Source organism: Thioalkalivibrio sp. HK1 (assembly GCA_000583135.1).
GTDB lineage: Bacteria > Pseudomonadota > Gammaproteobacteria > HK1 > HK1 > HK1.
In genome coordinates this window covers 1-57,671 of sequence record JFBG01000010.1, presented here as the reverse complement: position 1 = coordinate 57,671, position 57,671 = coordinate 1, and the positions used below count along the sequence as shown (strand labels likewise).

Below are 57,671 nucleotides of genomic sequence, written 5' to 3'. Positions count from 1 at the left end.
CGAGGGGGCGGCCTTTTCGGATCGGCTGAAGGCGGCGCAAGTCAAGGTCGAATACCACGAGATTCCGGGCATGATCCACGGATTTTTTACGATGGCTCCGGCGGTGGACGGTGCCGTGCACGCCCAAAGGCTTGCCTGCGAAGCCCTTCGCCGAGCATGGTCGATGGGCGGGGAGGATCCCGAGGAGAGCTGAAAGCCTCCTCGGGATCCTCCTTACCAACCCTTCGAGGCCGGCCCTTCAAGACTGACCCTTCGAGCGAGCCCAAGAGCGATTCGACCCGCTCGAGACCCGCTCGAAGCGGGCTTCGTCGACTAGGGCTTCATCGAATCCCCGTGCAGCAGACGATAGATCGCGCTGCAATCGAGTTCGCCCCCGCCTTGGAGGCATAGCGTGCGATAGAGCGAGGCGGTGAGGGCCCCCAAGGGGGTGCCGGTACCGGTGGTCTGTGCCGCCGCTTGTGCAAGCCCGAGATCCTTGGCCATCAGCGATGCCCGAAATCCGGGGGCGAAGCCGCGGTTGGAGGCGGCGGATTCGACCACGCCCTCGACCGGATACATCGTATCCATCATCCAATTCTGCCCCGAGGAGGTCGACATCACCTGATGCAAGGTCTTGGGATCGATCCCCAAAGCCTGCCCCAAACTCACCGCTTCGGCGGTTCCCGTCAGGGCGATCCCCGCCATCATGTTGTTGCAGATCTTCATCGCCTGCCCCAACCCCGATCCCCCGATATGCACGATATTGCGCCCCATCGCCTCCAATATCGGGCGGGCGCGCTCGAAATTCTCCTTCGTTCCCCCGACCATGAAGGTCAAGGTTCCCGCCGCCGCTCCGGAGATCCCGCCTGAAACCGGAGCGTCCACCATGGAACGCTTCTCCCGCTCCGCTCTTTCCGCCACCGCTTTCGCGCTCTCGATATCGACGGTGGAGCAGTCGATCAAAATGGCGGTGGAAGAGGCGGCCGAGAGAATGCCGGGGTTGCCTTCGCCGGTGCCCAGATAAGCCTCTCGGACGTGTTGGCCTTGGGGGAGCATGGTGATGACGGCATTCGTATCGGTGGCGGCATCGGCGATGGCGGAGGCGATGGTCGCTCCCGCTTCTTTTGCGGCCTCGAGGGCCTCGGCCGAGATATCGAAGGCCTTGATCCCGTGCCCGGCCTTGATCAGGTTGCGAATCATCGGTAGTCCCATATTGCCGACACCGATGAATCCGATCGTGCTGCTCATGGAGGATCTCCTCGTGCTTTACCTTCCAAAAAAAAATGACTGTCGCTTCGCGAGCCCTCGACGCCGCCTGAAAATCCGTCGCCTGAAAATCCGCTGGCTGAAAACCCCGAGACTATCGATCTTCGGATCCTGTCAAAGAGCGCTTTTTTGTTGGGCCGCTTCCCCGATATTATCCACTCCGCGCTTGGCCAATAGATCGTCGAGCCAATCCGGGTCCATCTCCGGCACCGATGAAAGCAGGAGATCGGTATAGGCGTGATGCGGCGGACGGAACATATCCTCCTTGGGTCCGGCTTCGACCACCTTTCCCTCCTTCATCACCACCACATGATCGGCGATGGCCCGCACCGTTGCCAGATCGTGGGTGATGAACATATAGGCGAGATCGAGATCGTTTTGCAGGCGGTCGAGGAGTTTGAGGATGCCCTCGGCCACGATTTGATCCAAGGCGCTGGTCACCTCGTCGCAGATGATGAATTCCGGCTCGGCGGCCAAGGCCCGGGCGATACCGACCCGTTGCTTTTGCCCGCCGGAGAGCTCGGAAGGGTAGCGGTGGTAATACTGCGAGGGCTCGAGCTCGATTTGATCGAGAAGTTCGTCCACTCGCTTTTTCAACTCCGCCCCGCGCAATCCCCCATAGAAGGATACCGGTCGGCCGATGATCTCGCCGATGCGCTTTTTGGGATTGAGGGCGGTATCGGCCATCTGGTAGATCATCTGGGCTTGTCGCAGCTGATCCTTGGAGCGATCCCTAAAGTGTCGCGCCAAGGGCGTTCCGTTATAGAGGACTTCGCCGGATAGCGGTGGCAACAAGCCGGTGATGCAGCGGGCGGCGGTGGATTTACCCGAACCCGACTCTCCGACCACCGCCACCGTGCGGCCCCGGTGGATGGAAAAAGAGACATCATCGAGCACCAGAACCGGGCCGTAAGCGGCGCTGACATTGCGCACCTCGATCACCGGGGTTTCGTCCGCCGGCGGCACCGGCTTTTGGTGGCGCTGGAAACTGCGCACGGCCCATAAGGAGCGGGTGTATTCCTCGCGCGGGGCTTCGAGCATCGAGCGGGTATCGGCCTCCTCCACCTCGTCGCCTTTGAGCAGAACCTTGATGCGATCCGCCATCTGGGCCACCACCGCAAGGTCGTGGGTGATATAGAGGGCGGCGGTATCGAATTGATCGACGATATCGCGGATCGCCGCCAGCACTTCGATCTGGGTGGTGACATCGAGGGCGGTCGTCGGCTCGTCGAAGATGATGAGATCGGGGCGGCAGCTCATCGCCATCGCGGTCATCGCTCTTTGCAGCTGCCCCCCGGAGACTTGATGCGGATAGCGAAAGCCGATTTCTCCGGGGTTGGGAAGGCGCAGACGGCGATAGAGTTCCATCGCATCCTCTTCGCTTTCCCGGCGGGTCTTGATCTTGTGTTGTACCGGGGCCGCGGTGTGTTGATCGATCAGGCGATGCGCGGGATTGAACGAGGCCGCGGCCGATTGCGCCACGTAGGCGATGCGCGCCCCGCGCAGCATCCGCAAGTCCTCCTCCGGCGAGGAAGTGAGCTCCATGCCGTCGAATTCGATGGTGCCGCCGCTGATGCGACAGCCGTCGCGGGTGAAGCCCATCGCCGCCAATCCGATGGTGGATTTGCCGGCCCCCGATTCGCCGATCAGACCGAGCACCTCGCCGCGCCGCAGATCGAGATCGACGCCGTGGACGATCTCGAGCCACGAGTCATCGACCCGACCCTCGATACGAAGGCCTCGGATTTTGAGCAACAGGCGGGCACTCTTTTCCTCCGCCGATATCGCTTTTTCCGATACCGCTTTTTTTTCGTTCATGACCGTTTCGTTCATGACGCCCTCTTCGATATCGTCGAGCGAGATTGATATCCCGTATTTCGAGACAGGATGTGTCGAGGCGGAATGCGTCGAGGCTGAATCCGTCGAGGCGGATCCGGGGGCAAAAAAGCCTCGTCTTCTCTTTTGGGATCGCTCACTCTTTCAATCCGGATGAGATGTGGAGCAGCCAGTCGACCACGAAGTTGACGGCGACGGTCAGCAGCGCGATCGCCGCCGCCGGGATCAACGGGGTCCCTTGGCTAAAGGAGATCAAAGTCGAGTTATCGCGCACCATCGAGCCCCAATCCGCGGTCGGGGGTTGGATGCCCAGACCCAAGAAGGACAGCGCCGAGATCGCAAGGAAGACGAAGCAAAAGCGCAAACCGAATTCGGCGACCAAGGGAGCGGTCGCATTCGGCAGGATCTCGCGCACGATCAGATACCAAGTCTTCTCTCCGCGCAACTTGGCGGCCTCGATATAGTCCATGACCACGATATTGCCCGCCACCGCTCGCGCCAGACGAAAGACCAAGGGGGAGTAGAGAAGGGCGATGACCAAGATCAGGTTGACGACATTGGTCCCGAGGATGGACAGCAGCAACAAGGCGAAGATCAATTGGGGGATGGCCATCAGGGTATCGGCGATCCGCCCGCAGATCTGATCCACCCATCCCCCCAATGTCGCCGCCATCAGTCCGAGGAGCGAGCCGACGAAAAAGGCGATGCCGGTGGTCAGCAGCGCGATCCCCACCGTATTGCGCGCCCCGTAGATGATGCGGCTGAACAGGTCGCGGCCCAGCTGATCCCCGCCGAGGAGCATCTTCTCGTCCGCCGGGGCGTAGGCGCCGGCGATCACGTCCGCCTCGCCGTAAGGGGCGATGATCGGAGCGAAGATGGCCGCCACCAGATAGACGAGGATGACGAAAAGCCCGAAAGAGGCGGTCAGCGGTGCGGTACGAATCAGTCGCGCCGCATCTCGAGGGAGCAGCAAGGAGAGGAATTTCCGGAAGCTGTAAGCGATCCCCCCCGCCGCCAGGAAAATCCCGATCCCGATCGCGATGCGTTTCAGCCACGGCTCCCCGCCGATGAGCCCGATCAGGAAGCAGATCAGCGTCAGGCTGAAAGTGGCCATGAAAACATCGTGTCGGCGATAGGAGGCGGTGAGGCACGAGACCGCGATCAAAAGACCATAGAAAACGATGACGAACAGGCTCATGGCTTGCTCCTCATTTCGGATGCCGAAGCCGGGGGTTGGAGAGAATCGCCCCCACATCGGCCAATAGATTGAGCAGGATATAGGTGGCGGCGAAGATCAAACAACACGCCTGAACCACCGGGAAATCCCTCTTTTGGACGCTATCCACCAAGAGCTGTCCCACCCCGGGATAGACGAAGACGATCTCGACCAGTACCACGCCGGTGATCAGATAGGCCAGATTCAGCGCCACCACATTGATCACCGGAGCGAGTGCATTCGGGAGCGCATGGACCACGATGATTTTCCAACGAGGCTCACCCTTCAATCGCGCCATTTCGATATAGGGCGAGGCCAGCAGGGCGATGATCGCCGCCCGGGTCATGCGCATCATGTGGGCGATCACCACGAGGGTCAGGGTGATGGCGGGGAGCATGGTGGCGAATGTCCGCTCCCCCAAGGTCATTCCCTCGCTGACATTGGAGATCGAGGGGAAGATCGGATTTTGCACCGCCAAAAAGAGGATCAGGATGTAGCCGAGAAAGAACTCCGGCGACGAGATCGAGGTCAAGGTGACGACATTCGCGCCGCGATCGAAGATCGAATCGCGCCATAGGGCGGCCAGCACCCCCAAGATGATCGAGATCGGGATCGACATCGCCGCCGCCAGCCCCGCCAGGAACATGGTGTTGAAAAATCTCGGTTCGAGTTGCTCGGATACCGAACGTTTATTGGCCAAAGAGGATCCGAAATCCCCTTGCAGGGCGCTGGACAACCAATCGATATAGCGTACAAAAGCCGGGCGATCCAACCCCATCTCTTTGCTCAAGGCCTCGACCGTCTCCGGGGTGGCGGCTTGGCCGAGGACTTGTTCGGCAAGGTTTCCCGGCAGGGCTTCCACCGCCCAGAAGATGATCAGGGAAACGATGAAGAGGGTGACGAGCCCGAACCCCAATCGTTTCGCGACCAGTTTGATGATGCCGATCATCGATATGTCCTCCTAACTATCGGTCGATAGCCCTTTTCGGCGAGGTTCGAAGCGGATTCATCTAGCCAACGTCGCTGCGAATCGTAGGGGCCGACATCTCTCCCGATAGATATTTTCGATATTTCGAAGGTCCGAACGCTCGCGGGAATGTTCATGAACCGGAAGAATCTCGGACTTGGGATAAGGGCGCTTGGCACCGACACCTGAAACGGCGATGCGGTGCCGAGCGCTCCTTGAGTCCCAAGGCCGAATCGACGAGTCGGATCAGACGAAAGACCAGCGTTCCGCCCAGCGCTCGCCATCCAGATCCCAGTTCGAAGCGATGTCCTCGGGCAACTGCAGTTTGTCGGAAGTTGCAAAGACATAGGATGCGAACATCGGGACGATGGTGCCGCCATCGTCTCTCACCAGCTGCTGCATCTCGAAGTACATCTCTTCTCGCTTGGCGGCATCGAACTCCGCTCTCGCCTCGAGCAGCAGGCTGTTGAAGCGATCGTTCTCCCAGACTGCATCGTTCCACGGCACCCCGGCTTGATAAGCGGTTTGGAACATCAAATCCACGGTCGGCCTTCCGCCCCAGTAGCAAGCGCAAAAGGGCTTTTTATTCCACACATTCGACCAGTAGCCGTCATTCGGTTCGCGCACGACATTGATATCGATCCCGGCGTCTTTGGCGCTTTCGGCGAAGAGCACCGCGGCATCCACCGCCCCGGCGAAAGCGGCATCCGCGACATTGAGATCGACTTCGAGCACCCCATCGATCCCCGCTTTTTTCAGATGGTCTTTCGCGGCTTCCGGGTCGTATTGGCGTTGTTCGAGATCGCGAGCGAAGAAAAGTTGCCCCTGTCCGATCGGATGATCGTTGCCGACCGCTCCGTAGCCTTGGAGGATCTTCTCGACCAACTCGTCGCGCTTGATGGCGTGTTTGAGGGCCAAGCGCACGTGCACGTTGTCGAAAGGAGGGACATCGGTGCGCATCGGGAAGGTGTAGTGCTGGGTGCCGGCGATCGAGTGCACCTTGATCCCGGGCCGACTTTTGAGAAGATCGACGGTTTTCAGATCGACTCGATCGATGGCATCGACCTGTCCGGTCATCAAGGCATTGGTGCGGGCGGTGGGATCGACGATGGCCAACATATTGATCTCGTCGAAATGCCCGCGATCCGAATCGAAATGATCTTCGTAGCGAGTGAAATCGGCCCTGATACCGGGCTCGAAATTGCTCAGGCGATAGACGCCGCAGCCGATGCCGGATTGCCAATCGGCCTTGCCGTCCTTGACCGGCATGACCGGCAGGTGATAGTCGCTGAGGACGAAGGGGAAGTCGGCGTTGCCGGCATCGAGGGTGAATTTGACGGCGTATTTGCCATCGGCCTCGATATTCACGATCGGCTTGACGATCGGCGCGGCCGCGGATTTCGAATCCTCGCCTCGGTGGTGGTCGATGGAGGCGATCACGTCCTCGGCGACGACATCGCGCCCGTTATGGTAGGTGAGGCCCCGGCGCAAGCGAAAAGTCCAAACCTTGCCGTCGGCCGAGGGTTCCCAACTTTCGGCGAGTTGCCCGGCCAGCGAACCATCCCCCATGACCTCGGTCAGATAGCCGTTGTAGGCATGGGTCATGGCGATGACGAAGCCGTTATCGTGAATCGCAGGATCCAAAGCGTCGCTGGTTTGGCCGTGGGCTTTGCCCATGCGCATGACGCCGCCTCTTTTGGCGGCCGAGGCGAAGCGCATCGGCAGGGCGATGGCGGCGGCGCCGGCGGCGCTGCCTTGAAGAAATCGACGGCGGTTTGTTCTGTTCATTCACCACTCCTATTCGGTTGTGTTTCGATGTCGGGCGCTTCGATCTCGGATCGCCGCAGATTCGATACGAGTGGATTCGATACCGACGAGCATCGGCGAACGAGAATCGATCGGTTCGTCATCCGCGGGCGACCGGCTCTCATCGATGCCCGAGCCTTCCTTCGAGCGATTCCTTCCGGCTCGAGGATACCCGTCCATGACTTGCCAATCCACGAGCGTCGATAAAGGGCGGCGTCTTGGATCCCAAGGCCTAAGGGCATCGACGGCCACCCGACCCTCATCGCTTCGGATCGGCCATCTTCTGCCGTGACGAAACGCCTGACATTTCACGAAAAAACGAAGAAACGAAGGATCGTCTTGGAAGGAATATCCCCTTTTCTACACAAATTCCGATGATATAGCAAATCCCCGCCCGAACGATCGACCTCGATGAGCGGGTTTTCGGCATGGCCGGTCGCCATCGTTTCGTGGCGATTTCGCTCTTTTGGTAATAGAATCACGCAAGCGACTTCCTTCGGTCAAGGACTCGATGCTCTTTACCCGTCTTACCCGTCCTTTTCCGGCAGTGCCTTCATGGCATTTTTCCAAAGCCCCCAAGAACGATCCTTTCCCGATACGATCGCCACTTCCGATCGCCGACCATCGAAAAGACTCTTCGATACTCGGGGTCTCGGGTCGGGAGGATCGCCCTTCCTAGCCATCGGTCGAGGATGTGTTTGCGAGCGATCGTTCTTGCAGGTCTTCGTCATTTCGGTCAAAGCGGGATAAATCCTTTGTCATGGTCTTGAAAGCCTTTTACGCAATCTTTCGTCTGATCCGACGCATGCTGTTGCCGGTTCTGATTCTTGTCGTCGGAACCGCAGGCATGGTGGCTTTGGTGAAAAGCAAGCCCGAGGTCGAACCCCGGCAGCCGGAAGAAAAAGAATGGACGGTGACGGCGCAGCCGGTGGCATACACGAAGGTCACTCCGGAAATCGCCCTTTTCGCCCGCGTCGAATCCCCTCGCACCGCCGATCTCTCGGCGTCTTTGAGCGCCGATGTGATCGAGGTCAAGGTCTTCGAAGGGGATTTTGTATCTCCCGATGCGCCGTTGATCGATCTCGATCGGAGCGAGGCCGAACTGATCGTCGAACAGCGCACTGCGGATGTGAACGAGCTGATCTTCGAACTCGAGCGAGAAGCCCTGCAATACCGGAACGATCAGCGGGCATCGAGGCGGGAGCGGGAAATTCTGGCCCTCGTTCGCGAGGATATCAAACGAGCGAGGAGCTTGGAAGAGAGGAATCTCGGCTCGAAATCCAATCTCGATCAGGCACTGCGCGAAGAGCAACGCCAGCTCTTGGCGATCGAGCAGCGCACCCTCGCCATCGAGGGCTACGAGAGTCGCAAAAAACGCTTGGAGGCGACCTTGTCCCGCGCCCGCTCCGGTTTGGCGCGGGCTCGCCTCGATCTCGAGCGCACCGCGGTCAAGGCCCCCTTCGAGGGCCGCATCACCCAAGTGCTCGTTTCCCCCGGAGATCGGGTGCGCCCCGGAGATCGCCTGCTGACCTTGTTCGACACCTCCGCGTTGGAACTGCGCTCCCAGATCCCCTTGCGCCACCTGCCGCAATTCAATCGGGCGACGGGGCAGGGGGTGGAGCTCGATGCGCGCGCGACGGTGGACGGAAGGCAGATTCGCGCTCGCTTGCATCGCCTCACGGCCGAGGTGAGACGCGGCTCCGGCGGTGCCGACGCGCTTTTCCGGGTGGTCGAGGGCGGCGATTGGCTGCAACTAGGGCGCACCCTTCGCCTCATCGCCGACCTGCCGGCGGTCGATCGGGGGATCGTCCTGCCCCGCTCGGCCCTTTACGGAACCGATCGAGTATTCGTCGTCGATCAAGGCCGGATGAGGGGGGTGAGAGTCGAGCGCCTCGGGGAGGTCGGGCTCGAGACGCGCGATTCGCAGATATTGGTTTCCTCCCCCGATTTGAAGGCAGGTGACATGGTTGTCGTCACCCAGTTGCCGAATGCCATCGACGGGCTCAAACTGCGGGTGGTCGATGCCTCGGGCGCATCCCTTGCCATCGATTCCGGCGAGGAGTCGAGCGGGGAAAAGCCCCAAGGAGAAGGGGACGATGATCGGGCGGGCGCCGATCCATCGACCGATCCATCGACCGATCCATCGAAGAGCGACGGTTAGAAAACGATCCGCACCATGAAAGAAAACCCTATGGATAAAGCCAATCCGGTGGTCGATACGGGTCGGGAACATGCAGGTTTAGAAGCGGTGCCGAGCGAATCGATCCCGCCCTCGATCGAGGTGCAAGCCGGATCCGCAACCGGGGTGGTCATCGAAGGGCAGACCGTTCCCCATCCGGCATTGGAGGATCGTTCGCAAGCGAAGGATTCTCATTCCCCACCCCCCGAGCGCGTCGGCGTGCTCCAAGCCTTCGCCCGGCATCCGGTGGCTTGCAATCTACTGATGGTGGTCATGCTGCTCATCGGGGCCTACTCGTTGGTGCAGCTGAACAAGCAGTTCTTCCCCGAGTTCTCGATCGATTTCATCATTGTGACGACATCGTGGCCCGGGGCTTCGGCCGAGGATGTCGAAGCTGCGATTACCGACCCCATCGAGAGCGAACTGCTGGGTCTGGGTTCTTTGCGTCGGGTCACCTCGAACTCGAAGCAAGGAAGTTCCGTCATCAGATTGGAGTACGAAGAAGGCTCGGATATGGCTTTTGCGCTCGATGAGGTCAATGAGCGCATCGGGTCGTTGAGCAATCTGCCGGAGAGCGCCGAGAAGCCGACTATCAAAAAGATCATCCCCTACGAACCCATCGCCAAGTTGCTGGTGGTGGGCGATGATCGTTTCGCCTTGCGCCCGATCGTGCGCCGGATCGAGCGCGAGCTGCTGGATCGCGGTATCTCGAAGATCGAGATCGCCGGCTTGCCCAAGGAGGAGATCGCGATTCAGGTGCCCACCGCCGCTTTGCAGGAGCTGGATCTGACGCTCGACGATATCGCCCGGCGAGTGGGCAATACCTCTCGGGATGTGCCATCGGGAACGATCGGAATCACCGAGGCGTCCAAGCAAATCCGCGCCATCGATCAACAACGCCGGGAATTCGATTTCGAGCATTTGCCGCTTCAAGCGCAAGACGATCGGCTGCTTATTCTCGGTGATATCGCCACCGTCGAACGCCGTTCCCGCAAATCCCAAACCCGCATCACCTACGAGGGGCGCCCGGCGATCAGCCTGATCTTGAATCGCGCCCAAGGCACCGACACTCTTGAAATGGCGGGTATTTTGAACGACTGGCTCGATAGCCAAGCCGGTCGCTTCCCCCCGGGGGTGGAAGTTTTTACCTACGAGGAAGACTACGAGCTGGTGGTATCGCGCATGAATCTGCTGCTCAAGAACGGCCTCGGGGGGTTGATTCTCGTGCTGGCGATGCTCTTTCTTTTGCTCAAACTACGGGTCGCCTTCTGGGTGGCGGTGGGAATTCCGATTTCGTTCATGGCGACCTTGGGGGTGTTGCTCGCCCTCGGCGGCAGTATCAACATGATCAGCATGTTCGCCTTGATCATGGCCTTGGGGATCATCGTCGACGATGCCATCGTGGTCGGGGAGGATGCGCTGACTTGGCGACAGGCGGGGGCGAGTCCTTTGGCCGCCGCCGAAGCCGGTGCCAAGCGCATGTTCGTGCCCGTGATTTGCTCATCTTTGACCACCATCGCCGCCTTCTTGCCCCTGATGCTGGTGGGAGGGATCATCGGCACCATTCTCTTTGCGATCCCGTTGGTGGTGATTTGCGTGATCATCGCCTCGGTCATCGAGAGTTTTCTGATTCTGCCCGGGCACCTGCATCATTCCTTTGCCAAAGAGGAACGCAAGTCGTTGCGTCGTACCGGACAGAGTGTCAAAAAGAAGAGCGTGGTCCGGCACGGGCTCGACCAAGGGTTCCTTCGTCTGCGGGACAAAATCTTCCGCCCGCTCGTCACCCGCGCCGTGGCTCGCCCGATCGCCACCTTATGCTGTGCGATATCGGCTTTGCTGCTGGTCATCGGTCTGCTCGCCGGCGGTCGGGTGCCTTTCAGCTTTTTTCCCACCCCCGAAGGGCGCATCGTCTACGGCGATGTGAAATTCGTTGCCGGGACATCGAGCCAAGAGGTGGAGCGATATATGGCGTTGCTCGACGCCTCGCTGCGCGAAGCCGAAGCCGCCTTCGACGAGCAAGTGGTGGAGCGGGCGATCACCACCTTGGGGAGAACCGCTCCGGGCGGTGATGGAGTCTTCGCAACCGGGGATCACCTTGCCAACCTGCAGGTGCAAATGATCGATCCGGAGCTGCGCATCGTCAGAAATGCCGATTTCGTCAGAACTTGGCAAGAGATGATCGAAATGCCCCCGGCCATCGACAGCATATCCGTCTACGAGCGCCTCGGCGGACCGCCCGGAAGGGATATCGATATCAGTCTGGTCGGCCCCGATATCGATGTTCTCAAGGCCTCGGCTCAGGATCTGGCGGGGGTGCTCAGGACCATGAGCGGGGTCATCGATATCGGCGACAACCTGCCTTTCGGCAAGGAGCAGTTGATCATTCGCCTGACCCCGCAGGCCGATGCGGTCGGCTTGACGGTGGCCGATGTCGGAGCCCAGCTGCGCGCGGCTTATAACGGCCATGTCGCGCAAGTATTCCAAGACGCCGGCGAGGATATCGAAGTGCGGGTGATCCTGCCCGACGATGAGCGCAACGACTTGGCAAGCATCGAGCGTTTCGTGTTGCAGTTGCCCGGGGGCGGCACCATGCCCTTGTTGACCGCGGTGGATCTGGAATCAAGACGCGGTTTCGATCTCCTGCGTCACCGCAACGGACAACTCGCGGTTCAGGTTACCGCCAGCGTCGACAAGTCGGTCAACAACGCCAACGCCGTCTATGCCGAGCTCGAAGCCGGGCCTTTGCAGGATATTGTCGACCGCTATGGAGTGGAGTGGTCGGTGGAGGGCTTGCAAGCGGAGCAGCTGAGAACCATCGAGGATATGCTATGGGGTGCCGGTTTGGCCATCGCCCTTATCTATTTGATACTCGCCTTCGTCTTCGCCTCCTACGGTTGGCCGCTGGTGGTGATGTCGACGATCCCCTTCGGTTTGGTCGGGGCGATCGCCGGACATTGGTTGATGGGTATCGATCTGACCATCTTGTCGATCTTCGGCCTCTTCGCCCTTTCCGGCATCGTCGTCAACGATTCGATCATCCTCGTCACCTTCTACAAGGAGTTGAAGGAGCAAGGAATGCCGTGGCGCGAGGCGATCGTGGAGGCGGCGTGCCGTCGCTTGCGGGCGGTGTTGCTGACCTCGCTGACCACCATCGGGGGGCTCACCCCCTTGATGTTCGAGACCTCGACCCAAGCCCAGTTCTTGATCCCGATGGCCGCGACCATCACCTTCGGACTGGCTCTTGCCACCTTCTTGGTCTTGTTCTTGGTTCCCGCGCTGCTTTGTCTGCACGAGGCGATGGCGGAGGGATGGAAGAGGCTATCGCAAGCATCGGAGCGACCGACCGCACCGCAATCGACCATGCCGACCCCGACCGAGGCGACGACCTAGGGTTCGATGAGGGTCTACTTACAAGGAGCCCTTGGGATAGATTGCGTGGCGAGAGCTCGAAGTGGTTTCCCTTATCAAGTCGGGCGAATCGAATTCATCGTCAAAACATCCATAAAATCTATATTGATCAATCACTTGGCCGAAAACCATCCTCTCGGATGCGGCCTCGATCCCCTTTGATATCGGGCGCAAATAGGCGCTTGGAAAACCCCTTGCCGACGAGTGCAAGGGCAATCATTGCCTTGTTACCTCGTTAAAAAATCGTCACCTCCAATCACGTTTTTCTTGTGATATATTTGTCTCCTCCATGCATGAGCGTCATGCTCATGCTTCTTCGGACAAGGAAGAGGTGGGGTTATGAAGGTCACCGTTGTGCAGCACGGCCCGCCGGTCAACCATAGCGAGCGCACCGCTATCGAACGCATCAAATCCCGACTGATATCCGAGCCGGGAGACGATCCATGGTGCTTGTTGACCAATATCCTTTTTTCCTCCAACCCCTATCGTCAGTCGGACGAAATCGATATCGTCGCCATCGGCCCGCCCGGGGTGCGGATTATCGAGGTCAAGCACTGGTCTTATGCTCGGCTAAAGAGCGATCCCGAGGATGTCGGCGAAGAAGCGGATCGGCTGACGATGAAGGCGCGCCGCTTGGCCGGTTTTTTACGCCGCAAGGTCAAGGATATCGGTCTTGTCGACGGTGCGTTTTTACTGACCCAATCGGCATCGAAAACCAAGGGGGTCGACGAAGCGGAGCCCGTCAAGGGCGTTTCTTTTCACTCGCTCAAAGCGTGTGACAAGGCCATCGGCCTTCGAGGGGCGGCGCGCTTGTCGCCGGATCAAATAGCGAAACTGGTCGACTCGCTTTCCAAGCCGAGCGATCAAAGAAGCGATGCCCCGCCGAAGCGGGTGAACTCTTATATGCAACTCAAGGAGGTGCAGCCCTATCCATCGGGCAATGACGATTTTTGCCGGATATACCAAGCCGTGCATTCTCGTCGTCGCACCTCATCGATACTCTATCTCTACGATCTCACATCCCCGGAAAATCTCAATCTTTCATCGGATATAAGAACCAAGGCGGAAAGGCAGTGGCAGGCTTTGCACCGACTGCAGAGTTATTCATGGGCGCCTCGAATCATCGAGTCCTTTCAGGATGTCTCGGGGCGTATCGACGAGTTATGTTTTTTCACGATCCAAGACCCGGCGGCATCGAATATTCTCAAGCGAAAAGAAGATGAATCTTGGGATATCGCCGCCCGCTTGGAGTTTTGTCGAAAAGCGGTCAAGGCCGTACAGGAACTGCATGAGTTCAAAGACGGACCCGAAGACGGGTCCATGGTGCACCGGAACCTGAATCCTTCGACCATCTTGGTCGGCAAGGATAACTCCCCGATCCTGACCGGATTCAACTACGCCCGCATTCCGGCGCAGCAAACGATCGCCACTATCGATATTCCCGCAGGTTCGGCGGGCGAATATCATCCGCCCGAGATCGCCGGCTACGGTTTCGGGGCGGCGGATCATCGTTCCGATATCTACTCTTTGTGCAGTAGTTTGAAAATTCTTTTTTCCGAAGACGATTCGAAAGGCAGTGCTGCTCTCGAAACCCTTTCGAAGGGTGTGCAAGAAAAACCCGATGATCGCATCGCTTTGTCGGCGTTGCACGATGCGCTCGAAGAGCTTGAAGAGTCGTTGCCGAGAACGAGTCATCTTCCATTGCCTGAATATTGGACCGAAGGCGAAATCATCCCTTATCGGGATCGAAGGTACAAGATCGTCTCCCGCTTGGGAAGAGGGGGTGGCGGAATCGCCTTTCGGGTGGAGGAGATCGATGATGATGGTTCCTCTATCGGCACCTCCCTCGTCGCCAAGGTCGTTCCCGAGCGCAAAAAAAGCGAGCGCTCATTGAAGGCCTATAAACTCGTCGAGTCGCGTCTCGCCCATCTTTTCTCCGAGAGCGAAAAATCCCTGTCGAGGCTTATCGATGTCGCTGATGAATGGGAAGAAAAGTCTTTCGTGGCTTTGATGTCTTGGATACCGGGCGAGGCTTTCGCGGTTCATAGCGAATATTTGGGGCTTTATGCCGAGGATATGCAAGACGAGTCGGAAAACGATCTCATCGTGCGGTGGCTGAGTTCGGTTTGCAAGACACTGGATTTACTGCATAAAAACAATTTGGTGCATGGCGATATCAGCCCTCGCAACCTGATCGTTTCCGAGCAGAATCTGATCGTGATCGATTACGATCATGTGGCGATTATCGGCGAGGAGATCAAGGGTATCGGCACCCTCGATTATTCCGCTTATAGTTCCGATGAAAATATCGCCAAGCCCGCCAATGATTTTTACTCTTTGGCCGCCAGTTTCTTCAAAATTCTATATAGCCGGGATCCTTTCAGACACGGAGGCGAATTCGCCAAAGATCGCGGTTTGAATTGGAAGGACTTGGATCGAGAGCGCTACGGTGCGATCTCCGATTTTCTCGATAAAGCCACCCACCCCGATCCACAGCAGCGTTTCGAGTCGGCGAAGCAAGCCTTGACTTTTTTGGAAGGCATCGAAACGAAAGAGATCGATCAAGATGTCGATCAAGATGCCGCCAGGCCGGAACCACCGGTAAAAGAAGCGGCCAAGGCAAAGAAGGCGCCGAAGACGGCCAAATTGCCTGCGGCACCGAAAGCGATCATCCAAGACGAAACGATCGAAGAAGTGCCGGAGGCCGAAAGAAGGGAAAATCAAATCGACTTCCTGCATTCCCTTTTGCAATCCTATCCGGGATCGAAAAGAGGCAATCAGGAAACTCGAGGACTCGATTCGGACTTCGCAGAACAAACTTACGTCAAAACCGCCTTGTTCGATGTGCTGCTCGAAGATATCAAATCGCAGCGCAAAAGCCTGATCATCCTTTGCGGCAACGCCGGGGACGGAAAGACCGCGATCTTGCAGCGCTTGGCCAAGTATTTGGGAATCGAGGAATCCGCATCATCGAAACAGCGGATTTTGGAAAAGAAAATCGATGGAGTAGCGGTTCATATCAATCTCGATGGATCCGCATCGTGGGAGGGGCAAACATCCGATGAACTCCTGGATCGATCCTTGGAGCCTTTCAAAAAGGGGAAACCGAAGGATAAACGGGTTCATCTGGTGGCGATCAACGACGGTCGGTTGCTCGAGTGGATCGAGCGCATCGAAAATCAATCCGACGGCGAAACCCCGTTGACCGAAGAACTCGATCGCTGCATCAAAGCGGTTCAAGATCAAGAGGATCTACCGACCGATTCCCATATCAGATTCGTCAGCCTCAATCAGCGCTCGCTGGTCGGGGATTGCAATCCGGAAAAAGAATCTATCGATACCGATTTTCTCGAAGAACTCATCGATCGATTTTATGGCAAAGAAGAGGCGAACGAGATATGGGCTCCTTGCGCCTCCTGCACCGCTCAAGATCGCTGCGATATTCTCCAAGCCACCCGTCTTTTCGCTCCCGCCGATGTATCGCTTCCTCAAAGACCCGATGAGTCTCGCAGAAAGCGTGCGCGCCTTCGTCTTTTCGAAATGTTGCAGGCGGTTCATCTACGAGGTGAAAAACATATCACGATGCGCGAGTTGCGCGCAAGCCTCGCCTATATCCTCTTCGGCATTCATCACTGCGTCGACTATCACCGCCCCGATGGAATTCCAAGAGACGAAGCGAGTGTTTGGTGGGATCGGGCCTTTTCTCCCCGCTCTCCCGCCAGACAAGGAGAAGTATTGAGTGAATTGGTCCGCTTCGATCCGGCGCTCGAATCGCATCCGCAAATCGATCGCTATCTATTGAGTCGCCCCTATATCAAGGATCAAGACAAAGCCCCTCGCTATCCCGGCGATGATAGACAAGCCCTGTCCTCGGCGCGCCGATGGGCCTATTTTTCATGGAGCGAAGGCGAGACCGAGGATGTGGCGGGCGATGCAAACGCACTCGATTTGGCCCGAGGGCGGCATTTCAAGGATTTTCGCAACCTTGAAATTTGCAGCGAGGAAGAGCGAGATCGATTGCGAGATCGCCTATGCAAGGGAATCTCCCAAATCGAGAATCTTCCGCCCAAGGCCTTGGATCGAAAAGGCAAGGTTCCTTTGCGGATCACCCCGAGAACGCCGACGGAAACCGCTTTTTGGGTCGAGAAAGAGATCGGGAATTTTACATTGAAGGCCGATGTTCCGCCCCAACAGGATGGCGTGCATCGCTTTCACCATCAAGCGACCCTCGTTTATCGGTACAAGGACGGTAAAACGGAAAGACTCTCGATGGGGGCGGACCTTTTCCATCTCCTGCTTGAACTCGGTGAGGGCTATCAACTAGGGGATATATCGAGCGACGATGTTTTCGCCCAACTCTCGATTTTCGTACAACGGTTGGTAAGAGAGGACGATCGTCGTCTGCTGGCGTGGAATCCGATGAACGAGGATGCGATCTACGAGATCGAAGCAAGGCAAAGAAGCGGACCCGATGGCAAGCAGCCGATCGTCATCCAGCCATTGGATCAAGGGTAGCGATCATGCCCCGATCCGAAGCCGCCACAGTGCAAAATATCGTCAGGGATGTTCTCCCTCTGGCGATGTTCCGGCAGTTATGGACCGGTAATTACTACAAGGTATTGCCGATATCCTTTCAGGAGTTCGAACTATCGACGATGCTGCCGGCGATGTTCTATCTCTTTCGCTACGGCGAGCGTCGAGGAAAAGGCGGATTTTTGAAGGCCTTCGCCCCCGAGGGAATCGAAGCAGGTAACCTTAAAAAAGCGGTGACCGTCGATCGCATCGTCGATGCCATGTTGGAAAAGGGTGATAGCGCATTCGAAGGGTTCGACGACGATGACAACGATACCGAAAAAGCGATCCTCGGTGATCTCATCTTGGCCCATTGCCTGCAAAATAGAAGGCACGAACCGGGGAGAGACAAACAAATCCAAAGAGCTCTGCCGGCGCATTATCTATCGAGCTGGATCGACCTTCCGCAGGCGAGCGCTCACTTGCGCAACGTACCGGAGATGATGGTCGGCGTGCTGGCGGATCAGCAAGGACAGTGGTTGGAGCGGGGCAGTAGCCGGACTTCAAAGAGTTCTGAAAAAGCGAACGAAAGCGCATTTTCCATCGGTGCCGGATGTGAAAACAATCCTCTGCTTCGGGCTTTCAATCAAGGCATCGAGATAAAAGGCTTGTGGAATGACCGGGTCTCGGATCGATTCGACGAAAACGAAAACTCGGTCGGCTTGGATCAACTGTTGATGATCCGCCTCGCTCAGCAGATCGGAGGAGCCCCGGCACCCTCGGGGAGTACGGAAGGAAGCAGGAATATCCCCAACCAGCGTCCGATCTCACAACGATCTTGCGAGGATTTTTCCAAAGATATCGCATCCTTCCTATTCCATTATTCCGACCCCCTTCCTCGTTATACCTTGGTAGGGATGTTGGAATCGAGCATGGCGATCGGGCTGACCACCATCATGACCGGGGCGGTGGATGCCGTTCTCCATTGGGAAGAAGAGGGCAGAATTCCGAAATACGAAGAACAAAAACCCGCCGAGCTATTTATCGATTGCTCGATCGGGGTCGATGGCAAAATCCGCGATGCCGCCGAGCGCTCGATGGATCAACTGATGCGTCGAGTGGCTCATTTCCCGGCGGTCTTGATGACCTTGAGGCTGCTCGATTATCAGGTGGCGAGCAATCAAAATATCAAAGGGCTCGATATCCTCACCCGCCCCTATTCGACGCAATGGCTGAACCTTTTGGGGGATATTCTCCATTGTCGACACGATCAAGCCGAGCTCGTTCATCAGTTGATCGAGGAAAAATCGGAAGCCCTGCTCAGTGCCTTGCATGATCGATCCTTGCACAATGAATACGCCGAGGCCAAGAGCATATTATCCGATGACGAGCGAAGGAAAAATCAGGCGAATCCGATTTTACGTTTGGGCAGAGGATTGACGAGTTTGATGGGATGGCATTCATGTCATCGCCATTTGATGGAAATGGTGGATTCATGTCTTTTCATCGATCGCCCCCACGGCATCGCCAAGAAAAGAAAAACCAGTCGGGGCGGAACGAGGCGAGATGTGCGATCGATGATCTTGAGCGATAGCGCATTGGAATATCTGGTTCATTTGCAGGTGCTGTTCGATGAGAAGAAATCGGATCGTCCGGAGATATCGCTCCAGAATTTTATCGAACGGATTCGCAAACGATATGGATTTCATATCGACCGTTCGCCGACAGGAATGAATATCTCGAATACGATCTTGCAAAGCAATCGAGCGGAACTCGAAAGACGCCTGCGGGACTTAGGCCTGCTGATCGGAGTCAACGATGCCCAGTCGATGAAGCGTCTGCGTCCTCGTTTCGAGGCCAAAGGATTTTATCGATGAGCATCGAGTGCCGATGTCGGCTTTCAGATCGCTATCGACGGGAATCTTAAGGGTCGATCTCATGTCTGCATCCGAATCCAAAATAGTGCAAGGCATCGTCTCCGATGTTCTTTCCCCGATGATGTTCGAAGCCCTTTGGACGAATAACTATAACAAAGTATTGCCGATAGCGATACAAAACTTCGATCTCTCGACGATGTTACCGGCGATGTTCTATCTCTTTCGCTACGGTGAACGCCGAGGGGCCGGTCGCTTTCTGAAAGCCTTCGCTCCGAACGCAAAGGGTATCGGGAAAAAGAAAAAAGAGGTGACCATCGATCAGGTTGGTGAAACACTCTTGCAGGGCGATGCTTTCATGGGATTTACCGGCGAGGTCGAAAAAGCGATTCTCGGCGATCTCCTTCTGAGTTCTTGTTTTGAAAATATAAAATATAGAACCGGACGAGACCAGCAGATCCAACGCGTTTTCCCGGTGCATTATCTATCGAGTTGGATCGATCTCCCTCGAGATTCTGCTAATTTGCGTAACGTACCGGAAATGATGGTTTCGATCTTGGCCGACGGGAAAGAGGAATTCGTCGAGCCTTACAAGCCCGATTCCGAAGACGGTGAAATTGATAGTCCTTTCACCGTCGGCCGAGGGTATGAGAAGAATGTCCTGATCCGGGCATTCAATCAAGGGGTAGTCAGAGAAAAAGATCCAAAAACCGACAATAGAAAATCGGATCGCTTCGATGAAGGCGAAACATCCGTCGGTCTTGAGCAGCTATTGATGGTTCGTTTGGCGCAGCAAATCGAAGAGGCTCCGGGACCCTTGCGCTCGAGACCGGGGGTTCCACCGAGCGAATCGGATCGAAGGATACCCAATCAACATCCGATCGTCGAAAGAACGAGTCAGGAATTTTCCGAAGATATCCGTCTCTTCTTGGCGGCTTATTCCGAATCCCTTCCTCGTCATTGTCTGATCGGGATGTTGGAATCGTGCATGGCGATCGGGCTCACATCGATATTGACCGCCGTCGTCGATGCCTGTTTGCATTGGGAGAAAACGGGAAACGTCCCCTCGATCAAGGATCAATCCCCGGCGGAGGTGTTCGTCGATTGTTCGTCCGGCGTGGATGATGAAATCGGGGATCAGGCTGAAATATCGATGGACTATCTGATCCGCCAAGTAGAGCATTTTCCGGTGGTCTTGATGACGCTTCGCATCCTCGATTTTCAAGCATCGAATAATCGCCGGATCAAAGATCTGAATCTATCGACCCGTCCCTATTCGACGGGATGGGTTGAACTTTTGGGAGATATGCTGCACAACCGACACGATCAATCGCCGAGGATTCGTATCTTGATCGAAGAAAAACTCGAAAGTCTATCGGCTGCCCTCGATGAATTCTATCCCGATGGAGAATATGAAAGTATCAAGAGCGCTCTTGATGATGAAAAACGGGAACCCAATCCGATCTTGCGCTTGGCCAGAGGGTTGATGGGCTTGATGGGTCCGTCTTTTTCTTTTAGCGATTTGAAGAGCATGACGAATTCCTGCTTTTATATCAATCGCCCCAACGGGATCGCCATCAGCAGAAAGACGACCCGAGGTGGAACGAAAAGACGTGATGCAAGATCGATGATCCTGAGCGACAGCGCTTTGGATTATCTCGTCCATTTACACGTATTGGACAAGACCGACCCTTCGGGATCCCAAGAAATATCGCTCGATGCGTTCATGGAAAGGATCCGAAAAAGATATGGATTCCATATCGATCGTTCACCTCCGGGTATGAATATTTCGAATTTGGTCTTGCGGAGGAATCGCTCGATCCTTGAAAGGCGCCTGCGCGATCTCGGATTGTTGACCGGGGTCAACGATGCCGAATCGATGAAACGCTTGCGCCCTCGCTTCGAAATCGCTCGATCGATGATCGAAAAAGTCGCAAAGATAAGGTGATCGCCATGTCCGGCTCCGAGCCCCAAGCGGTACAAAAGATCGTCATAGATACCCTGACTCGGACGATGTTCGATGCAATTTGGACCAATAACTACTACAAGGTCTTTCCGGTAGCGATGCAGGACTTCGATCTCTCGAAGATGCTGCCTGCGATCTTCTATCTCTTTCGCTATGGCGAGCGCCGCGGGAATGGAGTTTTCTTCAAGACCTTCGCCTTGGATGCCAGGGCTGCCAGACAAAGCGAAGGAAAAACGACGATCGATCGAATCGGTGAGTTCCTTAGGCATAAAGATGAATTCGAGGGTTTCGGCGATGAGACCGAGAAGGCGATTTTCGGCGATCTTCTATTGAGCACCTGCTTGGGAAATAAGTCGCATGAGCAAGGTCGTGATAAAAAAGTCCAAAGGGTCTATCCGACGCATTATCTATCGAGTTGGATCGATCTCCCCGATCGCGCATCTCATTTGCGCAACATACCGGAGATGATGGTTTCCATCTTGGCCGATGGTCAAGAGGAATTCGTCAAGACCGGCAAGAATGATCCCGAAAAGGACAAACCGGAAGATCCCTTCGCCGTCGGCTTCGGCTCGGAGAAGAACCTCTTGATTCGGGCTTTCAATCAGGGGGTGATAAGAAGCAAAAAGGCTGTGGTCAATGATAGATCATCGGATCGTTTCGATGAAAACGAGCTATCCATCGGTTTGGATCAGTTGTTGATGATTCGCTTGGCTCAATTCATCGGCAAGGCTCCCGATCCATCGAGAGAGAAGGTAAAGGTAAAGAGCACCGTCCACCGTGTATCGGGGGCCAAGATTCCCAACCAACGTCCGATCGTCGAAAAGACGAGTCGGGAATTTTCCGAGGATATTCGTCTTTTTCTCAAAGCCTATTCAAAGTCGATTCCCCGTCATCACCTGATCGAAATGCTCGAATCATGTATGGCGATCGGCTTGACATCGATGCTGACCGCAACCACCAAGACAGTATCGTACTGGGCGGAAGAGGGCCGGATCCATGAAAAAGAGAATCAGGCCCCGGCCGATCTTTTCGTTGACTGTTCGCTCGGGGTGGATAGAAATATCCGAGAAACGGCCGAGCGGTCGATGGATGAGCAGTTGCGGCGGATCGGAGATTTTCCCGTGATATTGATGGCTCTTCGTATTCTCGATTTCCAAGTATCGGCCGATACTAAAATTGTTGACAAGGATTTTTCGACTTGGCCTCATTCGACGAGGTGGCTGAATTTCTTGGGGGATATGCTTTATCTTCGGCATAAACAGGCGCAAAGTATCCACCATCGGGTTGAGTATGAAACGGAAAAGCTCTCGATGGAGTTGATGAAGAACTATCCGCAAGAGAATGAATACGCCGAAGCCAAGAGTCTGCTCTTGGGGGAATCGCCGAAAACGGCAAACCATGTCAACCCGATCTTTCGCTTGGCCAGAGGATTGACGAGCCTGATGGGGACATCCTATACCTACGGGAAATTCATGAGCACGATGGATTCGTGTTTCCATACCAATCGCCCCAACGGAATCGTTATCAAAAGAAAGAGAACTCGGAGCGGAACGAGAGGAGAAGCGAGATCCTTGGTATTGAGCGATGCGGCATTGGGATATCTCGTTCATCTGCATGCGCTGCCGAAGCGAAAGAATAGCGAGCGTTCGGAGATTTCTCTCAAAGCCTTCATCGATCTGATCCGCAAAAGATACGGATTTCATATCGATCGTTCCCCACCGGGGATGGATATATCGAATACCTGTTTGGAAAGAAATAAATCGATCCTTGAAAGGCGTCTGCGCGATCTCGGATTGTTGATCGGGGTCAACGATGCCGAATCGATGAAACGCTTGCGCCCTCGCTTCGAAATCGCTCGATCGATGATCGAAGCAGTCTCAGAGGTAAGGTGATCACCATGTCCGGCTCCGAGCCTCAAACGGTACAAAAGATCGTCGGAGATACTCTGACTCGGACGATGTTCGATGCAATTTGGACCAATAACTACTACAAGGTCTTTCCGGTAACGATGCAGGATTTCGATATCTCGACGATGCTACCTTCGATCTTCTATCTCTTTCGTTATGGCGAGCGTCGAGGCACCGGAGCCTTCTTCAAATTCTTCGCATTGGATGCCGAGCCTGCCAGAAAAAGCGAGAAGAAAGCGACGATCGATCAAGTCGGCAAGGCGTTGACGCAAAAAGATGACTTCAAGGGTTTCGATGACGAGACTGAAAAGGCGATCTTGGGCGACTTCCTGCTGAATTCCTGTTTGGGAAATAAGTCGTATGAACCGGGCCGCGATAAAAAGATACAAAGAGTCTATCCGACACACTATCTATCGAGTTGGATCGATCTCCCTGATCGCCAAGCCAACTTGCGTAATATACCGGAAATGATGGTTTCCATCTTGGCCGATGGTCAAGAGGAGTTCGTCAAGACCGGCAAGGATGATTCCGAAAAGGGCAAGCCGGAGAATCCCTTTGCCGTCGGTTTCGGTTCGGAGAAGAACCTTTTGATTCGAGCCTTCAATCAGGGGGTGATAAGAAGCGAAAACGCTTTGATCGATGATAGAGCATCGGATCGTTTCGATGAAAACGAGATAACCATCGGTTTGGATCAGCTGCTGATGATTCGCTTGGCTCAATTCATCGGCAAGGCTCCCGATCCATCGAGAGAGAAGGTGAAGAGCTATGTCCAACGTGCATCGGGGGCCAAGATTCCCAACCAACGTCCGATCGTCGAAAAGACGAGTCGGGAATTTTCCGAGGATATTCGTCTTTTTCTAAAATCTTATGCAAAGTCGATCCCCCGTCATTACCTGATCGAAATGCTCGAATCATGTATGGCGATCGGGTTGACATCGATGCTGACCGCAACCACCAAGGCAGTATCGTATTGGGCGGAAGAGGGTCGGATCTATGAAAAAGAGAACCAAAGACCGGCCGATCTTTTCGTTGACTGCTCGCTCGGGGTGGATAGAAACATCCGAGAAACGGCCGAGCGATCGATGGATGAGCAGCAGCGGCACATAAGAGATCTTCCCGTGATTTTGATGGTTCTTCGTATTCTCGATTTTCAAGTATCGGCCGATCCTAAAATTGATGACAAGGATTTTCCGACTTGGCCTCATTCGATAAAATGGCTGAATTTCTTGGGAGATATGCTTTATCTTCGGCATAAACAGGCGCAAAGGCTCCATCTTCGGATCGAAGATAAAACGGAAATGCTGTCGATGGAGTTGATGAAGAACTATCCGCAAGAGAATGAATATGCCGAAGCCAAGAGTCTGCTCTTAGGGGAATTGCCGAAGACGGCAAACCATGTCAACCCGATCTTTCGTTTGGCCAGAGGATTGACGAGTCTGATGGGGACATCCTATACCTACGGGAAATTCACGAGCATGATGGATTCGTGCTTCCATACCAATCGCCCCAACGGGATCGTTATCAAAAGAAAGAGGACTCAAGACGGAACGAGAGTGGATGCGAGATCCTTGGTATTGAGCGATGCGGCATTGGGATATCTCGTTCATTTACATGCGCTGCCGAAGAGAAAGGGTAGCGAGCGTTCGGAAATTTCTCTCAAAGCCTTCATCGATCTGATCCGCAAAAGATACGGATTTCATATCGATCGTTCCCCACCGGGGATGGATATATCGAATACCTGTTTGGAAAGAAATAAATCGATCCTCGAAAGGCGTTTGCGCGATCTCGGATTGCTGATCGGGGTCAACGATGCCGAATCGATGAAACGTTTGCGTCCTCGCTTCGAATTCGACAAGGAGATTCGAGATGGGATGGACTGATACACACGGTGCCTTGTTGGCCAAGGCCTTCGAAGAAGTTCTGGCGACCGACGATGCCGATTCGAAATCCCTCGAAAACGGCACCATGGCCTTCGTGCGTTGTTTGGATTCCGAGGTCATCGAGAAGGCCGCTTCCTCAAGCGAATTTTTGGTCGGAGGCTGGAAGGTCTACCGGGTTGCGGATCGTACGGACGATGCTCGTCGCACTATCACCGCGGATCGTGCGGTGGAAATTCGAGAGGATAAAAGCGATCCGGCATTGCTCTTGGTGGATACCGATCTTGCGGGTGCGGGGATGGATGGAATTTACAGCGCCGCGCGAGAGATCGACGAAGAGACGCTTTTCGGCAAAGCGAAGGGGATCGCTATTGCCAAGATAAAAAAAGAACGACTCAACCGAGTGAGTGATTTTGCAAGTAGAGCGTGTACGGAAGCGAGAAGACGAAGCGGCGTTTCCCCGTGGAGCGAATTCGATTTCCTCTGCGGTGTCTTGGATTCCGGTCGTCCGCCCGGAGAGCGCCTTCATTCGATCGGACTATGGCCGATCGATGCTTCGCAGAATGTCAGCGAAGAGCAGGATAAAAACGATCTGATTCTGTCGCGCAAATTGGCGGATCGTTTTTTCTCCGCCACATCTCGTTATTCGATCGACGAGGAATTCGAAGCCTTGGGATTGCGTCCGAGCAACGAGCAGAAAGAAAAACTGCATGAGATTCTCAATCGATCCAAGGCCGTCTCTCCCCTCGAAATGATGGCCGAGATCGGGGACGATCTTCGGATCGGAAAGATCGAAGCCGTCGATCCGGAAAATGTCGAATCGATCAATATGACGAGTTGGATAGCAAAGAACGGTCGCCCCTTCCCATGGTCGGGGCTCAAACAAAAAGAGGATGACGAGGTTCCCTCTTTGATCATCGATCCGAATGCCAAGGAGAGCGGAAAGTATTCGAAGCTCACCGTCAAATGGAAGGTCAAACCCGAGGGCATACGCAAAAACGATATTTTCTATCGGATCGTGGTCATGGCCGGAGACGAAGAAATCACCGAGCCCGTCGATCAGCCGCATTCGGGGAAGGGCGAAGAAAAGATCATCTTCACGAACGATAGTTTCACATCCCTTGACGATGATTTCAGCATCTCATCCGCCAAAGTGCTGATCAGCGTTGTCAACAAAGAGGAAGTGAGCGCAGAAAGCGAGATTTTCGCGATCGTCTCCGGGGAAACGGAAGAGGAAGAAGAAAAAGAAAGCACCGGCAAGAGGGTACGGACTTTTTCCGAAGGGGCGATCGATCTCGACGATCGAGGAAATATCGCAATTCCGGCCAAGTCTTTGGATAAGAGCAAGGGCGGGAGGATCGATCCCAAAGACTTCCTCGCCTTGACCTTCAAAGAAAACAATCGCAATAAAAATTACCGGGTCTTTTATCCCCCGTTGATACAGGAGGTGGAAAGGCAATGGGTTGCCGGCAACGGGGCGCTCGGGCGGTGGACGATCAGGGTGCGAGAATCGGGGGATTGGGCCAAAGAAAAAGACGCTTTGGAATTCAAACCGATGGAGGGATTCGCAAGAATCGACAAGTCGCATCATGAACGTCTGATGACGGCCGGTGCGAAGATGTCGAGGCTTTTCGGGCTATGCGGCGGGCCAGGGCAGATTTACGATGAAAAGAATAGCGAGATTTTCGAGACGGTTTCCGGCTATCTCAAGGCATGGTCGGATGCCTTTTCGAAAAACGATGACCCGAATCTGACGCTATGCCATACGGTGGAAGTACAGCCTCTTTCGGGAGAAAAATCCATCGGTCTGATCGTTCTTCCCTCGCATCCCTTGCGGGTTGCTTGGCATGTCGCCTATGACAATCTTTTATTGCATGCCGCATTCGAAGAATCGAAAGGTGGCCCCCCGGCAAAGGATCTTTTGAAGGAATTCGAGGGACTCGACGGAGCCATGTTCCCCGCCTTCTTGCCCAATCCCAATGCCGAAGGCGGGGCTTTCGTCTTCGCCGATACCTTGGGTTTTCATGCGGTGGGGATGGTGCCCGAGAGCAATAAAGAACCCAAAGCCTCGATCGCTATCTTGGCCCGGGCCTTGGGCGGTGCGGGTGCGGAGAATGCAAGCCCGACCACCGGGGATAAAAGCGCCAAGATATTGGGCAATGAAATTCTCAAATATATCGAATGCCATGATATCCGCCGCGATGATATCCCGCGACAGATCCGCATCCATGCCATGCGCGCCGGAGCGGGGCTGACCGTTGCCCGGGCTTTGGGCGAGGTATTCCAAGAGGAGGAGGCGAGGGATAAAAAAATGCGGGGAGATGAGGAAGCGGAGAGCGGCCCTCTATTCCTCTTGGAGTTCTATCCATCGAAAGAACAACGCTCGGTCGCCGGGCGTTTCATCGCCGAAGCGACGGAAAAACGCAGGCGCGGAGCCGGAACCCTGGAAGCCAGAGATCGATGGATGCTCGATTCCGTCAGGCTCCACGGGGATATCAATATGCCGCGCTTGCGCTGGGCGAAACGCAATCATGAGGTTCCGGATCAGGCGGCCCATCTTGCGATCGCCTTCGATACCTTCGATTCCAATGTCGTATCCGTGGACGGGGAGGGCCGATCTTCGCCCGCCCCCGCTCCTTTTTATGCCTTCGGGCTGCTTTCTTTTTTCGATCGGGAATACGAGAACTCGCCGATGCCGGTTTGGCATAGCGTGGTGCGCCCGGCGGGCAAGGGGGAGAGGCAAGGAGAAAAACACCCTTCGAAAAGGGCGCATTCCGAACGCTTGAATCGCTTGCAACAAGCGATCTATCAAGCAACGGCTCGGCATATCGGGGCGAAGGCCAAAGATCCGTGGCCGGTTCTAAAAACCGGTATCTCGGATGAAAAAGAAAGGAGCCTCAAAAATATCCACAGGCGATGCGATTGGGTGATCACCTTGGATCGCAATGCCGGGGTCGAATATTTCGATTCCCCTCGTGATAACCGGGATGTTTACGATACGTATGTGATCGATTGCGTGCCGGAGCGAGATGATCTCGGCTGCCTGCAGCTGGTCACATCCACCGGCAATTTGGAGGAGATGCACGATATCTTGGCCCGCGCCTTGGGCGATATGGGTCTCGATCATAGCGCTAGGAATACGAAATTTCTGATGCAAAGCCTCAAAGCATTGAGCGGAAGGCTCGTGATTCGATTGACCGGCAATATCCAAGCGCAGATATCGGAGATCGTCGCTCTGGCTTTTTCTCATGCTCTTTGCAATAACAGATCCAAAGACGACGAGTGCTCACTGCCCCTCGATCAGGGATTTTTCATCCCCGTCGACGATGTTTTGGATATCCTGCCGCCTTTGCAAGAAGGGGGCGAGAGAATCAAGGGCATTCGTCCGGATCTGATCTATGTTTCGGTGAGCCCTCGTCGGGGTCTTCGCTTTCAATTCATCGAGGTGAAATATCGCTCCAATCTATATAGCGCAAGAGATCCGGATCTGCTGGAAAGGATCGAAAAACAAATAGGCACCCTTCGCGATCGATGGGAAAAGGGTTATTTCGAGGAAAAACGCCAATCCATACGGTCGATTCGGCGAGCCAAACTCGCCCGCGTGCTGCATTTCTATGCGAAAAAAGCGCAGCGGCATTGTCTTTCGGATGAGAAATACAAGGAAATTACCGCCGAGATCGACAAGATGATCGAAAAGGGCGGGGATTATTCCTTCTCGAATTCCCAAGACAAGGAGCCCAAGGATGATCGGGGCTGGGTATTTTGCCCCGAATATTCATCGAAGAAGCCGACCAAGATATCGCTCGATGACGGGGATACGAGTATCTATCTTTTCGGCCCTGCGGATCTGTTGGATTCGATGCCTCGCCGGCGACCCGATACGAACGATCATTCGCCGGAACCGACTCAAGACCCGACCTCCCCCTCGATCCGCTTCGGAAAGGATCGGCATACCGGAGCGGATGTCGATTGGAGCGTGACCATCAAAGGCAATCCCCATCTTTTGATCGGCGGGTTGCCGGGGATGGGCAAGACCACTTGTTTGCTGAATCTTTGCAAGCAGATGAGCGCCAAGGGAATCGTGCCGATCATCTTTTCCTTCCATCAAGATATCGACGAAAAACTCGTCGAGGAGATCGATTCGACGCGCTTCGTCGATTTCGACGGGCTTGATTTCAATCCCTTGCAGGTCATGGACCGAGCCCATCGCAATGCCCACCTCGATGCGGCGGGGGCGATCCGGGATATTTTCTTGGCGATTTTTCCCGGTCTCGGAAGTATCCAAGCGGGAAGGATTCGAGAGGCGGTCAAACAAAGTTTTATCGAGAAGGGCTGGGGGAAGGGTGATATCTCGGATGAAATGCAAACCCCTAAGTTCGGTCGCTTCGTCGAGATTCTAAGGCAGGAACCGAAGCCGGATCAGGGCTTGCGCAACTTGCTGACCCGTTTGGACGAACTCGAGGATTACGGGTTTTTCAAGACCCGAGAGGTCAAGAGCAGTCTATGGGATAGCGACAAGCCGATCGTGATTCGGGTGCACCGCACGCAAAATGACAATCTTCAAAGGGCATTCGCCTCGTTGGTGTTTTACGGTCTTTATAAAGATATGTTTCAACGCGGCCTGCAAGATCGAATCACCCATGCGTTGATCTTCGACGAGGCGCATCGTGCCGCCGGTTTGAAGTTGATCCCCACCATGGCCAAGGAATGTCGAAAGTACGGCATTTCTTTGGTGCTTGCATCGCAAGAGGCGAAGGATTTCGATCCTTCGGTTTTTTCCGCGATCGCGAATTATCTGGTTCTAAGGCTCAACGAGGCCGATGCCAAATCGCTGGTGCGCAATGTGGCGGGTTCGCAGCAGGAGCGAGATCTGATGGATCGGATCAAGCAGATGGAACGCTTCGAAGCCTTCTATTTTCAAGAGGGGCGGAGAAAGCCCAATTTGGTGGGGCTTTCTTCTTGAAGCCCTTGCCGGGTTGTCGGGTCCCCGAGCGGGTTCGATAGCGTTTTCAGATATCGAGCGGTGGGCGTCGGGATGGGCGCCGAGATATCACCCCTTCGCATCGCCGCCGGCGGGATTCACCCGCAAGGTGAAGGTGATCGGGCCGTCGTTGGCCAAGACCACGCGCATGCGGGTGGCGAAGCGGCCGCTTTCGACCACCTTATGATGCGAGCGAGCGAAATCCAGTGCGTGCTCGAAAAGCCTGCGCCCGATCTCCGGGGGCGCGGCGGGGGAAAGCCCGGGGCGGGCACCGGAGCGAGTGTCGGCGGGAAGGGTGAATTGCGGTACCAAGAGCAGGCCGCCCCCGGTATCGGCGAGGCTCAAATTCATCTTGCCCTTATCGTCGGAAAAAACGCGGTAGCCGATCAATCGTTCGATCAGGCGCTCGGCTTCGCGCTCGCTGTCGCCGCGTTCCACCCCGATCAGCGTCATCAGTCCGCGATCGATGGCCCCGACGACCCCGCCTTCGATCTCCACCCTCGCAAAATCCACGCGCTGCAAAAGGCCGATCATCTGCTTGACTCGATCATTTTTTGTCGACTCGATCAACGACCAAGATGACGGTTCGAGGATAAAAGCCCCACCATATCGCCCGATAACGAACGCATGGATTCTCGTTCGATTCGCTCTCGATTCGCCGGCCCGAAAGACTTCCCCGAAACAAAGACCTTAGGGAGCCTTTGTGATCTCGGTCGAGAAGTTCGCAGGGGAGACGATCTCCAGCACCTTGAAGTCCTCGGAGCAGGCGATTTCCCGATGACGGATCTTAGGTGGTTGGAGAACGCAATCCCCGGGCTCGAGGCGGTGAATGCCTTGGCCTTCGTATTCGAATTCCCCCCAGCCTTCGAGCACCAATACGAGTTGGAAATCGCAATGGTGCCGATGCCATTTTTGCACCTCGTCATCGGCCTTTTTGCCGTTCGCGCGGATGATATGGGCGATATATCGACCGCCGGTTCCCTTCTCGATGCCAAGATCTCGGTATTCGAAAATCTCTCGCAGACCGGGATTCCAAAGGGCCTCGGAGGCCTTTGCATGCACGAAATCGAATCCGCGCTCGCTCTTTTCGGTCATCGATGATTCCCCCTTGTTCTTTTTTTCGAAAACGATCGATCCTTCGAAAAAAATCGATCGCCGAGGCTTTCAATCATCCATCTGTTCGCGCTCGCCCGCCGGAGACCTAGGTCGCAGGCCGTAAAGCCCGGAGCGGGACATCTTGGGAAGCATCGCCCCGCTTTCGAGCACCTCCACCGGGGATGCATCATCGCCGAGCGCGGCGAAGAGTTTCGTTTGCTCTTCCAAGGGCCAAGACAGCATCTCCTGACCCACGCGGTAGGTATAGCCAGGACCCATTCGGCGCGTGATACGAAGACCGGAAGGCTCGCAATCCACCCGTAGACGGCGCACGAATTGGCGCGTGATCGATTCCACCGCCAGCCACCCCGCGCTATCGAGGAAAAGAGCGGTGACCGCATCGTCCGCGGCCATCAGTTCGTCGATGGCACTGTCCAAGGCGCTCCCGGCGGTGAGCGCAAAGACCAGGACGGAGTCGCTCTCGTGGAGAAAATGCGGGAAAGCCCCGCACTCGAAACACTCCCCGCTCGCCAGCGTCAGTCGCGATTCGATGCACGATTCGATCGCTATTCGTCGGTAGCCGGCTTCCCCGGCGGTGATGTCATCGGCGATATCCGCCGCTTTTTTCGCCGCCCGACGAATGGGGCGACGCACCTTTTCCGGCTCGCGATAGCCTTGGAGACGCAAGATCCGATCCACCGGAATACTCACCGGCTCGGCCGCGAAATATCCGGCGGCACCGAGGGCGGGGATCAGGGAGTCGGAAGGGGTCGGGGTTTCGCTCATGCCATATCCAAGGTCATGCAATCGATCGAGACCGGGGGATCAAGGCGCGCCGATGAAGGGATCGATGACAACCCCCGTTTGCGGATAGGACGAGATGGCGTTCGAAAGGACGCATCGATGGATAACAAAGTGGCGCGATCGATCGGATGCCTCCATGAAGATATCCGCTCCGTTGCGATTATCAAGGGGGCGGTCTTGGGTCCTCGGTCCTCGAAAAAATCCCCGAAGCATCGGATGCGATGGACCGATGCGAATATCCCGCTCGATGGCCAAGGCAAAGATCCAAGGAACCAAGACCTCGAGCGCCATTCGATGAAGGGCGCCAAGAGCGTGCCGCTTTCGATGATACGATAAAAATAACGATGTCTTTTCAAAAGCCCCCTATTTTTTCGATCGTCGCCCCGATCACCTCGAAACGCGCGTTTTCCTCGGATTCGGGGTCTTCCAACTCGTCCGTGTAATCGACGAGAGGGGATTCGGCAAGCCGTTGAGCCAAGAGCATCGCCGCCAATGTCTCGTCGCTCCCGTCGTAGTCGTCCTCGGTCACATCGAGCTCGGTGAGGGCGTCCTCCGTTCCGAACCAATCGAGAAGGGATGGATCTTCTCGCACCGCATTCAAGGCGCTGCCCCGAGCGGCCTCGGGTTCTTGGCTATCGATCGAGACGATATCCTCGAAGTCTATCCGGTGGCTCACTTATTCCTCCTTACAGTTTTCGAAAGCAGGAGTCGGGTTCGAAAAAAGGCTCGATCGCTCCTCGATCGCTCTTTCGCAGCGAAGTCGATCGCGCCTCGTGATGGAGTTCCCATCGGCCTTCGAAGAGGGCCGGGATGATTTCATTTGCCTTTGCGCACCGATATCCCTTGTCAAGTCCCTTGCCACGTTCCTTGGGGTGCTCCAAGAAACAGCCCTCCCCGAGAAGGAATTATAAGAGTCTTGGGGATATCGTTCGATGCTCGATATCACCGAGATCCCGAGATCTCGATTTTGGAAGCAAACGCTTTTCCTCCCAGACTCCCTTCGCCCTTCGCCCTTCCCCCCATCGCAAGGGTCATCGCCCACCCAAGGCGAACACGAATCGCGCCGATTGCATGCGATGGGCATACGAATCGGAAAGGGGGTTGCCAACCCCTTTCTTCAAAGCGATGGGTTGATATTCGGCGCTATCCGATATAATTCCCCCTTTCAAGGGGTCGGGATTGGGCGGATTTTCGTCCGTTTTCCGACGATTTTCGCGAAGATCGATCATCGCGCGCTTCAAGGCTCGAAGGCTTCGATGCGCGCCGATCGCTCTGTTTTTTCTGTCTCGATGAGTTTTTCGTTGACCGGATCGGATGGGGTTATCGGGTGGATAGCCCTCTTTCGATCGATGCCGCGGGACCATCATCCCCAAGGGAAGGCATTGGATGATCATAGAAGATGCCGAGAAAATCGAGATGCTGCCGCAGATGCGGCAAGACATCTTTCGCAAAAGCCATGCTCTTTCCGGAAGGGTGCGTCTATATCAGGCCGATTGCTTGGAAGTGATGGATCACTATATCGAGCACGTCGGGGAGGAAGGGTGTTTCGATCTGATCTTCGCCGACCCGCCTTATTTTCTCTCGAACGGCGGCACCACCTGTCATGGTGGAAAGAGGGTGAGCGTCGACAAGGGTGAATGGGATCGCTCCCAAGGGGCCGATATCAATCATGCGTTCAACACCGCTTGGCTTTCGCGCTGCCAAAAATTGCTTCGGCAAGACGGAGCCCTTTGGGTTTCGGGGACCCATCACATCATCCACTCCGTGGGATTTGCGATGCAGCAGTTGGGGATGAAGATCCTCAATACCGTCATCTGGCAAAAGCCGAATCCGCCGCCGAATCTCTCGTGCCGATACTTCACGCATTCTTTCGAGACCCTGTTATGGGCGGCAAAGAGCGAGAAATCCAAGCATGTTTTCAACTATCCGGAGATGCGCGAGGAAAACGGCGGTATGCAGATGAAGGATATCTGGACCATACCGGCGCGCGAAAAGACGAATGAAACGGGCTATGAATCGATCGAGCGGCATCCGACGCAAAAACCGGTTGCATTGCTCGAACGCATCGTCCGCGCCGGCAGCCATCGAAACGATTTGATCTTCGACCCCTTTGCCGGCAGCGCCTCCACCGGCGTGGCCGCCCTTTTGAACGATCGGCAATTCGTCGGCTGCGAACTCGAACCCGAATATTTTCAGATGGCGGTCGCAAGGCTGGAAAAATTCCAAGCCTCCGATCCGTAGCCTAGGTTGTCAAGGGGTCGTCGAGTGGTTGCCGATAGGGATAATAGGAAATGGCATATCCGTGAGTTCACCCTCCAAGGATGATTCGTCAATGACGAGCCGCCGCCGACGATGGCCGAGCAAAGCATATAAAGCGAGGTGATAGGGTTTTTATATAACGATCGATGGGCCTCATCTTCATATCGAAAAGGATGGCTTTCATCGCTTCCCCGATGTACGAAAGTCAAGATGCAAGAGAATCGATGCGATATCGCAAGAAGGTCATCTTGAAAACCGGTAATCGATGAAACGATCCGGATGGACAAAGGGGGGCTTCGATCGATATCGAGCATCGGATATTGCGCCGATCCGATGGTGTATTCTTCAATCGATCGATTGCAGTTCGAAACCAAGATAGGGCACTAAGAGCATGAACGAAGCGGCGGGACGACATTTTCTGCAGATCCCGGGGCCGACCAATGTCCCCGGTCGTATCCTGCGGGCGATCGAGCGACCGACGATCGACCATCGGGGTCCGGCTTTCGCCGGGTTGGGCAAAAAAGTCCTGTCCGGGATGCGGCAAATCTTCGCAACGAAGGCCTCGGTATCGATTTTTCCTTCATCGGGCACCGGCGCTTGGGAAGCGGCGCTTGTCAATACCTTGCAGCCGGGTCAACGGCTATTGATCTGCGAGACCGGACATTTCTCGACCCTTTGGGCGAAGATGGCCGCTCGTTTGGGTCTCGAGGTGGAGGTCATCGAAGGGGATTGGCGAAGCCCTGCGGATCATCGAAGGATAAAGTCCGCTCTCGCCGCCGATTCCGCGCAGGCCATCAAGGCCGTGGCGGTGGTGCATAACGAGACCTCCACCGGAATCGTCAGCGATATTCCCAAGGTGAGAGCCGCCATCGACGCCGCCTCCCATCCGGCGTTGCTGCTGGTCGATACCATCTCCTCCTTGGGCTCGATCGACTATCGCCATGATGAATGGGGGGTGGATGTCAGCATCGGGGGTTCGCAAAAAGGCCTGATGTTGCCGCCGGGGCTCGGCTTCAATGCCATCAGCGACAAAGCCTTGGCCATCGCTCGTTCGGGGGGCATGGCGCGCTCCTATTGGGATTGGGATGCGATGCTCGAAGCGAACGAGAGCGGCTATTTCCCTTATACCCCGGCCACCAACTTGCTCTTCGGTCTCGCCGAGGCCATCGACATGCTCTTGGAGGAGGGGCTTGTCAATGTCTTCGCCCGCCACGACCGCCATGCCGAGGCGACGCGCCGGGCGGTCTGCGGATGGGGGCTGGAGTTGTGGGCTCGTCGATTGGAAGAGCAATCATCGTCCTTGACCGCGGTGCTTCTTCCCGACGGACACAGCGCCGATGCCTTGCGACGCACCATCTTGGAGTGTTTCGACATGTCCTTGGGCAACGGTCTCGGGCGCTTGAACGATCGGGTCTTTCGTATCGGGCATTTGGGGGCCTTCAACGATCCGATGCTCGCCGGGACGCTCGCCGGGATCGAGATGGGGCTGGAATTGGCGCAGGTGCCCCATCGTCGAGGCGGGGTCGGGGCGGCTTTGGAATACTTGGCGCAAGAGGCGAAGTCCCGCTTTTGAATCCCGCCCCGCTAGCATCGATATCGAATCCGATCGAGATTCGAAAGCGATATCGACCATCAAGATCGATCCCTCGATCGAAGCGGATTCGATCATGGCCGCCCTTCGGATCCGCCGGGGGGACGAGTGCACGAAGAATGCGCACTACGAGAGGCCTCGTAGGCAATATCACCGGGCAATCGGTAGGATAGGAGATTGATAAACTCTCCAATTTTCTGCCCTGACAATGCAAATAAAGCGGCATCGATGCGGAACCCTTCAATGAGGCGTTCGAGATGTCAAGCGAGTTCGCATTATCGAGGATGCGCTTTGCAGGCACCCGACGAATCTTCGATTAATGTTCACTCAAGAGAGGGTGGCGGATAAAAAAGGGGTAGCCTGATATGCGTAAAAGAATGGCCAAGCCAAAGGGAAAGGGGCTCGCATGGAGCCCCTTTTTTATTGCATATCACTCGTTCATGTGGCAAACCAAGCGACTATGAAGAAGATCATCAACGGCGACACTTGCATCGGACGCTCATCCTCGCTGAAATCCACCGTAGTGTCGTTATTCACCAGATGAAAGCAAGAGTACGCATCGACGGCGCAAAGCGGGTCGGTTTCCAGTTTGATGCTTTCGCTGTCATCATCAGGCTCGACCTTCAAATGCCCCGATTGCCCGTTATAAGGGTCTCCATTGCAACCCCCGGAACAATCCATCGCCGTCTGGATGCCAAACAACGCATCGGCTTGATCTAGCGTCTTGACATTCTCATTCAGCCACTCGATTGCGGCGGTCTGCATCTCTTGTTCGACCGAAGACCGATACTGAATTCCGCCTTGACCGGTCGCTTCTTGCGGATCCGCATGAACCGCCCCGACGAAGCCGAAGAGCATCATCACCGCTGCACCTACCGCCATGAATTGTTTCATCGTCTTGTTCCTCTTGCCGGTTGCTGACTGCCGATTGTGGATTGACGCATCGTTTCGAAAACCTGACTCCACTATTAGCAAATTCAGGGAGTGTTGTCAACCCCTTTCTTCAATGCGATTGGCTGATATTCGGCACCACAATATCGACTCCATAAAAGCCTGTCACCGCTCTGCCCGGTCTTGAGGAATCTCGAGCACCCTTAGGCTTTCGATGCCTCGATCGTCGACGATATTGACGGCTACCCGTCGATGCTCGTGCCGGGAGCGGATAACCTTCGGTTGTCACATCTGACCAAGCCCGCCGAATGAAGACAGAAAAAAGCGCCGCCCGATAATCTTTTCGCCTTTTTCCATTCCAATTGGCTTTATATTTGCCACTTTTAGCATTGTGCGAGCCCCGTCGACATGGTCGCATCCGCTGGATACGGGTATTTCCATGGTTTCTTCGTCTTCCCCGACAAGGGGGTGACCACGAGAAATCCCCGTCATCCACCGGAAGATGCGCGCTTTTGAGCCCGACGGTGCGAACGATCTCTCGCCCTTCATCCGATATCCGAAAACGCATGCCACCTGAACATCACGAGGCGCCTCGTCGCCGCCGTCATCCCGGATCCGGCCGCGGAGCCGCTCGTCCCTTTCCCAAAGGAAGGCAGGTCGATCCGAAGGCCTTGGAAGAGGTTCGAGATCTGCTCGGCGATCGCCCGAGGCTGCGCGATCTGCTGATCGAGCATCTGCATCTGATCCAAGACAAGTTCGGCTGCATCGGTGCCGCTCACCTCGCCGCCTTGGCCCAAGAGATGCGCTTGCCGATGGCGGAGGTCTTCGAAGTCGCCACCTTCTACGCCCATTTCGATGTCCTGCGCGAGGGCGAGCCTTCGCCGCCGCCGATAACGATACGGGTCTGCGACAGCCTGTCGTGCGAACTGGCCGGCGCCAAGGCCCTGCTCGAGCGTCTTCCCTCGCAGATCGACGAAGGGCAAGTGCGGGTGATTCGCGCACCTTGCATGGGTCGCTGCGACCGCGCTCCGGTGGCCGAAGTCGGCCATCGCCATGTCGATCATGCGGATGAATCATCGATCCGGGCCGTCGTGGAGTCCGGCGATTTCTCCCCCCGCATTCCCGATTACCGCCCCTTGGCCGCCTATAGGGACGATGGCGGTTACGACCTTCTACGCCGCTGCTTGGGCGAGGAGATCGATTTCGACGCGATCGCCGGGATATTGGACGAGTCCGGGCTGCGAGGGCTGGGCGGTGCGGGATTTCCCACCGGACGCAAATGGCGCATCGTGCGCAGCTTCGCCGGGCCGAGACTGATGGCGGTCAACGCCGACGAGGGGGAGCCGGGCACCTTCAAAGATCGCCATTATCTGGAGAGCGACCCGCATCGCTTTCTCGAAGGGGTCTTGGTCGCCGCCTGGGCCGTCGAAGCGCAGGCGGTCTATCTCTATCTTCGAGACGAATACCCCTTCATTCGCGAGTTGCTGTTGCGCGAAATCGCGGCACTGGAAGACGCCGGGCTCATCCCCCACACCCGTATCCATCTTCGCCGGGGCGCCGGGGCCTATATCTGCGGCGAGGAGTCCTCGATGATCGAATCGATCGAGGGCAAGCGCGGCCTGCCTCGACACCGCCCGCCTTATGTGGCGGAGAAAGGGATCTTCTCTCGCCCCACCTTGGTGCAAAATGTCGAAACCCTCTACTGGATTCGCGATATCGTCGAAAAAGGCCCGCAGTGGTTCGCAAGCCAAGGACGAAACGGAGGCAAGGGGCTTAGAAGTTATTCGGTTTCCGGGCGGGTTGCATCCCCCGGGGTGAAACTGGCTCCGGCGGGCATCACCTTGCGCGAACTCGTCGATGAATTCTGCGGCGGCATGCTCGAAGGCCATCGCTTACGCGGCTACCTGCCCGGCGGGGCCTCCGGCGGCATCCTGCCGGCATCGATGGCGGATCTGCCGCTCGAATTCGGATCTTTGGAAAAGCACGGTTGTTTCGTCGGCTCCCATGCGGTGGTGGTGCTCTCGGATCGGGATGACATGAAGGCGGTGGCCCTCAACTTGATGCGCTTTTTCGAAGACGAGAGTTGCGGGCAGTGCACGCCTTGTCGCGTGGGAACGGCCAAGGCGGTGCGTTTGATGGACAAGGATGTTTGGGACGAAGCTCTGCTTGCCGAACTCGGACAGGTCATGAGCGACGCTTCGATTTGCGGGCTCGGGCAGGCGGCGGCCAATCCGCTCAATGCCGTGCTGCGATATTTCAAAGAAGAGGCGGGGCTTTCGCGCTAGATGCCGCTTTTTCGTCCCTCTCGCCGATGAGATCGTCATGAGAAGCGCCTGCGAGATCATCGACGAGACGCCGGATAGTCATGGCCGATGCTTGAGCGCCCCGATAATCCGCCGAAGAAATCCGTAAGAACCGGGAAAATCGAAAGATGCCTTCGACCAACGAACTATCGACCGACCAAATATCGATCGACCGAACGATACGTTTCACCTTGGACGGTCGGCCGGTCGAAGCCCGCCCCGACGAGACCATCTGGCAGGTCGCGCAGCGCATCGGCACCGATATCCCCCATCTTTGCTATGCCGACGAACCCGGCTACCGCCCCGATGGCAATTGCCGCGCCTGCATGGTCGAGATCGAAGGCGAGCGGACCCTCGCCGCCTCCTGTCAGCGTCTCGTCGCTCCCGATATCGAGGTGCGCACCGGCAGCGACCGCGCCCTCTTCTCGCGCAAGATGGTGATGGAACTCCTGCTTGCGGATCAGCCGCCTCGCGAGAACGCCCACCGACACGATGCCGAGATCTGGCAATGGGCCGAGCGCCTCGATCTGCAAGGCAGCCGCTTTCCCGCCCACGCCTCCCCCGCCCCCGATGCCAGCCATCCGGCGATGCGGGTGCAGCTCGATGCCTGCATCCACTGCAATCTTTGCGTGCGCGCATGCCGCGAGGTGCAGGTCAACGATGTGATCGGGATGGCGGGGCGCGGATCGAAGGCCAAGATCGTCTTCGATTTCGACGATCCGATGGGGCAAAGCACCTGCGTCGCCTGCGGGGAATGCGTCCAGGCATGCCCGACCGGGGCGTTGATGGAATCCTCCTTGGTGGATGAGACGGGTAAAGATCGCCGCTTGGCGCTCGAAGAGGTCGATAGCGTTTGTCCCTATTGCGGGGTCGGTTGTCAGATCACCTACCAAACGCGGGAAAATCGGATCATGGCGGTGCAGGGCCGCAACGGTCCGTCCAATCGCAAGCGTCTATGCGTCAAGGGTCGCTTCGGATTCGATTACGTCGCCCATCCCCACCGTCTTCGCACCCCTTTGATCCGGCGCGATGATGCCCCCAAATCCGCCGATTGCGAGATCGATCCCGCCGATCCCTTCACCCACTTTCGCCCGGCGAGCTGGGAAGAGGCTCTGGATCGCGCCGCCGCCGGCTTCGTTGCTATCGCTGAGCGAGACGGCTCTTCCGCCCTATCCGGCTTCGGCTCCGCCAAGGGCTCGAACGAGGAGGCCTATCTCGTCCAGAAGTTGGTCCGCCAGGGTTTCGGCACCAACAACGTCGATCATTGCACGCGCCTTTGTCATGCCTCTTCCGTGGCCGCACTGCTCGAGGGGATCGGCTCGGGGGCGGTGACCGCACCGTTCACCGCTTGCGAGGAGTCCGATGTCATCATCGTGATCGGGGCCAATCCGGTCGAGAATCACCCGGTGGCGGCCACCTTCTTCAAACAGGCGGCCAAGCGTTCGACGCTGATCGTCATGGATCCTCGAGGCCACTCCCTGCGCCGCCACGCCACGCACATGCTGCAGTTTCGCCCCGGCACCGATGTCGCTTTGCTCAACGCCCTGCTCAATGTCATCATCACCGAGGAGCTCTACGATCGGCAATATATCGAGGCTAAGGTCTCGGGTTTCGAGTCCTTGGCTCGCCATATCAAGGATTTCACGCCGGAGGAGATGGCTCCGATCTGCGGTATCGAAGCCGATCTCCTGCGCAAGGTCGCTCGCACCTACGCCCGCGCCGAGCGGGGGATCATCTTCTGGGGGATGGGGATCTCGCAGCATACCCACGGCACCGACAATGCCCGCTGCCTGATCGCCTTGTCGATGATCACCGGGCATGTCGGTCGCCCCGGCACCGGACTCCATCCCCTGAGGGGCCAGAACAACGTCCAAGGCGCCTCGGACGCCGGATTGATCCCGATGGTATTTCCGGATTATCAATCGGTGGAGAGCGAGGAGATCCGCGCCCGCTTCGAGGATCTTTGGGGGCGAGCGCTCGATGCCGAACGCGGTCTGACCGTGGTGGAGATCATGGATGCGGTCCATGCGGGGACGATCAAGGGCATGTACATCATGGGCGAGAATCCCGCGATGTCCGATCCGGATGTCGGGCATGCCCGCGCCGGTCTCGCCCGCTTGGAACATCTGGTGGTGCAGGATATCTTCCTGACCGAGACCGCCTTCCATGCCGATGTGGTGTTGCCGGCATCGGCGTGGCCGGAAAAGGACGGGACGGTCACCAATACCAACCGCCAAGTGCAGATGGGGCGCGCAGCCCTCGCCCTGCCCGGCGAAGCCCGTCAGGATTGGTGGATCATTGGGCAAATTGCCCGACGGATCGGCCTTGACTGGCAATATGAAGGGCCGGCCGATGTATTCGCCGAAATGCAAGGGGTGATGCCCTCGCTCGACAATATCTCATGGGATCGACTGCGCGCCGAGAGCGCGGTCACCTATCCTTGTCCCGCTCCGGATCGCCCGGGGATGGATATCGTTTTCGGCGAGGGCTTTCCGACGCCGGACGGCCGCTCGCGTCTCGTGCCCGCCTCGATCATTCCGCCGAACGAGCAGCCGGATGAGCGCTATCCGATGGTTCTGACCACCGGTCGGCAGCTCGAGCACTGGCATACCGGAGCGATGACCCGCCGCGCCGATATGCTGGATCGTTTGGAGCCGGAGGCGGTGGCCAGTATCTCCCCCGTCGATTTGCGCAATCTCGGCATCGAAGCCGGCGATCTCGTGCGAGTTCAGACCAGGCGAGGAGAGATCGAACTCAAAGCCCGAGCCGATACCGCCGTCCCTCAGGGCATCGTTTTCATCCCCTTTTGCTATGCCGAGGCCTCCGCCAATCGCCTGACCAACCCCGCCCTCGATCCATTCGGCAAGATCCCGGAATTCAAATATTGCGCGGCGAGAGTGGAGGCCGTGTCGTAAAAGCCCGTCTCGTAAGATGTCATGTCTCGATGATCGTAAGATCCGAGAGCCCATATCGCCCTTAAAGGAGGCAGGAGATGGTGATCCGAGCGCTTTTTTCGCTGATCGGTATTTGCCTTGTCGGTAGCGCGCTGGCCGCCAGCGTGATACAGGTGCAATTCCCCGAGCTCGTCGAGGATGCCGAGAAGATCGCGGTGGGAACGGTGGGCGATATCACGGTCGTCCACGACGCCGCCCAAGACGGCTTGCCGGTCACGAGAGTGCGTTTCGATTCGCTCAACTGGTGGAAAGGCGGCAACGACGAGCGCACCATCACCGTGGAATTCGTCGGCGGGGAGATGCCCGACGGGTCGGTGATCCATGTCGCAGGCATGCCCGTATTCAAAGTAGGGGAGGAGCATCTTCTGTTTTGGAAAGACGGGCGCCGCTATATCAATCCCTTCGTGGGGTGGTGGCAGGGACACTACAAGGTCGAGGTCAATCAGGCGGGGCAGTCGGTGGTGAAATGGCCGCAAAGGATGATCCCGCCCGAGCCGGAAGGCGAGGGATCGAAAGGCGCGGCATCGTCGAGCGCGTCCTCCGGTGGAGATAGCCCTCGTTCTTCCACGCTCCATGCCGGTCTCGCCGCTCCCAAGGGCAATGAGCCGGTCGAGGAAATCTCCGTCGATCTGCTCAAGCAGCGGGTGCTATCCGAAATGGCGAAATAGACGATTCATCGGACGATTCGATCATGAGCGATATCGATACGAGGACCCTGATCGAGATCCGGGCCACGGTCAATCAATGGCTGATGGCGAATTTCACGACGCATCGGGAATATCTTTGCCATCACCGTCCCGTTTCGGATCCCGGATCCGGCGGGTGGCTCGTGAGTTTGGCGACCAAGAAATTCAACGGTCGATCCATCCACTTGGGCACCTTGGCCCTCGACGATAGCGGAGCCGTCGTGCGCGCCGACGATCCCGCCGCGATCGCCCGCAGCATCGATCGCATGCTCGAAAGCGAGACCGAGGACGAGCGATTCGACGATTGCCTCGAAGGCCCGGACTATCGCTTCGCCAAGGGCGATGGCGTACAGGCGGCAGGGCGATTGCCGAACGAGTCGATCGATCTGCTCTTGACGGATCCGCCATACGGTATCAGCGCCCCTTACGGTTGCGAAAGCCAGATCCCCAGACGCCTACGCACGAACGGGCGTGATTTCATCATGCCCAAAGGCAATTTCGGGGATTGGGATAAGGAGGTCGATCCCGAGAAGTGGTTGAATATCGTTCTCCCGAAGGTATCGGGATGGACCGTGAGTTTTTGTGCGCAGGCCCAAATCGGCGCCTATCAAGCGTGTTTGCGAGAACATCGATTCGTCGCCGTCGGCACCCTCGTATGGCAAAAGACGAATCCGGTTCCCTTCAATGCCAAACACAAACCGGTCAATGCTTGGGAGGCGATCGTCGTCGGCAAACGCCCCGGCACCAAGTTCCACGGCAACGGCGTCGTTCACAATGTTTTCAAATACCGATCGCCATCCCCCCAAATTCGGATCCATCCCACCCAAAAGCCCCTCGACTTGCTTGTTCGATTCGTGGAGATGTTCAGCGCACAAGGGCAGACGGTCTTCGACCCCTTCGCCGGCAGCGGCAGCACCTTGATCGCCGCCGTGCATTCGCAACGAAAGGCCATCGGCTACGAAGCATCCGAGAAAATATACCAAGCGGCATGCGCACGCATCGAAGGCGAAATCGATGCCCGCTTCGGATAAAACGACATTTCGGACAATGTGAATCGATTTTGAGGAAATCCTCCATGACTCAGACGACTTCGAGCGATGCGCAGTGCGCCGGATTCGATCCCAAAGATCCCTCCTCCTACTCGCATTGGACGACGATCACCATCCGTTTCGCCGATGAGGATCGCATGGGCCATGTCAACAACTCCGCCTATTCGGTATGGGTCGAGGCCGCCCGGGTGCCTTTTTTCACGCATTTGATGAAGGCGAAGCCCGAGTGGCTCGATACCGTGCTCGCCCGGCAGACGATCAACTTCTGGCACGAGACCAACTACCCCGGCGAGGTGCGCATCGGCGGGCGGCTGGTATCGGTGGGGAATCGCTCCGTGCAATCGGCCTACGCCGTCTTTCGAGATGGTCGCTGCCTTGCAAGCGCCGAATGCGTCAACGTCTTTTTCGATCACCGAACTCGCCGGGCCGCCGATCCCACCCCTGAGATTCGTTCGGCGATGATCCAAGCCATCGAGCGCGATCGTTCCTAGACAAGCGTTCCTGGACAAGGCGCACGCTTCGATCCGGGATATGTGAATTCGGAACCCGAAACGATTCGATTCGATTCGATTCGATCAGATCAGATTAGATCGCGAGGAATGCTTGTCGTCCTTTGGATTGAGAGGTGGAAAAATCATGTCCCCTGATATCTCTGCCGCCGATGCTTCCGTGAATTCCGCCGGGTCGCCCGCCTCGGGGCCGATGGGAAGGATCGAATCCCGCTTGCAATCGGGTCAGTGCGTCGTCATCGACGGCGCGACCGGAACCGAGCTCGAACGTCGCGGCGCGAAGATGCACGATCAGGTGTGGTGCGCCACGGCCACCGAAACATCGCCCGAGATCCTCGCCGATGTGCACGAGGACTATATTCGGGCGGGGGCGCAGGTGATCATCACCAATACCTTCTCCACCAACCGCAATATGCTCGATCCCGCAGGCTTGGGGGATCGCTTCGATTCGCTCAACCGTTCGGCGGTCAGAATCGCCAAACTCGCCCGGGAGCGGGCGCAGGCGGAAGAAGAGGTGGTGGTTGCAGGATCGATGTCCCATCAGGTCCCGATACAAAAGGGCACCGCCCAGCGCGATAAGGAGCGGGTTCCCGATGCCAAGATCGCCGCCGGACGCTTTCGGGAGATGGCGGAGACCCTCGCCGATGCCGGGGTGGATCTGTTGTTGCTGGAGATGATGTCCGATCCCGATTTCATCAATCCGGCGATCGAGGCCGCAAGATCCACCGGGCTACCGCTTTGGGTCGGTTTTTCGGCCCGCCCCGGGCAAGCCGGTCGAGGCGGGTTCGAGGAAGGCTCCGAGAGCGAAGGCGAACCGGCGCTTTTTTCCTATAGCAGACCCGATATATCGTTCGAGCGGATGCTCGATGATATCTCCTTGGATGGAGTGCAGGCTGCGGGCATCATGCATACCAAGACGCATGTCGTCACCCCGGCCTTGGCCTGTTTGGGGCGTCGTTTTTCCAAGATAAAGATGGCCTACCCGGATAGCGGTTTTTTCAAGATGCCCAATTGGCAATTCGTCGACGTGATCCCCATCGATGATTTCGCGCAAGCCGGTCGGCGCTGGGCGAGCGAGGGGGTGCAGATCATCGGCGGTTGCTGCGGTCTTGGCATCGAACATATCGAAGCGCTGGCGGCGGCCTTGGCCGAGGACCGAGAGGACCGATCCTGATCGACCCGCATCGATCCGCGTATCGATGTGACCCGTCTTCGTCAATCAGCATAAAAATCCGCATAAAGAGGTTTCGTGATGCAAACGCATGCCAAAGTGGTCGTCATCGGCGGGGGAATGATGGGAGTCTCGCTCCTTTACCACCTCGCCGAGGAGGGTTGGAGGGATATCCTGCTGCTGGAGAAGGGGGAGTTGACCTCCGGCTCGACTTGGCATGCCGCCGGACAATGCCCGAACTTCATCGCCGATTACAACATGGCGAAAATCCATGACTACGGCATTCGTCTCTATCCGACGCTGGAAGAAAAGACCGGGCAGTATGTCAGCTGGCATGGCTGCGGCGGTATCCGCCTCGCCCTTAAAGATCAGGAACTGGATTGGTTCCGCCAGGTCGAAGGGATCGGCAAATCGGTGGGTTTTCACTGCGAGATCATCGATACCGAGGAAATTCGTCGCCTCAACCCCTTCGTCGATCTCGACGGAGTGCTCGCCGGGGCATGGACCGCCAACGACGGCCATGTCGATCCCGCCGGCTGCTGCAACGCCTTGGCCGCCGGAGCGAGACAGATGGGGGCGACCATCACCCGCCGCACTCGGGTGATGGATCTTGCGCAGCGCCGCAGCGGGGAATGGGAGGTGATCACCGATCAAGGCACGGTGGTCTGCGAAATGGTGGTCAACGCCGCCGGTTGCTATGCCCGCCGGATCGGCGAGATGGTCGGAACCGAGGTCCCGATCGCCAATATGGAACATACCTATCTCGTCACCGATCCCATCGATGAGTTCGTGGAACGATCGGAAGAGATGGTGGTGATGCGCGATCCTTGGCCCTCCGCCTATTACCGTCAGGAGCAAAAGGCGGGGCTGATCGGCATCTACGAGACGGCGAACGCCGCCACCTGCTGGCAGCATAACGACGGCGATCCCGAATGGGAGGCCGAGAACGAGCTCTTCGAGGCCGATCTCGACCGCCTTTCGCCCTATATCGAGCGGGTGATGGAAAGGATGCCGATCTGGCGCGAGGCCGGCATTCGGCGCATCGTCTGCGGGGCGATTCCCCATACGCCGGATTCCTATCCCTTGCTGGGTCCGGCCGGCGGCCTGCGCAATTTCTGGCATTGCTGCGGGGCGTCGATCGGTATCGCCGCCGGCGCCGGCTGCGGCAAATATCTCGCGCAGTGGATGGTGCACGGCGATAGCGAGATCAACATGGCCTCTTTCGATCCGCGGCGCTTCGGCGATTATTCCGATGGGCAGTACACCATCGCCAAATCCCGTCAGGACTACGAGCACATGTACGCCTTGCATCTGCCCGGCGAGGAGCGCCCGGCAGGGCGCCCGGCGATCCAATCGGCGGTGCACGATACCCTCGTCGCGCGGGGGGCGGTGCATACCGAGGTCAACGGCTGGGAGCGCCCGAAATGGTTCTCCCTCGACGCACGAGAGGAAGCCCCGGGCTTTCGTCATAACAATGTCTTCGAGGTGGTGGCGAAGGAGTGTCGGGCGGTGCACGAAGCGGTCGGCATTTTCGATATGTCGAGTTTCGCCAAATACGAGGTCACCGGCGGCGACGCCCATGCCGTTCTCGATGTCCTTTTCGCCAATCGCCTGCCCCGACCGGGTCGGGTGGTGCTGGCCCACGCCCTTTCCCACGCCGGTCGTATTCGAGGGGAATCGACGATCGTCCGCTTTCCCGAAAAAGAGGATTTCTACTATGTGGTCTCGGGGGCGACCTCCGATCGGCGGGATCTCGATATCCTCTCCGAGTCGGAAAGATTCGCAGGCGATGTTCACATCCAGCGGGTAACCCCCGATTGGGGCGTGTTGGTGCTTGCAGGGCCTCAATCGCGCGATGTGCTGGCGCAACTGACGCACCATCCTCTCGATAACGACGCTTTTGGCTGGATGAGCGCAAGGGAGATTCCGGTGGGCGGAGTTCGCCTTCGAGCCTTGCGGGTCAACTATGTCGGGGAGCTCGGTTGGGAACTGCACTGCCCGATGGAAGACCTTGCGGATCTCTATGACCTTTTGCGGTCGGCGGGGGAGGCCTTCGGCATCGTGGATTTCGGAGCCTACGCCGTCGATTCCTTGCGTATCGAGAAGGCCTACAAGGGATGGGGAGCGGATCTCACCAATGAGATCGGCCCCTTCGAATCGGGTATCGAACGATTCGTGGACTTCAAAAAGAAGGATTTCATCGGCAAGCGAGCGTTGGAGGGCGCCAAAGAAGGCGATATCAATCAGCGCATCGTCTACCTCGAAGTCGAGCCCGGCGATTGCGATGCCCATGGCGGCGAGCCGGTCTTTTCCGCAGACCCCTCGGATGAGGGCCGACCCGTCGGGATCACGACCTCCGGAGCCTTCGGTCACTGCACCGGCAAGAGCTTGGCTTTCGCATACGTCGAGGCGAGGCGGGCGGAGGATGATGCCTTCCAAGTCGAGATCTTGGGCGAGATGCGCCTGGCCAAACGCTTGCGCGAAGCGGTTCGGGATCCGCATAACGAACGCTTGCGCGCTTAGAGGGATCGATCCTCTTTCGAATCCCTTTTCGAATCCTTTTTCAAAACCACGCCCCAAAAGCCCGGCCTGCCGGTGCTTCGCTCCTTGCAACCGGAGGTCTTCGAGCATGAGAATCATCGTCAACGGTCAGCAGGATTTCGGCAAGAGCGTGCTTCAATCCCTTTTACAAAGGGGCGAGGAAATCGTGGGGGTCTATTGCGCCCCGGATAAGGAGGGTCGCCGTCCGGATCCCTTGAAGACCTTCGCGCAGGAAAAAGGATTGCCCCTTTTCCAGCCCCGCTCCTATCGCGGGCAAGAGGTCGTGGAACGGATGGCATCGCTTGCGCCCGACCTTTGCGTGATGGCTTATGTCACCCTTTTCGTCCCCGAGAAGGTGCTCGGCGTTCCCCGCCACGGCACCATTCAGTACCACCCTTCCTTATTGCCTTCCCACCGCGGGCCGAGCTCGATCAACTGGCCGATCATCTGGGGCGAAAAGAAAACCGGCCTCACGATCTTCTGGCCCGACGAGGGTCTCGACGAAGGCCCGATCCTGCTGCAAAAGGAAGTGAATATCGAGGACGATCACACCCTGGGGACGCTTTATTTCAATCACCTCTATCCCTTGGGGGTCGAGGCCATGCTCGAAGCCGTCGATCTCGTTCGAGACGGCAAAGCCCCCCGGATCGAACAAGACCACTCATTGGCAACCTACGAGGGCTGGTGTCGCCCCGACCTCGTCAAGATCAACTGGCATCTGCCCACCCCCTCGGTATTCAATCTGATCCGAGGCTCGAATCCGCAGCCCGGAGCATGGACCACCTTCAAGGGCGAGAAGGTGAATATCTTCGACGCCGAGGCTATTCTTTCGCCTCGCAGCGTTCAGCCGGGGCAGATCCTTGCCAAGGACGAATCGAGCCTTTGCGTGGCCACCGCCGACGGTCAAATCCGGATCCGCCGCTTGCAGATCGAGGGGCAAAAGAAGGTCGACGCCGGGGCTTGGGCGCTTGAATCGGGTATCGAGCTCGGGAATCGTTTCGGCACCTGAGAAAAGCCTGAAAAAAGCCCCGAAGAGAGGAAGACTCTTTCGTCGGCATCGAAGCCGAGGCGGGCATTTCGAGGAACCTCCGAGGCTTTTCGTCCAAGGGGGTCTCAGCGCCCCCTCGCTGGTTGTCGAGCGAGCATCGCCGAGTGTCTTCGTCGATTCGCCCTCCCTCGCCGAGCGAGTTTTTTCCGCAAGCGTTATGGCCCCTTCTCAATCGAAAGCCGCTTGATATATTTTCCTAATCCAAAGCATTCTTCCTCGATGAGAAATCAAGAGCGATCGATCCCTTGCGTTTTTTCTCCGCCTGTTCGCCCCTAACCCATAGAAAATACTTGCAAATTCCCCTTGTTGCAGTGCACAATCATCCGCTTGGGAAGCCGTCCGGTGAAAAGAAAGATCGTGGCGGTTGATCGAGGACCGATTTGATGAACAGGAGATCCGATCGATGAGAATTTGCGTGGTAGGGGCCGGGGCCATCGGGGGTTTGATGGGCGCCAAACTCGCTCTGGCAGGCGAGGAGGTTTGCTTGATCGCAAGGGGAGCGCATCTGGAAGCGATCAAGGCCAAGGGTATCGAGCTGACTTTCAAAGACGGCAGCGTGGAGCGGGCGAGCGATATCGCCGCCACCGCCGATATGGGCGAATGCGGCCCGCAGGACTTGGTGATACTGGCGGTCAAGGCGCATCAGATCGCCCCCATCGTCGAGCCCCTGCGCCGTCTGATCGGCCCCGAAACCATCGTCCTCACCGTGCAAAATGGAATTCCTTGGTGGTATTTCCAGCGTCATGGCGGGCCTTTGGAAGGCACCGTTTTAAGGTCCCTCGATCCGGAAGGGGCGATCTCGCAGGCGATCCCCGCCGAGAGCATCGTCGGCTGCATCGCCTATCCGGCGGCCGAAATCACCGCCCCGGGGTGTATTCGCCATATCGAGGGGATGCGCTTTCCCGTGGGAGAGCTCGACGGCTCCGCCTCGAAACGAGTCGAGTCCTTGTCCAAAACGTTGAAAAATGCGGGCTTCAAAGCCCCGGTACTCGATGATATTCGCGCCGAAATCTGGCTGAAGGCATGGGGCAATCTGCCCTTCAACCCCATCAGCGCCTTGACCCACGCCACCTTGGTCGATATTTGCCTTTGCCCGCCGGGGCGAGATCTCGTTGCGCGCATCATGACCGAGGCCGAGGCCATCGCCAATAAACTCGGCATCACCTTGCGGGTATCGATCGAAAAAAGGATTGACGGCGCCGAGCGGGTGGGCAAGCACAAGACCTCGATGCTGCAGGATGTCGAGGCCGGCAAGCCCTTGGAAGCGGCGGCGATCATCGGCGCCATCGTCGAACTGGCCCGCCTGACCGACACCCCGACCCCATCGATCGATACCGTCTACGATCTGATCCGCCTGCTCGACTCGGTGATCGGGCAAGAGGGCGTTCGTATCCGTAGCCAGGCTTTGAACTCCGGTTGATAAAAGCGGGGAGTCCTTGCCTGCCTTGTTGATGAGTTTCGGCAGCATCATGAGTTGAATCGGCCAAGCAGTGGCGCATTCGAAGGCGAGATATCCATCCGCTTGGCTCTTTGGACCGCGGCAACCCGTCTGCGGTGCTTTTCGAGTCTCATCGACAAGGCGTTTTTGCTACGGGAGCCGTTGAAAGAGCGCCGGAATGCTTTCTTGATGCTTTGAAATCTGCATCATGTCGAGGGTGGGTTGTCGGTGGCGGCATATCGCACCGAAGCGGGCCATCGAATACCTGTGCGGTGATCGATGCCAAGGAAGAGACCAATGCAAAAGACGACGATCAGAGCGTTCGAGCATGAAACGCATCGCATCTACCATGGCGAAGCGTTGGAGGTATTGAATCGTGAAATCCCGGACAATTCGATCGATCTCGTCTTCGCCGATCCCCCTTACAACATCGGCAAACGCTTCATGGACTTCGAAGATAAATGGCCATCGATCAAAGAGTACGTCAAATGGTGCGAGGAATGGTTGAATCTCTGTATCGGAAAACTAAAGGCCAACGGCAGCCTCTATCTCATGACAAGCACGCAATCCATGCCCTATTTGGATATTCACCTGCGCGAGCGATTGAAGATTCTCGCTCGAATCGTATGGCACTACGATAGTTCCGGCGTGCAAGCAAAGAAAAAATTCGGATCGATGTACGAACCGATCCTGTTCGGCGTAAAAGACGAGCGCAACTATACATTCAACGCCGATGATATCAGGGTCGAGGCCAGAACCGGCGCCACAAGGAATCTCATCGATTACCGGAAGTCAAAGCCGACCCCATACAGCACAACGAAGGTGCCGGGCAATGCATGGTTTTTCCCGAGAGTGCGATACCGCATGCCCGAATACGAGGAGCATCCCTCTCAAAAACCCGAAGCCTTGTTGGAGCGCATCATCAAGGCCAGCAGCAATCCCGGCGATGTCGTCCTCGATCCTTTTTCCGGGACATTCACGACCAGCGCCGTCGCGCAGCGCCTTCGAAGACAAAGCATCGGGATCGAACGAGAATTGGAGTATGTGAAAATCGGCCTACGGCGGCTCAGGTTTGGACAAGAGCTAGATGGTTACCCTCTCAAGGCACCGAATAAGACCTATGTGCGTCGCAACGGGGTCTCGTCTCGTCCAGCCGATAGCCAGCCATTGCTGTTTGGGGAATAGTTGTCGTGGAGCACGAATTCACGCCTGAGATTGTACGAATTCTTGAAGACGCGTTCGGGAATCGCGGTAAGGCTGTATTTCATACCAGCGAATTGATTCAGTATCTGAATATCAAAACCAAATCTGCATCACGGCGGATCGAAGTCGCGCTCGTCGTTTGGTAATATATATGCGATTTATGTGCTGGTTGAAGATTATCTAGCCAAATCCTTTCATGAGCTTGGTGGATATAAAGAATACGAGGGAGCGCGTTTCACTGATCTCCTTCGACGCATGCGTGAGCTGCCGTTTGGTGGAAAATTGCAAAATCATGCTCTCAACCACCGAATGAATAAAGAATTTGAAAAATACTTCAAAGTATGTGAATTCACTCCAATACTCCGAGATGTGACAACTAACAAATACTGGATCAATGAAAATCTTTTGAATATCGAAGTCACAAATAAGATATTCAATATTGCGAATGCGGTGATTGAGATCATTGATTCATACATTGAGGCAAAACGAGATGCATTCGAGTCTTTCATCACGACATGCCAAGAGATGCAGAAAATAAAGACAGAAAATCCAACTGCGATTCGTCGATTCATTGTATCTATGATTCAGCCAAGTATGGATGCGCGCATATTCGAAATCGCTAGCTTTGGAATTTTGAAGGAGTACTTCGCTGGCCAGTCTATCTATTGGGGTTGGAGCCTTGATAAGATATCAGAAGAGTCATTATTTCTTTATAAGACAGGACGATGCAATGCGAACGATGGTGGAATCGATTTCGTTATGCGTCCATTGGGGCGATTTTTTCAGGTCACGGAAACAACTGATGTCAAGAAGTATTTTCTTGATATTGAAAAAATTCAGAGATATCCTATTACCTTCGTCATCAAATCATCGGAATCGGCGGATACTCTGTACGAAAAGATAGAGCAACAAGCCAAAAGGATACTTAGTGTGGAGAGAGTGGTCCAACGTTATATGGATTGCATTGAAGAGATCATCAATATTCCTGTTTTGTTAGAACGCTTTGATGAAATTGCCGACGCTGGAAAGTCTGGTCCCGTGATTGAAGAAATACTGCTTCAAAGCCGTATTGAGTTCAACTATGATGACTGATCGCATGATTAGATAGCGAGTTGAAAGCGATGATTTGTGACGGCATGAACCTACACAAATCCTTTGGTCTCGGAGTATTTTTGATCCTTGACGAGCAGTTGAACGCTCGTTTTTTTTTCGCCGCTTTATCTTCACCCGCGTGAAGGATCAAAAAAGAGATCGAGAACGGACATAAAAAACCCGGCAAAGCGCCGGGGAATGTGGATTTTGCAGGCAAACGAGGAGAGTCGGTACGAATCGTTGTGCTTTGGCTTGTACTTGGCGGTCATCGTTCCCGTAGTGGCAGTATCTCGAATTTTCTTTTTCTTCGAGTGCTTCATATCAGCCGATGAGGATATTGCTTTCGGCTTTAAGTTTTTGGGGTTGGCCTTTCCGGGTTGCCTTCAATCGCAAAAGGGGTGGAAGCAACTTTATCGGCTACTCCCACCCCGATGAGAAGGGATGAGCGATCAAGCCCACTCGCAGCGCTGCCGAGCGAGCCGACTAGCCACAGCCCGGACCGCCGTTCGTGATGGCGCATACCGCTCCGTAGACAAACAAGATAACAAGAATAGCCTGCTGCTGCTCGGCAGTATCGAGCAATGGATCCTCGTTCGGCAAGTGAAAGCAAGCGAAGACATTCGTATCACAAATCTGTGTTGACTCGGGAGCGATAAAAAGATCGGCATCATCGAAAAGTCCGCCGTTGCCGGTCGAGGCAGTTTGGATCGGCTCGCTCGAGGCGGGTTGATACTCGATCCATCCGGTGCTATCGAGCGAAGCCGAGTCGCTCGGCGGGCCTCCTTGGGCATCGCAGGAAGCGTCGGCGTGAGCCGAGCCGACAAACCCGGCAAGCATGAATGCGATCATCATCGTAAGTTCACGCATCGGTCGATCTCCCGAAGTCAAAGTGATTGATGGCTACGACTCAACCATTACCAAATTTCGCAGGTATTGTCAAGCATCCTTCACCGGAGGGATGTGGGCCGATAGCCCGAGTGCACCACACCCCGGGAACGAGCCCCACATAAGGCTTTGACTCGGCAAATGCACTCGATACCCCTTTCGGCGGGCAGATGCATGACCCGATGCCCGCATAACCTTGTAAAATGCCTCATCAAAGTTGATGGCAAGTATCATCCAGCCCTTTTTTCTCGTGCTATGCAAGGAAGCGCGGGATCGAAGAGATGAGTTTCCAAGCCGATTCCAAGGTGGGGGGAGATTGGGCGATGGCGAGCGACGATTTCGAGGGTTTACTGCAAAGGCTGCGCAAATCCGACACCCTTGTCATGCAAGGGCGGCTGTTCGAGCGGCTGATGAAGCGATGGCTGAGCGTCGATCCGCTTTATTCAGGTCGCTTCTTAGAGGTTTATTCATGGGGTGAATGGGCATCCGATCGGTCGGATTTCGATGCTCGGGATATGGGCATCGATCTGGTGGCCAAGGAGCGAGACTCCGAGGGCTTTTGCGCCATCCAGTGCAAATTCCATTCATCGAAGACGAGGATATCGAGCGCGGCTTTGGATTCCTTCCTCGCCGCCTCGAATCGCGCCCCGTTCACCTCCCGCATGGTGATCGATACCGGCGATGAATGGGGAGCGATGGCGCGCAAGAAGATCGAAGGCGTGCAGCCCCCCTGCACGGTGATCGACTATACGACCTTGGCCAACAGCCAAGTCCGTTGGCCGGATTTGACCCAAGACGAGCCCGAATCCATCATCGCCGATTCGGCCGCCAAGCACCGCCTTCGCGCTCATCAAAGTCAAGCCATCGCCGATATCCGCAAAGGCTTCGCAAGCCATGACCGCGGCCGCCTGATCATGGCCTGCGGTACCGGCAAGACCTTCACCGCCTTGAGGCTTGCCGAGGAGATGGCGGGTATCGGTGCCCGCGTGCTCTATCTCGTTCCCTCGATCTCCCTCATGCAGCAATCGATGCGGGCCTTTGCCGAGCAAAAGAGCATCGAGCATCGTTATATCGGCATCTGCTCCGATACCAAGGCCGGCCGCAATGACGAGGATGCCTCGCTGGTCGAACTGGAAATTCCGGTCACCACCGATGCAATGACCATCCAACGAAGCCTGATCCAACCAAGGCCGGATGCGATGCGGGTGGTCTTTTGCACCTACCAATCCCTCGAGCTCATCGCTTGCGCCCAAGATAAGGGCGCCCCGGAATTCGATCTGATCCTGTGCGACGAAGCCCATCGCACCACCGGAGTGAGCGCAAGCGGCGTCAAAGACAAGACCCGAGTCTCACCCTTCGTGCTGGTGCACGATCAAGAGCGTATCCGCGGGGTCAAACGTCTTTATATGACCGCCACCCCGAGGATCTATACCGAAGCCACCAAGACCAAGGCCGGGGAAAACGAAGTGCGCTTGTTTTCGATGGACGACCCCAAAGATTACGGCCCCGAATTCCATCGTCTTTCCTTTTCCGATGCTCTGAATCAAGGCTTGCTTTCCGATTATCGAGTGGTGGTGCTGGCATTTTCCGAAGCCGCCGCCACTCGAACCTTGCAAGAGCATTTGGCGGACGAGGGTGGCGATATCAAAATGTCCGATGCCGCCCGCATCGTCGGTTGTTGGCGGGCGTTGCACGATCCGGAGAATCTTGCGGGCAAGGCATCGAGCCGGTCTCGGCCCGATTCGCAAACCGAGCCCCGCCCCAAGCCTCGACCATTGCGAAGGGCGATCGCCTTTACCAACACCATCGGCGACTCCAAGCGGTTGGAGAAGCATTGGCCCAAGATCGTAGAAAGGGCGCAGGCCGATCTTCCCCCCGAGCGCAAAGAGGAGTTTCTGCGCTGCCAAACATCGCATGTCGACGGTCAACACAACGCCCTCGATCGAAAGAAGAGGATCGAGGCTTTGAAGAATGTCCCGCAGGGCGAATGTCATATTCTTTCCAACGCCCGTTGCCTTTCCGAGGGGGTCGATGTCCCGGCTCTCGACGCCGTTTTGTTCATGGCCGAGCGCAAGAGTACGGTGGATGTGGTGCAAGCGGTGGGGCGCGTGATGCGCCGGGCGCCGGGTACGGAGAAGGAATACGGTTATATCGTGCTGCCGGTGGTGATCCCCGCCGGGAGAGATCCGGCGGCGGTCTTGGAATCCGGCAACGAATTCGCCGCGGTGTGGAGCGTGTTGCGCGCCTTGCGCTCCCACGACGAGCGCTTGGATGCCGAGATCAATCAGATCGTCCTCAATAAACGGTTGCCGGAGCGCATCATCTTCGCCCGCGGCGACGGGCAAGAACAAGAACGCGAGAACTTCGATCTTCCCTTTCCGCCCCTCGATCTACCGGTCGATCTCATCCATGCCCGCATCGTCAAGCAATGCGGCGACCGGCTTTATTGGAAGGAATGGGCGGGCAAGGTCGCCGATATTTTCAAATCCCTCGTCGTTCGTATCAAAGCGCTGCTCGAAAGCGAAGGGCATCGAGATCTTCTCGATCGATTCGAAGCCTTTCACGAAGAACTCAAAAGCCAGATCAACGACGAGATCGATTTCGACAGCGCGATCGAGATGTTCGCCCAGCATATATTGACGCGCCCGATCTTCGATGCCCTTTTCGATGGTTATGATTTCACCAAAGGAAATCCGGTGGCCCAAGCGTTGGATCGCCTGCGGCGGGAGTTCGGCGACTACGGACTCGAGAACGAATTGCGCGGACTCGAGCGTTTCTATGAAAGCGTGCGCACCGGCGTTGCCAATATCGACACCCCCGACGCTCGCCAACAGATATTGATGGATCTCTATGAGAATTTCTTCCAGATCGCGATGAAAAAAGATGCCGAGCGCTTGGGGATCGTCTATACCCCGGTGCAAGTGGTCGATTTCATCTTGCACAGTGCCGATCATGCTTTACATGAGGAATTCGGACGTCGTTTGAGCGATGAAGGGGTGCATATCTTCGATCCCTTCACCGGCACCGGAATTTTCCCCGTGCGCTTGCTGCAATCGAAAGATCTGATCCGAGATCGCGACCTCGAACGCAAATATCGAGAAGAGATCCACGCCAACGAGATCGTCCTTTTGGCATACTATATCGGGGCGGTGCAGATCGAGTCTGCCTATAAAGAGCGAAGAGGAGGGGAATACACTCCCTTCCCCGGTATCGTACTGACCGATACTTTCAACCTGCTGGCCGACAAAGATGGCCTTGCCGCCCGATGGCTGCCGGATAATAGCGAGCGGGTCGCGCGCCAGCGAGAGATCGATATCGAGGTGATTATTTGCAATCCGCCGTGGTCGGCGAACAATCAAAATGTCACTTATCATGATATCGAAGAAAGGGTTCGCAATACTTATGCGGCATATAGCAAGGCCGGCAACAAGAACACTCTTTATGACAGCTATAAACTGGCGATCCGTTGGGCCTCTGATCGGATCGGCAAGCGCGGTGTCATCGCGATGGTGACCAATGGATCATGGATCGATGGCAATGTGGACTCGGGGTTGCGGGCATGCTTTGCCAAGGAATTCAGCAGCGTTTATGTGTTGAATCTGCGGGGAAATCAACGTACCCAAGGCGAGACATCTCTTCGGGAAGGAGGTAAGGTTTTCGGATCGGGATCGAGAGCACCGGTGGCGATCACCCTTTGGATCAAGAATCCAGATGCCCGTCATGAGGGTTGCCGGATTCTCTATCATGATATCGGTGACTATAAAAAGCGCGAAGAAAAACTAGGTCTACTTGAGACCATGCGTTCGATCGCCGGTGTCGATGGTTGGCAGATGATTTCCCCGGATATGTATCATGACTGGATCAACCAAAAAGATGAATCCTTCGAATCTTGTTATCCGGCGATTTCTAAAGAAGCAAAGGCGGGAAAAGCCGATGCTATCTTCAAGTTGTTTTCAAATGGATTGAAAACAGGTCGCGATGACTGGCTCTATAATTTTTCTTACGATCATTGTGATCGTTATGGTAAGGAGATGGCGAATGAATATATGGCGGCTTTGCACGATCTGAAAAATTCCAATGAAGATATAGAGGAAACCATCGAAAATCATTCGTCGAGAATTCGCTGGGATCGAGAATTGAAAAACAATCTTAAGCGTGGGAAAAAAGTAAACCACGCGGAAAAGATAGTGACTGTTAATGAGCGTCGTCCCTTCATCAATCAGTTTTGCTATTTGGACTATAATTTCATTCAGATGAAATATCAGATGGATAAAATTTTTCCTAATCATATAGAAATAAATCCGAGTCAATTGATAAGATCGGATTACGTTGCTGATGCGGTGCTTGATGGTATGTCCGCTCAAATTGGCTACCCCCC

The 57,671-nt window shown here is 56.3% G+C and carries 35 protein-coding genes (1 of these 35 running past the window's edge); 23 read left to right on the top strand and 12 right to left on the bottom strand.

The features are described from left to right. A protein-coding gene (locus BF99_RS0103410; protein ID WP_038097115.1) for an alpha/beta hydrolase crosses the window boundary here: on the top strand, positions 1-193 show its final stretch. It extends 872 nt beyond the left edge of the window; only the last 193 of its 1,065 coding nucleotides appear in the window; its start codon lies beyond the left edge, outside the window; it ends in the stop codon at positions 191-193. A gap of 119 nt (positions 194-312) precedes the next feature. On the opposite strand, the gene mmsB is transcribed toward BF99_RS0103410, so the two are convergent. From mmsB to BF99_RS0103380, 5 genes are all read right to left on the bottom strand, one after another. Then, complete coding sequence (mmsB, locus tag BF99_RS0103405; RefSeq protein WP_025769764.1) at positions 313-1,227, bottom strand: 3-hydroxyisobutyrate dehydrogenase; 915 nt, start codon at positions 1,225-1,227, stop codon at positions 313-315. A gap of 132 nt (positions 1,228-1,359) precedes the next feature. Then, positions 1,360-3,078, bottom strand: coding sequence for an ABC transporter ATP-binding protein (locus tag BF99_RS0103400; protein ID WP_025769763.1), 1,719 nt, complete (start codon positions 3,076-3,078; stop codon positions 1,360-1,362). Between the two features lie 139 nt (positions 3,079-3,217). Beyond that, complete coding sequence (locus BF99_RS0103390; RefSeq protein WP_025769762.1) at positions 3,218-4,279, bottom strand: ABC transporter permease; 1,062 nt, start codon at positions 4,277-4,279, stop codon at positions 3,218-3,220. 10 nt (positions 4,280-4,289) lie between these two features. Next, a complete protein-coding gene (locus BF99_RS0103385; RefSeq protein WP_025769761.1) occupies positions 4,290-5,246 on the bottom strand; it encodes an ABC transporter permease in 957 nt (318 codons plus the stop codon). Between the two features lie 264 nt (positions 5,247-5,510). Further along, a complete protein-coding gene (locus BF99_RS0103380; protein WP_025769760.1) occupies positions 5,511-7,052 on the bottom strand; it encodes an ABC transporter substrate-binding protein in 1,542 nt (513 codons plus the stop codon). 778 nt (positions 7,053-7,830) lie between these two features. Here BF99_RS0103380 and BF99_RS0103360 point away from each other — a divergent pair. From BF99_RS0103360 to BF99_RS0103310, 8 genes are all read left to right on the top strand, one after another. Beyond that, a complete protein-coding gene (locus BF99_RS0103360; RefSeq protein ID WP_025769757.1) occupies positions 7,831-9,231 on the top strand; it encodes an efflux RND transporter periplasmic adaptor subunit in 1,401 nt (466 codons plus the stop codon). Between the two features lie 15 nt (positions 9,232-9,246). Next, positions 9,247-12,639 carry an efflux RND transporter permease subunit gene (locus tag BF99_RS0103345; RefSeq protein WP_231471293.1) on the top strand — a complete coding sequence of 1,131 codons (3,393 nt, stop codon included), beginning with the start codon at positions 9,247-9,249 and terminating at the stop codon, positions 12,637-12,639. Positions 12,640-12,996: 357 nt separating this feature from the next. Continuing rightward, positions 12,997-17,172: a protein kinase domain-containing protein gene (locus BF99_RS0103335; RefSeq protein WP_025769754.1), complete on the top strand. Its 4,176-nt coding sequence runs from the start codon at positions 12,997-12,999 to the stop codon at positions 17,170-17,172. A gap of 5 nt (positions 17,173-17,177) precedes the next feature. Then, positions 17,178-19,046, top strand: a complete 1,869-nt coding sequence (locus BF99_RS21810; protein WP_025769753.1) for a hypothetical protein — start codon at positions 17,178-17,180, stop codon at positions 19,044-19,046. Positions 19,047-19,107: 61 nt separating this feature from the next. Further along, positions 19,108-20,991: a hypothetical protein gene (locus BF99_RS21805; RefSeq protein WP_156013144.1), complete on the top strand. Its 1,884-nt coding sequence runs from the start codon at positions 19,108-19,110 to the stop codon at positions 20,989-20,991. 5 nt (positions 20,992-20,996) lie between these two features. Continuing rightward, positions 20,997-22,901: a hypothetical protein gene (locus BF99_RS21800; protein WP_156013143.1), complete on the top strand. Its 1,905-nt coding sequence runs from the start codon at positions 20,997-20,999 to the stop codon at positions 22,899-22,901. 5 nt (positions 22,902-22,906) lie between these two features. Next, complete coding sequence (locus BF99_RS21795; protein ID WP_156013142.1) at positions 22,907-24,796, top strand: hypothetical protein; 1,890 nt, start codon at positions 22,907-22,909, stop codon at positions 24,794-24,796. Next, the gene (locus BF99_RS0103310) at positions 24,783-29,756 is read left to right on the top strand and encodes an ATP-binding protein (RefSeq protein WP_156013141.1); all 4,974 of its coding nucleotides are present in this window, start codon (positions 24,783-24,785) and stop codon (positions 29,754-29,756) included. Before BF99_RS21795 ends, BF99_RS0103310 begins: the two co-directional genes overlap by 14 nt. An 87-nt stretch (positions 29,757-29,843) precedes the next feature. Here the strand turns inward: BF99_RS0103310 and dtd are convergent, their stop codons facing one another. The 4 genes from dtd to BF99_RS0103280 all read right to left on the bottom strand — a co-directional run bounded on the left by dtd (position 29,844) and on the right by BF99_RS0103280 (position 32,349). Then, complete coding sequence (dtd, locus tag BF99_RS0103305; protein ID WP_025769748.1) at positions 29,844-30,308, bottom strand: D-aminoacyl-tRNA deacylase; 465 nt, start codon at positions 30,306-30,308, stop codon at positions 29,844-29,846. 156 nt (positions 30,309-30,464) lie between these two features. Further along, the gene (locus BF99_RS0103295; protein ID WP_025769747.1) at positions 30,465-30,869 is read right to left on the bottom strand and encodes a cupin domain-containing protein; all 405 of its coding nucleotides are present in this window, start codon (positions 30,867-30,869) and stop codon (positions 30,465-30,467) included. A gap of 69 nt (positions 30,870-30,938) precedes the next feature. Continuing rightward, the gene (locus BF99_RS0103290; protein ID WP_025769746.1) at positions 30,939-31,655 is read right to left on the bottom strand and encodes a hypothetical protein; all 717 of its coding nucleotides are present in this window, start codon (positions 31,653-31,655) and stop codon (positions 30,939-30,941) included. Between the two features lie 370 nt (positions 31,656-32,025). After that, entirely contained in the window at positions 32,026-32,349 is a 324-nt protein-coding gene (locus BF99_RS0103280; protein WP_025769744.1) for a hypothetical protein, read from the bottom strand. A 710-nt stretch (positions 32,350-33,059) separates the two neighbouring features. On the opposite strand from BF99_RS0103280, the gene BF99_RS0103265 reads away from it, so the two are divergent. Continuing rightward, positions 33,060-33,914, top strand: coding sequence for a DNA-methyltransferase (locus BF99_RS0103265; RefSeq protein ID WP_197019025.1), 855 nt, complete (start codon positions 33,060-33,062; stop codon positions 33,912-33,914). Between the two features lie 409 nt (positions 33,915-34,323). Continuing rightward, positions 34,324-35,505, top strand: a complete 1,182-nt coding sequence (locus BF99_RS0103250; protein ID WP_025769740.1) for a pyridoxal-phosphate-dependent aminotransferase family protein — start codon at positions 34,324-34,326, stop codon at positions 35,503-35,505. Positions 35,506-35,961: 456 nt separating this feature from the next. Here BF99_RS0103250 and BF99_RS0103245 read toward each other — a convergent pair whose 3' ends face one another. Continuing rightward, on the bottom strand, positions 35,962-36,417 hold the full coding sequence (locus BF99_RS0103245; RefSeq protein WP_025769739.1) for a hypothetical protein: 456 nt from the start codon (positions 36,415-36,417) through the stop codon (positions 35,962-35,964). 282 nt (positions 36,418-36,699) lie between these two features. Then, a complete protein-coding gene (locus BF99_RS0103240) occupies positions 36,700-36,963 on the bottom strand; it encodes a hypothetical protein (RefSeq protein WP_025769738.1) in 264 nt (87 codons plus the stop codon). A gap of 17 nt (positions 36,964-36,980) precedes the next feature. Here BF99_RS0103240 and BF99_RS0103235 point away from each other — a divergent pair, with 17 nt between their 5' ends. The 11 genes from BF99_RS0103235 (at position 36,981) to BF99_RS20095 (ending at position 52,408) form a co-directional block, all read left to right on the top strand. Beyond that, positions 36,981-38,699 carry an NAD(P)H-dependent oxidoreductase subunit E gene (locus BF99_RS0103235; protein WP_025769737.1) on the top strand — a complete coding sequence of 573 codons (1,719 nt, stop codon included), beginning with the start codon at positions 36,981-36,983 and terminating at the stop codon, positions 38,697-38,699. Between the two features lie 146 nt (positions 38,700-38,845). Then, positions 38,846-41,632 (top strand): formate dehydrogenase subunit alpha, encoded by a 2,787-nt coding sequence (fdhF, locus tag BF99_RS20105; RefSeq protein WP_051482756.1) that lies wholly within the window; start codon positions 38,846-38,848, stop codon positions 41,630-41,632. Positions 41,633-41,709: 77 nt separating this feature from the next. Beyond that, the gene (locus tag BF99_RS0103220; RefSeq protein ID WP_025769735.1) at positions 41,710-42,339 is read left to right on the top strand and encodes a hypothetical protein; all 630 of its coding nucleotides are present in this window, start codon (positions 41,710-41,712) and stop codon (positions 42,337-42,339) included. Positions 42,340-42,362: 23 nt separating this feature from the next. After that, the gene (locus BF99_RS0103215; RefSeq protein WP_025769734.1) at positions 42,363-43,388 is read left to right on the top strand and encodes a DNA-methyltransferase; all 1,026 of its coding nucleotides are present in this window, start codon (positions 42,363-42,365) and stop codon (positions 43,386-43,388) included. A gap of 44 nt (positions 43,389-43,432) precedes the next feature. Further along, the gene (locus BF99_RS21790; protein ID WP_025769733.1) at positions 43,433-43,897 is read left to right on the top strand and encodes an acyl-CoA thioesterase; all 465 of its coding nucleotides are present in this window, start codon (positions 43,433-43,435) and stop codon (positions 43,895-43,897) included. 145 nt (positions 43,898-44,042) lie between these two features. Then, positions 44,043-45,089: a homocysteine S-methyltransferase family protein gene (locus BF99_RS0103205; protein WP_025769732.1), complete on the top strand. Its 1,047-nt coding sequence runs from the start codon at positions 44,043-44,045 to the stop codon at positions 45,087-45,089. A gap of 78 nt (positions 45,090-45,167) precedes the next feature. Then, positions 45,168-47,609, top strand: coding sequence for a GcvT family protein (locus BF99_RS0103200; RefSeq protein WP_025769731.1), 2,442 nt, complete (start codon positions 45,168-45,170; stop codon positions 47,607-47,609). A 106-nt stretch (positions 47,610-47,715) separates the two neighbouring features. Continuing rightward, a complete protein-coding gene (locus BF99_RS0103195; protein ID WP_025769730.1) occupies positions 47,716-48,636 on the top strand; it encodes a methionyl-tRNA formyltransferase in 921 nt (306 codons plus the stop codon). Between the two features lie 442 nt (positions 48,637-49,078). Next, positions 49,079-50,095, top strand: a complete 1,017-nt coding sequence (locus BF99_RS0103185; RefSeq protein ID WP_025769728.1) for a 2-dehydropantoate 2-reductase — start codon at positions 49,079-49,081, stop codon at positions 50,093-50,095. 315 nt (positions 50,096-50,410) lie between these two features. After that, on the top strand, positions 50,411-51,298 hold the full coding sequence (yhdJ, locus tag BF99_RS0103175; protein WP_051482755.1) for an adenine-specific DNA-methyltransferase: 888 nt from the start codon (positions 50,411-50,413) through the stop codon (positions 51,296-51,298). A gap of 180 nt (positions 51,299-51,478) precedes the next feature. Continuing rightward, the gene (locus tag BF99_RS20095) at positions 51,479-52,408 is read left to right on the top strand and encodes a hypothetical protein (protein ID WP_197019024.1); all 930 of its coding nucleotides are present in this window, start codon (positions 51,479-51,481) and stop codon (positions 52,406-52,408) included. Positions 52,409-52,891: 483 nt separating this feature from the next. On the opposite strand, the gene BF99_RS0103160 is transcribed toward BF99_RS20095, so the two are convergent. Continuing rightward, a complete protein-coding gene (locus tag BF99_RS0103160) occupies positions 52,892-53,275 on the bottom strand; it encodes a hypothetical protein (RefSeq protein ID WP_156013140.1) in 384 nt (127 codons plus the stop codon). A 299-nt stretch (positions 53,276-53,574) separates the two neighbouring features. On the opposite strand from BF99_RS0103160, the gene BF99_RS0103155 reads away from it, so the two are divergent. After that, a partial coding sequence (locus tag BF99_RS0103155; RefSeq protein WP_051482754.1) for a restriction endonuclease occupies positions 53,575-57,671 on the top strand: 4,097 nt, incomplete at its 3' end.

Bases quoted from the DNA above. Each gene is read 5' to 3' on its own strand.
- mmsB (WP_025769764.1), bottom strand. From the start codon at position 1,227: ATGAGCAGCACGATCGGATTCATCGGTGTCGGCAATATGGGACTACCG.
- BF99_RS0103400 (WP_025769763.1), bottom strand. From the start codon at position 3,078: ATGAACGAAACGGTCATGAACGAAAAAAAAGCGGTATCGGAAAAAGCG.
- BF99_RS0103390 (WP_025769762.1), bottom strand. From the start codon at position 4,279: ATGAGCCTGTTCGTCATCGTTTTCTATGGTCTTTTGATCGCGGTCTCG.
- BF99_RS0103385 (WP_025769761.1), bottom strand. From the start codon at position 5,246: ATGATCGGCATCATCAAACTGGTCGCGAAACGATTGGGGTTCGGGCTC.
- BF99_RS0103380 (WP_025769760.1), bottom strand. From the start codon at position 7,052: ATGAACAGAACAAACCGCCGTCGATTTCTTCAAGGCAGCGCCGCCGGC.
- BF99_RS0103360 (WP_025769757.1), top strand. From the start codon at position 7,831: ATGGTCTTGAAAGCCTTTTACGCAATCTTTCGTCTGATCCGACGCATG.
- BF99_RS0103345 (WP_231471293.1), top strand. From the start codon at position 9,247: ATGAAAGAAAACCCTATGGATAAAGCCAATCCGGTGGTCGATACGGGT.
- BF99_RS0103335 (WP_025769754.1), top strand. From the start codon at position 12,997: ATGAAGGTCACCGTTGTGCAGCACGGCCCGCCGGTCAACCATAGCGAG.
- BF99_RS21810 (WP_025769753.1), top strand. From the start codon at position 17,178: ATGCCCCGATCCGAAGCCGCCACAGTGCAAAATATCGTCAGGGATGTT.
- BF99_RS21805 (WP_156013144.1), top strand. From the start codon at position 19,108: ATGTCTGCATCCGAATCCAAAATAGTGCAAGGCATCGTCTCCGATGTT.
- BF99_RS21800 (WP_156013143.1), top strand. From the start codon at position 20,997: ATGTCCGGCTCCGAGCCCCAAGCGGTACAAAAGATCGTCATAGATACC.
- BF99_RS21795 (WP_156013142.1), top strand. From the start codon at position 22,907: ATGTCCGGCTCCGAGCCTCAAACGGTACAAAAGATCGTCGGAGATACT.
- BF99_RS0103310 (WP_156013141.1), top strand. From the start codon at position 24,783: ATGGGATGGACTGATACACACGGTGCCTTGTTGGCCAAGGCCTTCGAA.
- dtd (WP_025769748.1), bottom strand. From the start codon at position 30,308: ATGATCGGCCTTTTGCAGCGCGTGGATTTTGCGAGGGTGGAGATCGAA.
- BF99_RS0103295 (WP_025769747.1), bottom strand. From the start codon at position 30,869: ATGACCGAAAAGAGCGAGCGCGGATTCGATTTCGTGCATGCAAAGGCC.
- BF99_RS0103290 (WP_025769746.1), bottom strand. From the start codon at position 31,655: ATGAGCGAAACCCCGACCCCTTCCGACTCCCTGATCCCCGCCCTCGGT.
- BF99_RS0103265 (WP_197019025.1), top strand. From the start codon at position 33,060: ATGATCATAGAAGATGCCGAGAAAATCGAGATGCTGCCGCAGATGCGG.
- BF99_RS0103250 (WP_025769740.1), top strand. From the start codon at position 34,324: ATGAACGAAGCGGCGGGACGACATTTTCTGCAGATCCCGGGGCCGACC.
- BF99_RS0103245 (WP_025769739.1), bottom strand. From the start codon at position 36,417: ATGAAACAATTCATGGCGGTAGGTGCAGCGGTGATGATGCTCTTCGGC.
- BF99_RS0103240 (WP_025769738.1), bottom strand. From the start codon at position 36,963: ATGAAGGGCGAGAGATCGTTCGCACCGTCGGGCTCAAAAGCGCGCATC.
- BF99_RS0103235 (WP_025769737.1), top strand. From the start codon at position 36,981: ATGCCACCTGAACATCACGAGGCGCCTCGTCGCCGCCGTCATCCCGGA.
- fdhF (WP_051482756.1), top strand. From the start codon at position 38,846: ATGCCTTCGACCAACGAACTATCGACCGACCAAATATCGATCGACCGA.
- BF99_RS0103220 (WP_025769735.1), top strand. From the start codon at position 41,710: ATGGTGATCCGAGCGCTTTTTTCGCTGATCGGTATTTGCCTTGTCGGT.
- BF99_RS0103215 (WP_025769734.1), top strand. From the start codon at position 42,363: ATGAGCGATATCGATACGAGGACCCTGATCGAGATCCGGGCCACGGTC.
- BF99_RS21790 (WP_025769733.1), top strand. From the start codon at position 43,433: ATGACTCAGACGACTTCGAGCGATGCGCAGTGCGCCGGATTCGATCCC.
- BF99_RS0103205 (WP_025769732.1), top strand. From the start codon at position 44,043: ATGTCCCCTGATATCTCTGCCGCCGATGCTTCCGTGAATTCCGCCGGG.
- BF99_RS0103200 (WP_025769731.1), top strand. From the start codon at position 45,168: ATGCAAACGCATGCCAAAGTGGTCGTCATCGGCGGGGGAATGATGGGA.
- BF99_RS0103195 (WP_025769730.1), top strand. From the start codon at position 47,716: ATGAGAATCATCGTCAACGGTCAGCAGGATTTCGGCAAGAGCGTGCTT.
- BF99_RS0103185 (WP_025769728.1), top strand. From the start codon at position 49,079: ATGAGAATTTGCGTGGTAGGGGCCGGGGCCATCGGGGGTTTGATGGGC.
- yhdJ (WP_051482755.1), top strand. From the start codon at position 50,411: ATGCAAAAGACGACGATCAGAGCGTTCGAGCATGAAACGCATCGCATC.
- BF99_RS0103160 (WP_156013140.1), bottom strand. From the start codon at position 53,275: ATGCGTGAACTTACGATGATGATCGCATTCATGCTTGCCGGGTTTGTC.